The organism is Geodermatophilus sp. FMUSA9-8, from assembly GCF_037034165.1.
GTDB classification, from domain to species: Bacteria; Actinomycetota; Actinomycetes; order Mycobacteriales; family Geodermatophilaceae; genus Geodermatophilus; species Geodermatophilus nigrescens.
In genome coordinates this window covers 1-57,671 of record NZ_JBAGKE010000006.1, presented here as the reverse complement: position 1 = coordinate 57,671, position 57,671 = coordinate 1, and the positions used below count along the sequence as shown (strand labels likewise).

Here is a 57,671-nt window from a genome sequence, read left to right as displayed (position 1 = left end):
CCGGCCCGCCGCCCTCGCGCGAGGCGGGCAGGCGGCCGCTGTCGATCCACCGGCGCACCGTGTCGTCGCTGACCCCGAGCAGCGCCGCGGCCTCGGCGATCCGGTAGCTCGCGCTCACGCCGGGCGACCCTAGTCGCCGGGCCGCCGTCCGCTGACCCGTCCCGCGGAGGGACGGGCACGCGGTGTGCACACACCGCGCCCGGGGAGCCCGTGCTAGCGCGCTGCGTGCACACGGCGCGGGCCGGACGGGCGCGCGGGCGTTCCCGCGGGGACGCCGCCAGCCTCCCAGGGTCGGGCCACCTGCGTTCCGTTTGCCGATCACGGCGCCCGGGGAGTGGCAGCCGGTGTCACGCACCCCCAGCGAGAACCCCGCCGGCGGCTCGGCGTCCGTCCGCACCCGCCGGCTGCGCGAGAAGGCCCGCGCCGTCCTCGGCTTCGAGGAGTTCCGGCCGGGCCAGGAGCGCGCCATGCAGGCGGTCCTCGCCGGGCGGGACACCCTGGCCGTGCTGCCGTCCGGCGCCGGCAAGAGCGCCGTCTACCAGGTCGCCGGGCAGCTCGTCGACGGCCCCGTGGTGATCGTCTCGCCGCTCATCGCCCTCCAGCGCGACCAGGTCGAGCGGCTCGCGGAGCTCGGCGAGCGGGCCGGCCGCGCCGCCCAGCTGAACTCCAGCCTGTCGGCCGGCGACCAGCGCGCCGCCCTCGAGGGCCTGGCGGACGGAACGGTCCGCTTCCTCTTCCTCGCGCCCGAGCAGCTGACCAAGCCCGAGGTCGTCGACGCCGTCCGCGACGCCGGCCCGGCGCTGTTCGTCGTCGACGAGGCGCACTGCGTCTCCGCGTGGGGCCACGACTTCCGGCCCGACTACCTGCGGCTCGGCCAGGTCGTCGAGCAGCTCGGCCACCCGACCGTGCTCGCGCTCACCGCCACCGCCGCGCCCCCGGTGCGCGCCGAGATCGTCGAGCGGCTGTCCATGCGCGACCCCGAGGTCGTCGTCGCCGGGTTCGACCGTCCCGAGATCCGCCTGGAGGTCGACCACCACGCCGACGCGCACGGCAAGCGCGCCGCCGTCCTCGACCGGGCCGCGGGCGAGGTCGAGGCCGGCCGCGGCCCGGGCATCGTCTACAGCGCCACCCGCAAGGGCACCGTCGACCTCGCCGACGCCCTGACCGAGCGCGGCCTGCGCGCCCGGCCGTACCACGCGGGCCTGAAGAAGAGCGAGCGCGAGGACACCCAGCGCGCGTGGATGGACGACGAGCTCGACGTCGTCGTCGCCACCACCGCCTTCGGCATGGGCATCGACAAGCCCGGAACCCGCTTCGTCGTGCACGCCGAGCCGGCGGACTCCGTCGACAGCTACTACCAGGAGATCGGCCGGGCCGGCCGCGACGGCGAGCCCGCCCTCGCAGTGCTGGTCTACCGGCAGGAGGACCTCGGCCTGCGCCGGTTCTTCGCCGCCGGCGCCCCCGCCGAGGAGGAGCTGCAGCAGGTCGCCGGCCTCGTCGCCGCGGCGCCGGCGGCCGGCCTCGACGACGGCGTCGACGTCAAGACGCTGCGCGAGGAGACCGGCCGCGGCGCCACCCCGCTGGCCCGGGACCTCAACCTGCTCGAGCAGGTGTCCGCCGTGGTCCTCGACGACGAGGGCGCCGCCCACCCCGCCGAGGGCGCCCCCGCCCCGGGGGACGCCGCGGCCGCCGCGCGCGAGCTCGCCGAGCACCACGAGCGCGTCGACCAGAGCCGCGTCGAGATGATGCGCGGTTACGCCGAGACCACCGAGTGCCGCCGCCAGTACCTGCTCGGCTACTTCGGCGAGCAGCTCGAGGAGCCGTGCGGCAACTGCGACACCTGCTCGGCCGGCACCTCGCACGAGCAGCACGTCGGCGACGACACCGACACGCCCTTCCCGCCCGAGACGCCGGTGACCCACACCGAGTGGGGGCCCGGCGTGGTCATGCGGGTGGAGGACGACCGCGTCGTCGTGCTGTTCGAGGAGGTCGGCTACAAGACCCTGGCGCTCGAGGCGGTCGAGGCCAACGACCTGCTGCAGGTCCGCGGCGCCTGACGGGGCGGCGGGGGCGGGCGGGGGCCCCTGCGCGAGCGCGGGGACCCGGGCATGCTGTGCGGCACGTCACACCTCGACCGGAAGAGGGAGCCCATGGCCTCGACCCCGCGGTCGCCGCTCGGCGACGAGGCGCTCGACCAGCTGCTCGCGCACGCCCGCCTGGAGCTCGGCCCGGACCGGCGCACGGCCGCCACCCCCGCCGTGACCATGGTCCTGGGCCTCTACGACAGCCTCGACGCGATCGCGGTGGGCGAGACCCCGCCGGCCACCGGCTTCGACGCGCGGTGGGAGTGAGGACGTGCAGCCCTTCGAGCTGAGCATCGCCGAGGCCGCCCGGCAGATCGAGCAGCGCGCGCTGTCCCCGGTCGAGCTCGTGCAGTCCGCGCTCGACCGCATCGCGGAGGTCGAGGACCGCCTGGGCGCCTTCGTCGTCGTGACCGCCGACGAGGCGCTCGAGGCCGCCCGCCGGGCGGAGCAGGAGATCCGCGACGGCGGACACCGCGGCCCGCTGCACGGCATCCCCGTGGGCATCAAGGACCTCTACGACGTGGCCGGCCTCCCGACCACGTCCAGCTCCGCGGTGCGCTCGGGGCACGTCGCCACGGAGGACTCCGCCTGCGTGGCCCGGCTCCGCGACGCCGGGGCGGTGGTGGTGGGCAAGACGCACACCCACGAGTTCGCCTACGGGGTGCTCACGCCGACCACCCGCAACCCCTGGGACACCGGGCGCGTGCCGGGCGGCTCCAGCGGCGGGTCCGGGGCCGCGGTGGCCGGCGGGGAGTGCCTGATGGGGATGGGCACCGACACCGGTGGCTCGATCCGCATCCCGGCGTCCGTGTGCGGCACCGTCGGCCTCAAGCCGACCTACGGCCGGGTGTCCCGCGCCGGGGTCACCTCGCTGTGCTGGTCGCTCGACCACGCCGGGCCGCTCACGCGCACCGTGCGCGACGCGGCCCTCACGCTGCAGGCGATCGCCGGGTTCGACGCCCGCGACCCGGCTTCGGCGAAGGAGCCGGTCCCCGACTTCACGGCCGACCTCGACGCCGGTGTCGCCGGCCTGGTGCTCGGCGTCCCGGCCAACTACTTCTTCGACGACGTCGACCCCGAGGTGGAGGCGGCCGTCCGGGAGGCGATCGGCGTCCTCGAGGCCCGGGGGGCGCGGCTGCGGGAGGTGGAGATCCCCTACGCCGAGCAGATGATGGCCGTCGAGTTCGGGGTCCTCGTGCCCGAGGCCAGCGCCTACCACCAGGAGATGCTGCGGGAGTCCGGGGACCTCTACACCGACGACGTCCGGGTCTTCCTCGAGGCCGGCGAGACGGTGCTCGCCACGCAGTACATCAAGGCGCTGCGCGTCCGGACGCTGGTGCAGCAGGCCTTCCGCCGCGCGTTCGAGGGCATCGACGCGCTCGTGTGCCCGACCCTGCCCGCCGCCGCGGCCGCGGTGGGGCAGCAGACCTTCACCTTCCCCGGCGGCACGGAGAAGGCGGTCATCGACGCCTGGGTCGGGCACTCGGCCCCCGGCAACGTCACCGGCCTGCCGGCGCTGTCCGTCCCGTGCGGCTTCACCTCCGCCGGCCTCCCGATCGGGCTGCAGGTCATCGGCCGGCCGTTCGACGAGGCCGGCGTGCTCCGCGTGGGGCAGGCCTACGAGTCCGCGACCGACTGGGGCGCGCGGCGCCCCCCGCTGTAGGAGGACGCCGGCGCCCGGGACGTCAGCCGACCGGCAGCGCGCCCAGCGCCCGGCCGGCCTCGCGGGCGGCGCTCAGGGCCGCCATGTGCATCTCGGCGGCGGTGTCGGTGAAGGCGTCCAGCGCCGGGTTGACGCCGACCAGCGTGAACTCGCGCTCGACGACGGTCAGGTCGGCGCCCCAGACGTCGGCGAGGATCCGCCGCAGGTAGGCGGTGGAGTGGTCCCAGCCCTCGCGCGGGGTGCCGGCGCCGTAGGCCCCGCCGCGGACGGTGGCCAGCACGGTGGGCGTGCCGGCGAGCAGCGGCGCGGAGCCGCCGGCGGCGCGCGGGTCGGCGATGACCAGGTCCATCCACGCCTTCACGTGCTGCGAGACGCCGAAGTTGTAGAGCGGGACCGCGAGCAGCACGGCGTCGGCGCCCGTGAGCTCGTCGACGAGCGCGGCGCTCAGCGCGACCGCGGCGCGCTGCTCGGGGCTGCGCAGCTCCTCCGGGGTCTGGGCACCCGAGACGGCGGCGGCCCACGCGCCGGAGGGCAGCGGGTGGAGGCCGACGTGCCGGCGGACGACGTCGTCGCCGGGGTGGGACTGCCGCCACTCGGCCTCGACGACGTCGGCGATCTCGCGGCTGGCGGAGCCCTCGGGGCGGATGGTGGCGTCCAGGCGGAACAGGGTCACGGCGGTCTCCCAGGGAGGAGGTACGGGGGGGTCCCCGGGTGGCGACGCTGCCGGCGGGGCTCCTCCTACGTTCCGCCGTGAGATGTTCTGTGTCAAGAAGTTCTCAGGACGGACGTGTCCTTGGCCGCCTGGGTACCGTGGAGGGCGTGACCGCGACCGAGGACGACGCGAGCCCCGCGTCCGTGCACTCGGCCCTGTCCGGCGACCTGACCTGGCTGGTGCAGCGCGTGGGCAGCGGCCTGGTCGGCGCGATGGACCACGTCGCCCGCGTGCACGGCGGCAGCCTGCGCAGCGTCGTCGTCCTGCGGCTGCTGGCCGCGTGCCCGCCGGCCACCCAGCTCGCGCTCGGCTCGTCCGCGGGCCTGGACAAGACGACGGTCACCTCCGCCCTGGACGCGCTCGAGCGCGCCGGCTGGGCGGTGCGCCGCCCGTCGGCGCACGACCGCCGCGTCCGGCTGGCCGAGATCACCGACGCCGGCCGCGAGTGGCTGGCCGCCGTCGAGCCCGAGCTCACGCGGGTCGAGGACGAGCTGCTCGCCGACCTCCCCGCCGCCGACCGCGAGCACCTCGTGCGCACCCTCCACCGGCTCGCGGCCGGCCGGTTCGCCAGCGCCGCGCCTCCCGCGGGGTCCTGCGTCTAGGTCGCCCGACCGGGCTCCTCCCGCCGGCTCGTCCTGCGGGACCGCCGCCGCGCGCCGAAGATCAGCCGCAGAGAGCCGGGCACGTCGCCCGGTGCGGGAGGAGAGCGCACGTGAAGGTCCTCGGCATCAACGCCATCTACCACGACCCCGCGGCGGCGCTCGTCGTCGACGGCAGGGTCGTGGCCGCGGCCGAGGAGGAACGCTTCAGCCGGCGCAAGCACGGCAAGCGCCCGCTGCCCTGGAGCGCCTGGGAGCTGCCCGAGCTGTCGGCGGCGTGGTGCCTGAAGGAGGCCGGCATCCGCCCCGAGGAGCTCGACGCCGTCGCCTACTCCTTCGACCCCGCGCTCATGGGCACGCCGGAGGACTCCGGGCTGTTCGACGACGGCGACACGATGCGGAAGAAGTACGCCGAGATGGCGCCGAGCTTCCTCGCGCACGCCCTCCCCGGCCTGGACCCCGCGAAGGTGCGCTTCGTCAAGCACCACGTCGCGCACGCCGCCTCGGCCGGCAAGGCCGCCCCGCAGCGCGACAACGCCGTCCTGGTGCTCGACGGCCGCGGCGAGGCGCACAGCCACCTCGCCGGCCGCTACGTGGACGGGCAGCTCGAGGTGCTGGCCGGGCAGTCGCTCCCCCACTCGCTGGGCCTCATGTACGAGGAGCTCACCGACCACCTGGGTTTCCTGCGCAGCTCCGACGAGTTCAAGGTCATGGCGATGGCCTCCTACGGCAAGCCGCGCTTCCTCGGCGAGCTGTCCGAGCTCATCCGCGCCACCGGCGACGGCGGCTTCCGCACCGAGCGGATCGACTTCTCCGAGTTCGCCCCCCGCCTCGGGCGGGACGAGCAGTGGACCGAGGACCACGCCGACCTCGCCGCCAGCGTGCAGACGCGGCTGGAGGAGGTGCTGGTCGACCTCGCCCGCTGGGTGCACGAGCAGACCGGCTCGACGACCCTCACGATGGCCGGCGGCACCGCGCTCAACTGCGTGGCCAACACCCGGATCCTCGCCGAGAGCCCGTTCGAGCACGTCTGGGTGCAGCCGGCCGCCGGCGACGCCGGCACCGCCCTCGGCGCCGCCCTGCACGTGGCCGCCGAGCTGGGCGAGCGCACCGAGCCGATGCCGGGCGCGGCCCTGGGCCGCGGCTGGAGCGACGACGAGATCGAGCGCTGGCTGCAGACCGCCGCCATCGACTACGAGCGGCCCGACGACGTCGCCGAGGCCGTGGCCGAGGTGCTCGCCGACAACGGGATCGTCGCCTGGTTCCAGGGCCGCAGCGAGTACGGCCCGCGGGCGCTCGGCCACCGCTCGCTGCTCGCCCACCCCGGCTTCGAGGCCAACCTCGAGCGGATGAACGACGTCAAGGGCCGCGAGCAGTTCCGCCCCGTGGCGCCGATGGTGCTGCTGGAGAGGGCGCCGGAGATCTTCAGCCGGGGCCCGATCCCCTCGCCGTACATGCTCTTCGTGCACGACGTCGCCCCCGAGTGGCGGGACCGCATCCCCACGGTCACCCACGTCGACGGCACGGCGCGCATCCAGACGATCGACCCGGACACCGAGCCGCTGGTGCACCGGATGATCGCCGCGTTCGAGCGGCGCACGGGCCTGCCGGTCGTCGTCAACACCAGCCTCAACACCGCCGGGCGCCCGATGGTCGACGACCCCCGCGACGCCCTGGAGTGCTTCGGCTCCGCGCCGGTCGACCTGCTGGCCATCGGCCCGTTCGTCGTCCGCCGGCCGGTGCGCACGCCCCGCCCCGAGTAGTCCCCGAGCGGTCCGCCCCTCCCCGGACGGGGGAGGGGTGAACCGGATCGGCATCGGCTGCGAACCCCGTGTGCACGCCGCCCCCGGCAACGATCCGGCATCGGCGGTCCCCCGAACGGGGGTCCGGCGTTCCGGGCCGCCCAGCGGGGGTAGCCACCCAGGCGCCCGCCGCGACGGCGGGCGCACCACGGACACGGAGGAACGCACACGATGGCTACCACGGGGAACACCGGAGCCCGGCCGGGCATGACCTGGCCGCAGATGCTGGCACTGGCCTTCGGCGTCGTCTACCTGCTCGTCGGCATCGTCGGCTTCTTCATCACCGGCTTCGACGGGTTCGTCAGCAACCGCGCGGCCGACGGCAACGACGACATGCTGCTCTTCTTCATGATCAACCCGCTGCACAACATCGTGCACATCGTGATCGGCCTGGCCGGCATCGCGCTGTCCCGCACGCTGGCCGGCGCCCGCACCTACGGCTGGCTGCTCGCGGTCGGCTACGGCGCGGCGTTCGTCTACGGCCTCATCGCCGCCGGCCAGGACTGGGACTTCCTGAACATCAACGCCGCCGACAACGTGCTGCACATCGCCACCGCCGTCATCGGCCTGGTGATCGCCCTCGGGCCCGTGAACAACACGGTCGCCCGCCCCACGCGCGCCTAGTCGGAGGACCCTCCTGCCCCCACCGCTCGCACGCTCGCGGCGGGACCCTGCAGGAGGGCCGTTGCAGCACCTCACCCGAGCCGGTCCCCCGTCCGCGGGGGGCCGGCTCCGCTGCGTCCCGGCCCCCGAGAGGACGCCGCACGGACGCCGCACGGGAGCCGCACCCCGGCGCGACGACCCGTCCGCCGCGGTCTACCTTCCGACGCATGGACTTCGCCCTCTCCGCCCGAGCCGAGGACGTCTGCGGCCGGATGTGGGACTTCATGCGTGAGCAGGTCTTCCCCGCCGAACCCGTCTACGACGCGTGGCGCGCCGAGCGCGGCCACGACGACCACGGTCACCCGCCGGTCCTGGAGGACCTGAAGAAGGAGGCCCGCTCCCGGGGCCTGTGGAACCTCTTCCACCACGAGCTCGCGGGGCTGACGAACCTCGAGTACGCGTCGGTCGCCGAGATCAGCGGCTGGTCGCCCACCATCGCGCCCGAGGCGATCAACTGCGGCGCCCCCGACACGGGCAACATGGAGACGCTGATGCTGTTCGGGACGCCCGAGCAGAAGCAGCGCTGGCTCGACCCGCTGCTGGAGGGCGAGATCCGCTCCGGCTTCGCGATGACCGAGCCCGACGTCGCCTCCTCCGACGCGCGCAACATCCAGACGTCGATCGTCCGCGACGGCGACGAGTACGTGATCAACGGCCGCAAGTGGTGGACCACCGGCGCCGCCGACGAGCGCTGCCAGATCTTCATCGTCATGGGCAAGACCGACCCCGACGGCCCGCCGCACCGGCAGCAGTCGATGGTGCTGGTGCCCCGCGACACCCCGGGCCTGGAGATCGTCCGGCACCTGCCGGTGTTCGGGTACCAGGACCAGCACGGCCACTCGGAGCTGCGCTTCACCGACGTCCGGGTGCCGGTCACCAACGTCCTGGCCGGCGAGGGCGACGGGTTCATGATCGCCCAGGCCCGGCTCGGCCCCGGCCGCATCCACCACTGCATGCGCGCCATCGGCATGGCCGAGCGGGCGCTGATGCTCATGGTCGAGCGGTCCAAGCAGCGGGTCGCGTTCGGCCGCCCGCTGGCCGACCAGGGCACCGTGCGTGACGCCATCGCGCGCTCGCGCATCGAGATCGACCAGGCCCGCCTGTACGTGCTCAAGACCGCGGACCTCATCGACCGCTTCGGCGCCAAGGGCGCGCGCACCGAGATCTCGGCGATCAAGGTGGCGGCGCCGCAGGTCGCGCTCGACGTCATCGACCGCGCCATCCAGGTGCACGGCGGCGCCGGCGTCAGCAACGACACGGTGCTCGCCCGCTTCTACGCCAGCGCCCGCACGCTGCGGATCGTCGACGGCCCCGACGCGGTGCACATCCGCGGCGTGGCCAAGGAGGAGCTCGCCCGCGAGCGCCCCTGGGTGGGCTAGGCCCCGCACGCGACGGGCCCGGCACCTCGCGGAGGTGCCGGGCCCGTCGTCGTCCGGCTAGATCTGCAGGTTGCCGCCGATCGCGCCGCCGGCGAGCTTGGCCTGCAGCGTCGAGCGGTCCAGACCGGCCGCCTCGAGCGCGTCGGCGTGGGCGTCGGTGTCGATCTCGTCGGGCAGTTGCGCGTCGACGGCGTCGGCCCGGTCGTTGTCGCCCTCGGCCCGCAGCACCTTCACGAGCTCCTGCTTGCTCATCTTCACGCGCGTCTCCCGTCGTCGGACCCTGCGTCCCCCGGGAGTGTGGTGCCGGTCACGCGGCCGTCGCAAACGGGCGACCCGGTTCAGCGGGCGCGCGACCGCCGCAGCAGCACGGCGCCCGCGACCAGCAGCCCGGCGGCGAGGACGAGCTGCCCCGCGCCCACGCCGGACCGGCCGCTGCCGAACCAGGTGACCGACGTCAGCAGCAGCACGGCGCCGATGCCGAGCACCAGCAGCGCCACGAGCCGCTCGCGCCCGGCCGCCCGGCCGCCGTCCCGGCCGCCACCGTGGCCGGCGTCGCGACCGTCACCGCGACCGTCACCGCGACCGTCACTGCCCCGCGGTGCCCCGGTCATGTCGCCTCCGCTCCGGCCGGGCGCCCGCCGCGGCCTCCCCGAGCCAACCAGACGCCGCCACCGGCGTACGCGAGGTCTCGACAGGCAAGCACTCACTTGCGTATGGTCCGGGCGTGGGCGACGTGTTCAAGGCCCTCGCCGACCCGACCCGCCGCGCGCTGCTCGACGAGCTGCAGGACCGGGACGGCCAGACGTTGTTCGAGCTGTGCACCCGGCTGCTGCACCGGGGCGTCTCCTCGTCGCGTCAGGCCGTCTCCCAGCACCTCGACGTGCTCGAGCAGGCGGGGCTGGTCCGGCGGCGGCGGGAGGGGCGCTACACCTTCCACTCCCTGGACACCTCCCCGCTGCGCGCCATCACCGAGCGATGGCGCATCGACCCCGAGGAGGGCCCGTGCGGATCACCCTGACCAGCGTCCTGGTCGACGACCAGGAGAAGGCGCTGCGCTTCTACACGGAGGTGCTGGGCTTCGTGAAGAAGACCGAGGTCCCCCTCGGTGAGCACCGCTGGCTGACCGTCGTCTCGCCGGACGCGCCCGACGGCGTCGAGCTGGTCCTGGAGCCCGGCGCCCACCCGGCGGTGCCGCCGTTCAAGGAGGCGCTGGTCGCCGACGGCATCCCGTTCACCTCGTTCACCGTCGACGACGTGCACGCCGAGGCCGAGCGGCTCCGGGCGCTCGGGGTCCGGTTCACCCAGGAGCCGCTGGCCATGGGCCCGGTGACCACCGCCGTCTTCGACGACACCTGCGGCAACCTGATCCAGATCGCGAGCGTGCCCGCGGCCTGAGCGGTCAGCCCCGCCGCGGCGCTCAGCCGCGGCGGGTGGGGGGCTCGCCGGCCGCGAGCGCGGCCTGTGCCTGGGCCGGGTCGTAGGCACAGGCGTCGGCGATGTCGGAGGCCGGTGCCGCGCCCTCGACCGGCTGCGGCGGCGAGCCGTTGGGCACCTCGGCGCCCGAGGCGCTGGTGCCCGGGGCGGGCGCCGGCGCCGGGGTCGACGTCGCCGTGCCGGCGAGGGTGTCCTGGACGATCCGGCGCATCTTCGGGAAGTCGGGGTACGCCGGGTCGATCAGGCTGGTGTCGAACACGACGCTGCGCACCTCGGCGTCCTTGACCAGGAAGGCCAGGTCGACGAAGTCGTCCAGCGCCGAGCGCGGGATGTCGGTGCTGACGATGTCCTGCGTCGTCGCCGCCAGCTCCTGGTACTGCTCGAGCAGGGTGATCGGGTCGGCGGCGTCGATGATCGCGTCGATGGTGCAGCGCTGGCGGGCCATCCGGTCGTAGTCGGTGAGGCCGAACCGCCCGCGGGCGAAGTGCAGCGCCGTCTCGCCGTTCATCGTCTGGTCCGGCCCCGGCGCGATGTAGCCGTCGGGGAGGATGCCCAGCGTCGGCTCGCCGTTGATCGGCACGTAGTAGTTGACGTTGACGGTGATCCCGCCGAGCGCGTCGACCAGCCGGCTGAAGCCGTCGAGGTTGACCAGCACGAAGTAGTCGATGGGCAGGCCGAGGGCCTCGCCGACGCCGAGCTTGAGGAAGTCGGCGCCGGGGTCGTCGGTCGGGCCGAGGACGTCGGGGTGGTCGGCCGGGCCGTTGCGGTAGACGGCGTTGAGCAGGCTCTCGCTCTCGTTGCCGGACTCGAAGCCCTCCGGGTAGATCGCGGCCAGCGGGCTGTCGGCCGGGAAGGGCAGGTCCTCGAGGTTGCGGGGGAGGCTGAACAGCGTCGTCTCGCCGGTCTCGGTCTCGATGCTCGCGACGATGACCGTGTCGGTGCGCACGCCCTCCCGGCCCTCACCGCCGTCGCCGCCGAGGAGCAGCACGTTGACCCGCTCCTGGTCGCCGAAGGGATCCGGGGTGTCGACGACGGTGGCCGACTCGCGGTCCTCGGCGAAGACGCCCTCGAGCAGCCCGCGCTGCGCGGCGGCCACGGTGCCGACCCGGTAGGCCGGGTAGGCGACGGCCGCGACGAGCGCCGCGACGAGCAGCCCGCCGAGCAGGTGCCGGGGGCGGCTGCTGCGGCGCGGCAGCACCGACCGGTAGCCGGTGACGATGACCGCGACCCAGGCGACGGCGAGCACGGCGATGCCGGCGATCAGCCAGACGAGGCCGGTGGAGTCGACGGCGAGCTGCACCGCGCTGCGCCGGCCCGCGGTGGCCAGCCAGACGGCCCCGCCGACGAGCAGCAGGGCGACGAGGAGCACGGCCGCGCCGACGCGGCGCCGTCCCGAGGCCAGGAAGGCGGTGCCGGGGAGGGCGGCGTTGAGGGCCGTGAGCCCGAGGACGGAGGCCAGCGACCGGGACTCGCGACGCCCGTGCCGCGCCGGGCGCCCGCTCGTGGTGGCGGAGCGGCCCGGGGGGACGGGCGGCAGCTCGGGGGCCTCACCGATCGGGCGGGTGAGGTCCTGGTCGTCGGTCACGCGCGCACCCGGGACGGGACGGGTCCGCTCTCCTGGGCTCGGCTCGTCCGGGTTCCGGTCACCCGGCCATGATCCCACTGCCTGGAGGCGGTCACGACGGTTCCGTACCCCGCGGACCGACCGCGCACCCGATCGGACGTGAGATGCGTCTCCCCAGGTCACGGGCGGTGTCCGGCCGGGGGCCGCCCGTGACGGTCACCGCCGGGGCGAGGGTGTCGGCGCCGTCTCCTAGGCTCGGGTGCCGTGCGACTGGCCACCTGGAACGTGAACTCGATCCGCACCCGCGTCGACCGGGTGGCCGCCTGGCTGCAGCGCCGCGACGTCGACGTCCTGGCGCTGCAGGAGACCAAGTGCCGCGACGACCAGTTCCCCGAGGAGCGGTTCCGCGAGCTCGGCTACGAGGTCGCGCACGTCGGCCACTCGCAGTGGAACGGCGTCGCCGTCCTGTCCCGGGTGGGGCTCGCCGACGTCGAGGTCGGGTTCCCCGGCATGCCCACCTGGGCGGCCAAGGAGGGCGCCGAGCCCGCCGCCGAGGCGCGTGCCGTCGGCGCCACCTGCAACGGGGTGCGGGTGTGGAGCCTCTACGTGCCCAACGGCCGCCAACTCGGCGACCCGCACTACGACTACAAGCTCGAGTGGCTCTCGGCGCTGCGCACCGCGGCGGGCGGCTGGCTGGCCGCCGATCCCGCGGCGCAGGTGGCGCTGGTCGGTGACTGGAACATCGCCCCGCAGGACGACGACGTGTGGGACATGTCGGTGTTCTCGCACTCCACGCACGTCTCCGAACCCGAGCGGGCCGCGTTCCGCGCCGTCGTGGAGGCCGGTTACGCCGACGTCGTCCGCCCGCTGGCGCCCGGCCCCGGCGTCTACACGTACTGGGACTACACGCAGCTGCGCTTCCCGCGCCGCGAGGGGATGCGGATCGACTTCCAGCTCTGCTCCCCCGCGCTGGCCGGCCGCGTGACGAATGCCCTGATAGATCGCGAGGAACGCAAGGGCAAGGGCGCGAGCGACCACGCACCGGTGGTCGTGGAGCTCAGTGACTGAAGGGCGACCGGAGCCCGTGGGGCACATCTGGGGCACAGGAGAACGCCCCGTCGTCCCACGCTGCGTCGACAGCGCGTCGGGTCCGGTCCTCGCTGTCGGGCATCAGGTGGCCGTAGGTGCTGAGGATCAGCGAAGCGTCCTCGTGCCCGAGTCGCTCGGCGACGGCGATGATGGACTCCCCCGCTGCGAGGAGCAGCGAGGCGAAGTGGTGTCGCAGGTCGTGACTGGTGGTCCCGGCCGGTAGGCCGGCGGCGGCCACCGCGCGGCGGAAGAGCTGGTGGCCGTAGTACATGTGCCCGAGCGGCGTGCCGGCCGTGGTGGTGAAGACCGTGCCGTCGGCGCCGGCCGGATGGGCGGCCAGGTGCTCAGCCAGGGACTGGAGGACGACCCGGGGAGCCGGGATCGTCCGCCTCGATCTGGGGGTCTTCGGCTCGCTGCGGACCTTGCTACCGCTCGTGAACTGGTACTCGATGCGGACGGTGCGCCGGAGGAAGTCGACGTCGTCCACACGGAGGGCCAGCAGCTCGCCGATGCGCAGGCCGAGCCCCGCCTGGGTGATGACCATGGCGCGGTACCGGGCCGGCATGGCCTCCGCCAGGGCTCGGACCTCGACGACCGTCAGCGGCACGACCCGGGGCCGATCGACACGAGGTAGGGAGATCCGGACGACCGGGGACGACGGGACGATCCGGTCCAGGACCGCCGCGCCGTACACCGACCGCAGGAGGCCGACGAGGCTCCGGACGGTCGCCGGTGCGAGCACCGTGGCGCGGTCCGACGCCCAGCCCTGCACCTCGCTCGGCTTGAGCTCGGTCAGCCGGCGGCGGCCGAGCCGGGTGCTGGCGATGTGGTTCTCGATGAGTCCGGCAGTTCGCCGGGCCGTCGTCGGCCGGTGTGGACGGGACGCCGCCCACTGACGGGCGTAGTCCACGACGGTGATGGGGTTCGAGGCGTCGACGTACTGGCCCCGTGCCATGTCCGCCTCGACGGCGGCCGCGAAGCGCTTGGCCTCGACCAGGCGCGTGAAGGCCTTCTTCCGTTGACTGCCACCGGGGTCGCGCCATCGGACCACCCACGTCACCCGACTGCGGTCCGTCCGCTTCACCACGCTCGCCACAAGTGACTCCCAGACCTTCGGCGGCTTAACCACGGTCCGCGGGCGACGTCACGGGCGTCCGAAGTCCCGCCCACGCCTCCTCACGCTCGCGGCCGTCCGGGTCAGCCGGACGACTACCAGGACCTAGCGCTCTCAGAAGGGCGGCGCAGGTATCCCGGCTCATCTGTGGACGGGCGCCGCGCTGTGAATAGCGGGACCTCGTCACGGTGTCTGGCACGTCTCCAGGACTTCTGCAGGCGCGGCGAGAGGGTTCCTCGGGATTACTGGAGAAGCTCCTGTTGGCGGGGACCGGCGGGGGGTCGTCCGACTGAGCCGATAGCAACCGCCGGGGTCGTCCCCTGGTTGCGCCGCGTCCGGTGACCTGGACTTCGGAGCGTCGCGGCCGGACGGCATGGTCGCGACGGCAGGATCTCCGGCATCGAGTGGCCGCGCTACCGACGGCCCCTGCGAAGGAGGACCGTGCGCGTCTACCGACCGCTCATGGCCGGGCTGGCGGCCTTGGCCGCAGTTGGGCTCTCGGGCTGCACGTCGTCCAACGACACAGCGCAGACGACACCGAGCAGCTCTCCGTCCCCTTCAGCTGCGGTGACGCCCACAGCTCCTCCGCCGCAGCCGGCGCCGGTCGGGGACGTCCCCGTCATCCGCGACGCCGGCTACGCCGATGCGGTGGGGACGTTCGGTGAGGACCAGGTGCTCCAGGCGGTGGCTGACCACGCCCGGATCGCCCGCATTGCCCTCGCCGACTGCGTGCGCTGGACCACCGGCGAGATGGATCCCCAGCTGGCAAGCTTGGTCAGTCCCAAGCTGCTGAGTCGCGTCGAGCAGGAGCTGCAGCGTCCGCCCGGTTATCCCCCATCCCTCCTGTCCAACCTGCCCGATGACGACGGCAACGGGCACGACCTCGCCGCGGCCGCTAGATCCGGATGCGACGGCAGCGCCCCGATGCGTTACGACACGGGCATGCACCCCAACGCCGTGCACGTCGACCGCAGCGGCGCTCAGCCGCAGCTCGTGCAGGTCGCCAGCTACGCCATGACCGTGACCTTCGGGGACACCGTCGTCGGCGCCGGGCAGGACTGGGTGCTCACCTCGACGCCAACCGCCACCGGCTGGCATCTCACTGATGCAGAACCCAGCGCCAACGTGAACTGGTTCCCGAGCGCGCCGAGCTGACCTCGGCATCCGCCGCCCTCCGGCGGCTCAAGCACGCGGCGATCGGGCCTCAGCTGAGCCAGTCGACGCGGCCGCCGTGCGGTGCGGTGTGCGCCAACGGCCGGCCGTCGAGGGACAGGACGAAGTACGGTCCCCAGCCGCCCGGGTAGGACTGTCCGGTGCCGGGAACGATGCCGGCTCCCTCCTGCGCCACCCAGCGCACCGGGAGCGCGCGCACCCGGTCGACGAAGGCGGCTCGGCGGTCGTCGTCGAGGTAGGGCAGCACGGCGGTGTGCAGGACGACCGGCGTCGCGCCGCTGGGTACAAGTGCGAGGGCGTCGTCCAGCCGGTCGAGCAGGTCCCCGGCCAGGAGGGTGGGCGGCTCCTGGGCGACGATCGCCGCGGCCGCGTCGAGCCGCTGCAGTCGCTCGGCCTCGACCGGGCCGGGCCACACCAGGGCGCGCAGCCAGTCGAGGTCGTCAGGGTCGGTCACGTCGAGGGGGTCGAGGTCGAGGCCGATCCGAGCAACGACCTCGGGCGGCGTGGCCGGCACCGGCACCGGGCCGTTGGTCGTGCAGCGGAGCCACAGCCGCCCGGCCGGTCCGACGGGGTGGCCGTCGTACTCGTAGCTGTACCGGTCGGGGTAGAGGCACAGGCCGGCCGAGGCCCCGACCTCCACGCGGGCGAGCGGGCCGTCGATCTCGGCGAGGGCGGGCAGCAACCCGGTGCACCTGGCGGGCTCGTTGGTTTGCGTCGCCCGGGAGAGCACCGTGTCCCGCAGCCGGTCCGCGTCGGACGTCACCCGCTCGTGCACCTCGACGCCGTCGGCCGGGACGCCGCCGAGGAAACGCAGCGCGGCGAGGAACAGCGTGGGGTGCCGCTTCCCTTCCGGGAGGTCGGCGAGGAACCCCAGGACCTCCCGGTCGCCCGCGATGGCGGTCGCCAGCGCCGAGTAATGCGGCGACTCAGCGGCCGATTCCGCACTGAAGGCCTCGTACTGCTCGGCGAGCCGCTCGGATCCGGGGCTCACGCTCACGTTGGCATCGTGCCGAGGCATGACCCCTTCCGCATGGCCGTGGGCTCGGAAGAACGGCGAGCGACCGACCGTCCTCGCTAATCGGTCGACCGCAGCTACGCCCCTCGAAGTACTGCAGAAGGCAAAGACCACGAGGCGTCACACCTCATGCACTTCAGGTTCGATGGGTGTTGCCCCGGCGTCGACGGGGTCCGCGCCGCCGTTGGGAAGGCTCGACCTCATGCTGCCCGACCCGCGGGTTGAGGCTTTCTGAGTGGGTGCCTCCCGGCGGCGGTTGTGTCCGGGCAGGTGACGCTCGATAGAGGCGTGAGGACGCCGTCGCGGAGTCCTGTGAAGTGCCTGCGCGCTGCCCGGCGGCGGTCGTGACACGAGGACCGGAGGTCCGGGTGTTTGCAGGCATCGACAGTCACAAGGACACCTTGGCGGTGGCCGTCATCGACGACACCGGCCGGCCGGTGGTGGTCCGCCGGCTGGGCAACGACGCGGCCGGCTTCACCGCCCTGGCCGGGCTCGTCGCCGATTACCGGGTGCGGCGGGTCGGGATCGAGGGCTCGACCAACTTCGGCTGGGCCGCTGCGATGCACCTGGCCGAGCACCTGGCCGGAGCCGGCGTGACCGTGGTGGAGGTGCCGCCGGGGCTCACCTCGCGGGAACGGGCGGGCCGGCCGGGTGCGGGCAAGACCGATCCGGTCGATGCGGTGGCGATCGCCCGGATCACCGCCCGGGAGGAGAACCTGCCGCCGGTGCGGCCGATGGAGGGGCTGCCGGCGGACCTGCGGGTGCTGATGGACTACCGCGCCCAGCTCATCGACGAGCGCACCGCGCTGGCCAACCGGGTGCATGCCGAGTTGGGCTGGCTGCGGCCGGGCTACCAGCGCGCCCTGCCCCGGCTGACCAGCCCGACCCATCTGCGCACCGCGCTGGCGCTGCTGGACGGCGACCGGAGCATCCGGGCGGGCGTGACCCGCACCCGGCTGGCGCGGATGCTGGCCATCACCGCCGAGCTCGCCGGCCTGCGCGCCCAGATCAGCGAGCTGGTGGACCGCTCGGGCACCACGCTGACCGGCATCTACGGCATCGGCATCTTCGTCGCCGCCCGGATCCTGGCCGAGGTCGTCGACGTTCGCCGCTACGCCTCCCGGCATGCCTTCGCCGCCGCGAACGGCTCCGCGCCGATCCCGGCCTCCTCCGGCCGGACGGTGCGGCACCGGCTCAACCGGGGCGGCAACCGGCAACTGAACCGCGCGCTCTACACCATCGCGATCACCGAGATCCGCGCCGACACCGAAGGACGCGCCTACTACCAGCGCAAACGCGCCGAAGGAAAGACCGGACGCGAAGCGCTGCGCTGCCTGAAACGCCGGCTCTCCGACGTCGTCTACCGCACCCTGCGCGCCGACCAAGCCCTCGCTCGACCGCTGACCGCGGCGGCCTGAAGGGCGGTGGGCGCGAGGCCGGCAACGGGACACGACCAACGACCCGAAGGCCAGCTGCGCGGCAGGACTCCCAGTCCCGATCCTGCTCTTCGCTCGAGCCTGACTCCCGCGCCCACCGCGCTGACAACGCTACGGCCGACCGCGGACTGGACATAGAGGCCCACTTGGTGTACTTCGACCGCTTCGTCATCGATGGCGGGGTGCTCGCGGGCGTCACCGGCGAGGCTCGACCTCATGTTGCCCAGCGCGATCGAGTGGCCGGTACCAGTGAGTGCCCGCCGGTGACGTTCACCGATGTCTCGGGCGGTTGACGCCTGATAGGAGCGCCGGCTGCTACAGCCACCAAGTGCATGCGCTGCGCCCGGGCGTCGGTGCTCCGTGAGCCGGGCGCGGCGGAAGGAGTCGGCGTGCATGCCGGCATCGACACCCACAAAGACACCCTGGCCGTGGCGGTCATTGATGACGCCGGCCGGCCGCTGGTGGTCACTGAGCTGGCCAACACCGAGGCCGGCTTCGCCGCGCTGGAAAAGCTGCTCGCCAAGCATGTCGTCCAGCGGGTGGGGATCGAGGGCTCGGGCAACTACGGCCGCGGCACCGCGGTCCACCTGGTGCTCACCGGCCCGGCCCGAGGTCGTCGAGGTGCCACCGTCACTGACCAGCCGGGAGCGGTCGGCCCGGCCGGGCGCGGGCAAGACCGACCCGACTGATGCGGTCGCGATCGCCCGGCTCACCGCCCGCGAACCCGGGCTGCCACCGGTGCGGCTGGCGGTCGGTCAGGCCGCCGATCTGCGGGCGCTGGCCGACTACCGCGCTCAACTGGTCGATGAGCGCACCGCACTGGCCAACCGCACTCACGCCGAGCTGCACGGCCTGTTGCCCGGCTACCAAGCCCGGATCCCGCGGCTGACTGCGCCCACCTTCATCACCCGGGCCAGTGAACTGATCGCCGCCCAGACCAGCGTGCGGGCAGCCCTGACCCGCCGCCGGCTCGCCCGGCTGACCGAGCTGACCGCCGAGATCGGCGAGGTCACCGACCTGATCACCGCCGCAGTGGCCAAGGTCGACACCGGCCTGACCGGCCTCTACGGCCTGGGACCGATCGGTGCCGCCACCATCCTCGGCGAGGTGGCCGACGTGCGCCGCTACCGCTCCCGTCACGCCTTCGCCGCGGCCAACGGCACCGCCCCGATCCCGGCCTCCTCCGGCCGCACCAGCCGGCATCGACTCAACCGCTCGGGCAACCGCACGCTCAACCGGGTGCTCTACACGATGGCGATCACCCAGATCCGTGCCGACACCGAGGGCCGCGCCTACTACCTGCGCAAACGCGCCGAAGGAAAGACCGGACGCGAAGCGCTGCGCTGCCTCAAACGACGCCTTTCCGACGTGGTCTACAAGACCCTGCACGCCGACCTCGCCGCCGGGCGGGCACCAACCGCAGCGGGACGGTGAGTGCGGCAGCGGCAAGGAGGACGCGTCGATACGGCCGAAGCCAGCTGCGCGACAGGCTCTCAGTCCCAGACCTGCTCTTCGCTGCGGCCAGTCCACCGCACCCACCGCCACTCCGAACGCTACGCCCGACCGGCGTTGACACATAGGAGCTCACTGTCGGGCTAGCAACTCGTTGTAACGAGTAGCCAAGGCGGCAACAACTTGCGGATGCGCACCCCGTCTCGGCTACGGGGCGGCTCGTCGTACCGCAAGCGCACGAGGTCCGTATCTGTGTGACCTCGAAGTCTTGGACTGCGGAAGGAAGCACTGGCCAGGAGTCGGCCTAAGCGCCGCTGAGGGTCCTCGGGGTCTCAGAGCGGCTGTGGAGGGCTCACGTCGGCCGACGATGGCCACCCGGCGCTTCGGGGGAGTGCTCAGAGACTTCTGCGACCCCCGCGGATGCCTGGCATCCCGTGTCGCTCCTGGTTGCGTTCCCACTGGGGACCCCCCCGAGGTTCGGGGCCCGCGGACGAGCACACACCGACTAGACCTGTCGGCAAGTCAACCCACCTCGTAACCGCACAAGGTCTAGCTCCGTAGTCCCAGCCTTGTCGGCGGTCGCTCTTAGACTTCAATGATGCGATGCACAGCACCCGTACTCGGTCACATCCGCGGCGGTGGCGCAGACTGCCCCGTTCATGGGGGCCGATACGGATCGTCCTACTCGCCGTCGTACTACACCCCACCAAAGACTCGGGCTCCGAGCGGTGGAGGCGGGTCTAGTGGTAGAGGTGGAGGTGCGGGCGGCCGATCCACCCGTCCACGTTGGTCGCCGGCCAACTCCTCTGTCACCTACACGACGGACGAAGTCGCAGCACTGGAACGTTACCGTCAGAAGGTTGAGGCGACGGGACCGCGCGCGGAATCCTATGACCTGTTCCTCTGTCACGCCTGGGACGACCGCCGAGGAATTGCCACGGAGTTGCACAACTTCCTCGAGGCGCAGGACGTGTCGGTGTGGTTCAGCGAGCGTGACATCATACTCGGCCAGCCCTTTATGCGAGAGATCGATAAGGGCTTGGCCAAGACGCGCATCGGTCTCGTCCTCATCACGCCCGCCTTCCTCAAGCGCATTCAAGGCGGTGGGGTGTCCGAGAAGGAACTCTCCGAACTGCTAGCCCGCGACCTGCTGATCCCCGTCGCTCACGGCGTTTCCTACGGCGAGATCCGAGAAGTCAGCCCACTCCTCGGCTCCCGCAACGGCCTCAACACCGACGAGGACTCGATCGAAGACATTGCGAAGAAGATCGCCGAACTCGTCAACCTGTGACACTTGGGGCAACTTCCGCCCACATATGGTTGGCTGCCGACTAGAAGCGCATCGTCCGGACGCGGAGGTAGCCGGTGACGGCTGGCGGAGCGAGTGATCAGCAAAGAAGTGTCGAGGCTCTTAGTGACGACGATCATCCTGCCCTTTTCCGGGCCGCGGATCGTTTGGCGCTGGGCGCTCAGCGATCGGCTGTGAGGCGCAATTTCGGCTATCTGACCCTCGTGATAGTCGCCGCGATTGGCGGCGTCGTTGACATCAGCGTTCGCGGCGACTCCCTGCACCTTGGGGGAGTCATCTCTGTCATCGCGTTTCTTGGCGCCCTCCTTCTCGGTCTAGCAACGGCCAGTAAGCAGCCAGAGCGCCAGTGGTATCAGGGACGCGCTGTTGCCGAGTCGGTCAAGAGCCTTGCCTGGTGCTACGCCGTCGGCGGTGAGCCCTTCCCAGTCTCACGAGGCGACGCCGATGCACTACTCGTGGATAGGTTCCGGCAGATACTTACCGAGGTCTCAGAACTCAATCTGTCCGAAGTGTCCGACACTCGCCAAATCTCGACAAAGATGCGCAGTCTGCGGACGGCCGCCTTGGAGCAGCGAAGGGCGGCATATATGCATGGCAGAGTCGAAGACCAATGCGGATGGTATAGCCGAAAAGCGAAGGTCAACAGGCGACGAGGCAATCAGTGGGCGGCCGCGGCGGCGATTGCGTCCACCCTAGGGATAGTTGCAGGGCTCCTGCGATCCGTGAACGCTCTCGACGTCGACCTGCTAGGCGTTCTGGCCGCCGTCGCGGCCGGCTTCAGTTCATGGATGCAGTTCCGTCAACACCGGACCCTTAGCACGTCCTATGCCCTCGCGGCCCAAGATCTCGGTCTCGTGCGCGACGCTGCTCCGACTATGCCCGATGAGGAAACATGGGCTGGATTCGTCGGTGACGCCGAAGACGCGATCAGTCGTGAGCACACCGTCTGGCTCGCGCGCAAGAGCAGAGCATAGAAGGAGGAGGCTGAGTCATGTACCCCAGCACGTACAGCCGACGACAGTTCGCCCTTGCCCGCATTGAAGCAATCAACAGGCGCTTCGATCTTACTCGTGAATCGAGAACGGCGAGCGGCGCCGTCAGGCACAAATGCTTCGTCAGCTACCACTCTGCGGATACTGAAGAAGCAGCCACCTTCGTCGAGTCTTTCGAAGACGTCTTCATCCCCAGAGCTATCGGGGTGGAAGAAGGGGATGGCAGCATCATCAACTCGGAAGACGTCGACTACATCCGCGATGTCATCCGAACCAAGTACCTCAAGGACAGCACTGTCACGATCGTTCTAGTCGGCAAGTGCTCCTGGGCTCGAAAGTTTGTAGATTGGGAAATCTACGCCAGCCTCCGCAACACCGAGACCACAACTAGGAATGGTCTACTCGGCATCTTGCTGCCATCCTTGACACAGAACCCGCCGACCGCGCCGACGCGCCTAGTTGACAACGTCCCTAGCGGCGGTGGTGCAGCTTATGGTAGGTATCACTACTACCCGAAGACGAAGTCAGAGCTGCGGACCAACATCGAGGACGCATTTCACGCCCGTGGGTCGCGAGCGCACCTAATCGACAACAGCAGGCCGCTGCGGAAGCGGAATGGGACTTGCAGCTGATGATCAAGATCGGCAGCTAGAGGCTGCGCTATCGCCACCATGACGAGACCTCGCCTCGGACGGGTAGCTGACGGCCAGGGCGGAAGGCTAATCAGGCACCTCCCCTGCGAACGGGTCCGACGTACGGAAGCAGCTGCATCGTCAGGCAGTTACCCCGCGGTGCCGGCGTGGTGTCCCACGCGAGCGGTGCATGGCCGCCCGCGTGGGGCGTCCGGTCGCGCGGACTAGGGAGTGGCGGACGTTGACACGAGGTCGCGAGCCGAGGCGTGGTCGGACACCCGGCGGCTGGCGATCACCGAGCCGCGAGGACCAACCAAGCGGCCGCAGTAGCGAGCCGACTGCAGTCACCAAGGTCCTCAACAAGCTTCTCCTGACAAGGGCGCGTGCGGGGCACACTTGGGGCACACGAGCCCGCTACTGGCAGTCATTGACATTCATCGACCTCGATGTGTCTTAGCAGGTCAAGCGCCAAGTTCGAGAATCCACCCAGGCTGCGGAGGCCCCTATGTATGTCCTGGGACTACACGCAGCTGCGCTTCCCGCGCCGCGAGGGGATGCGGATCGACTTCCAGCTCTGCTCCCCCGCGCTCGCCGGCCGGGTGACAAATGCCCTGGTAGACCGCGAGGAGCGCAAGGGCAAGGGCGCGAGCGACCACGCCCCCGTGGTCGTGGAGCTGGCCGACCGGTAGGCCGGTCGATCGCCAGGATGGCGATGCGACCTGAGCGCTTCGCTTCACCTCGGGAACTGCCTCCGTGTGCGGCGGGGATGACGCGGCGGCCGACGTGGGCCGGCTCCGCGACGAGCTCGCCGCGGCCGTCTCGCGCGCGGACGACCTCGAACGAGCCCTCCTGAGCAACCGCCGGATCGCGATGGCCGTGGGCATCGTCATGAGCCGGTACCGCGTCCACGAGGACGAGGCCTTCGGTCGCCTGCGCCAGGTCAGCCAGCGGAGCAACGTCGAGCTGCGCGACGTGGCGGACCAGGTCGTCCACACCGGCGACCTGCCGGTCGTCCCCGCACCCCGGGACGGGTCCCGGGAGCCCGGGTAGGCCGTCGGGGGGCGGGTGTCCGTGGCCCGACGGCCGGTCACCCCGCGGCGAGGACGGCCCCCACGGACCGCGGCACGGGGATCCCGGCGGCCTCCGGCGCCGAGGCCGGCGACGTCGTCACCGACGCCTCGTAGCACCACCACACCCGGCCCCGGGTGTCGCGCTCGCGCCGGGGCGGGGACACCCGCAGCGCCGCCCAGTCCGGCTCGCCGTCGTCACCGGCGTCCGCCAGGCAGCGGTCCAGCTGGTCGCGCAGCGCTCCCGCCGCCCGTCGCCCGTGCCTGCGCCGCAGTGCCGTCACCGCCCAGTAGGTCGCCATGGCGCACAGGGTGAGGCCGGGCGGTGTGGCCGTCGTCACCCCGAGGGGTCAGGCGCCGGGATCGGGCAGGCGCTCCACCGTCGCCGCGTGCCGGCGGGCGAGCTCCTGGTAGATCGACGGGTTGCCGTCGACCCACAACGCGGCGCCCTCGGTGAGCGGGCCGCGCACCTTCGCGGGGGCTCCGAAGGCGAGCACCTCGTCGGGCACGACCATGCCCGGCGGCACGAGGCTGCCGGCGCCGATCAGAGACCGCCGTCCAATGCGGGCGCCGTCCTGCACGGTCGTCCCGTTGCCGATCAGCGCCTCGGCACCGATCACCGAGCCGTGGACGACGCACACGTGCCCGACGGTCGCGCCGGGGCCGACCTCGGTGACCGGGTCGTCGCCGCCGTGCAGCACGGAGTTGTCCTGCACGTTGGCGCCGGCGCGGACGACGATCGCGCCGAAGTCGGCGCGCAGCACCGCCCCGTACCAGATGGAGGCACCCGCCTCGACGACGACGTCGCCCACCAGCGTGGCCGTCGGCGCCACCCACGCGTCGGGGTGCACCTGCGGCGATCGGCCCTCGAAGGAGAACAGCGGCACGGTCGCGCAGCCTAGACGGCGGGGTGGCCCACCTCACCGCCTGACCTGCGCGGACGTCCCGCGGCGGGGCATCGGAGAGCGGTCCGCGGTGTTGTACCTCCCGATGACCGCGCCAGCCCTCCTCGCCGCGCCCGACACCGCCGCTCCCGTCGTCCCCGCCCCGTCCCGCCTGTGGACGCCCAAGCGCGTCCTGGTCACCCGCTCGGCCGCCGAGCGCCCGCACGGGCAGCGCGTGCTGTCCCGGCTCGAGGCCGCCGGCGTCGACGCGATCGAGCTGCTCCCCGGCGACCGGCTCCCGTCGCTGCGCGGCGACGACGACCGCGCCGCGTTCATGGCCGCCAAGGACACGATGGCCCTCGTCGTCCCGCCGCCGTCCAAGCGCACGCTGCAGCCCATCCCGCCGTCGGCGGACTTCCGTCTCGACCTGGCCGAGGGCTGCCCGGCGCACTGCCAGTACTGCTACCTCGCCGGCTCCCTGTCCGGCCCGCCGATCACCCGCGTGTGGGCCGACCTCGACGAGGTGCTCGAGGGCCTCGACGACTACGTCGGCCGCGGCACCATCACCTCCGGCACGCTCGAGCGCGGCGGCGAGGGCACCACGTTCGAGGCGTCCTGCTACACCGACCCGCTGGCCATCGAGCACCTCACCGGCGGCCTGTCCCGCATGGTCGAGCACTTCGGCACGCACGCGTGGCCCGGCCCCGTGCAGCTGCGCGCCACCACCAAGTTCGACGACGTCGCCGGCCTGCTCGACCTCCCCCACGGCGGCCGCAGCCGGCTGCGCTTCTCGGTGAACGCCACGGCCGTCGACCGCCGCTTCGAGGGCGCGACGGCGAAGGTGCCCGCCCGGCTCGGCGCGCTCGCGGCGGTGGCCGCGGCCGGCTACCCGGTCGGCGTCACCATCGCGCCGATCATGCCGGTGGACGGCTGGCGCGAGCAGTACGCCGAGCTCCTCGACGGCATCGCCGCCGCCGTCCCGGCCGGCCACGACCTCACCGTCGAGTGCATCACCCACCGGTTCACGCCGGGCAGCAAGGAGACGCTGCTCGACTGGTACCCGCGCACCAAGCTCGACATGGACGAGTCCCGCCGCACCACCAAGCGGGGCAGGTTCGGCTCGGTCAAGCACGTCTACCCCAAGGAAACGATGGCCGAGCTGCGCGGCTGGTTCGAACGCGAGGTCGCCGAGCGGCTGCCCGGTGCCCGCCTCCTCTACTGGACCTGAGCGCTCCGTAGCCTGGCCCCTCGTGCTCGTGCTCCTGCCCCCGTCGGAGACCAAGTCGCCCGACGGCGACGGCGCCCCGCTGGACCTGGCCGCGCTGTCCACGCCGGAGCTGACGCCTATCCGCGAGCGGCTGGTCGGCGCGGTCGTCCGGCTGGCCGCCGACCCGCCCGCCGCCCGCGCCGCGCTCGGCCTCTCCCCCGCCCAGGACGTCGAGGTCGCGCGCAACGCGGCGCTGTGCACCAGCCCGACGAAGCCCGCGATCGAGCGCTACACCGGCGTCCTCTACGACGCCCTCGGCATCCGCACGCTCACCCGCGCGCAGCGGGCCCGCGCCGACCGGCGGCTGGCGGTCGGCTCGGCGCTGTTCGGGCTCGTCCGGGCCGGCGACGCCATCCCCGCGTACCGGCTGTCGGCGGGCTCCGCGCTGCCCGGCCTGCCCACCCTGCGCGCGCTGTGGCGGCCGGTGCTCGGCCCGGTGCTGGCGGCGAGCGGCGAGCTCGTCGTCGACCTGCGCAGCGGCGCCTACCAGGCGCTGGCCCCGGTGCCCGGCGCGGTGACCGTCGACGTCCTCAGCGAGCGGCCCGACGGCAGCCGCACCGTGGTCAGCCACGCGAACAAGGCGCACAAGGGCCGGGTGGCGCGGCTGCTGGCCACCACCACCGCCGAGCCGGACTCCGCCGTCCGGCTGCGGGCGCTGCTGCGGCGGGCCGGGTTGCACGTGGAACACGACGGCGGGACGGCGCTGACGCTGGTGCTCCCGCCCGGCTGAACGCGCGCCGCCACGTCGGGTGAGATGTGGCGCACCCCGCGTGAGCCCTGTTGCCCACAACGGGCGGCGCTTAGGATGTACGCGCGCCCGGACCCAGACACGGCCGGAGGCGCGGCGGTACGAGTCGGCCCCGAGCCGGACGGAGAGGTTCGGTGGACGACACGACCCGGCCCCACGGCACGGGGCCGGTCGCGAGCACGCGCGCCGCGGCCGAGGTCCTGCAGGCCGACCGGTCCCGCACGCGCGCGGCGCGCCGGCTCCGCCTGCGGGACGCCAGCGCCGCCCTCGACCGGCTGGCCGAGCTCGCCGCCCGGCTGCTCGGCGCCCCGATCGCGCAGATCTCCCTGCTCGACGACGTCGAGGTCGTCGTCGCCGGTGCCGGGCTGCCCCCGGGCACGGTCGGCCGCGAGGCACCGCTGGACGCCACCGCGTGCGCGGTCCCGGCCGCCGAGGGCCTGCCCGTGGTCGTCCCCGACGTGCACGCCGAGCCCCGCGCCGCCGACCTCCCGCAGGTGCGGGCGGGCATCGTCGGCTCCTACCTGGGAGCGCCGATGGTCGACTCCGACGGCTTCGTCGTCGGCGTCGTCTGCGTGGCCGCCCCGACGCCGCGGCCGTGGTCGGACACCGACGTCGCCACCCTGCGCCAGCTCGCCGCCGCCGCCGTCACCGAGCTCGAGCTGGCCGCGCTGCGCACCGCCTACGAGGGCGACCGGCTGCGCTACGACCTGGCGATCGACGCCGCCGGCATCGGCACCTTCGACTGGGACCTGCGCACCGGCGAGCTCACCTGGGACGACCGGCTCATCGAGATGTTCGGCTACGACGCGGAGTCGTTCAGCGGCACCATCGAGGCATTCAACGACCGCGTGCACCCCGACGACCTGCCGCGCGTCACCGACGCCCTGCAGGCCAGCATCGTCGCGCTCGGCGACTACGAGGCCGAGTACCGCGTCGTGTGGCCCGACGGCGAGACGCGCTGGATGCAGGCGCGCGGGCGCACCCTGCGCGACGGCGACGGCGGCGCCGCCCGGGTGCTCGGCGCCGCCTACGACACCACCGCCGAGCGCGCCGCCGGGCTGCGGGTCACCCGCGTGCTCGAGGCCATGCCGGCCGGCTTCTACTCCCTCGACCGCGAGTGGCGCTTCACCCACGTGAACGCCGAGGCCGAGCGCCTGCTGGGCCGCGGCCGCGACGACCTCCTCGGCCAGGAGCTGTGGACGGCGTTCCCGGCGGCCCTGGACGGCGCCTTCGAGACGCACTACCGGGAGGCGGTGCGCACCGGGAAGCCGGTGCAGTTCGACGCGCACTACCCCGCGCCGCTGCACGGCTGGTACGAGGTCCGCGCGTGGCCCAGCCCCGAGGGCCTGTCGGTGTACTTCCTCGAGGTCACCGAGCGCCGCCGCGTGCAGGACCGCGCCGAGCGGGGCGCGCAGCGGCTGGCGCTGCTCGCGCAGGTCAGCGCCGAGCTCGCCGGCGCGCTCGACGCCCAGACCGCCACCGCGCACCTGCCGCGGCTGGTCGTGCCCGCGCTGGCCGACTGGTGCATCGTCACCGTCGTCGACCCCGACGGCCGGCCCCGCGACGTCGGCCACTGGCACGCCGACCCCGCGGCCCGCCCGCTGGTCGAGCGCTACGCGGGCACCCGGATCGACGCCATGCCGGTCACCGCGCCGCTCATGCGGGCCCTGCTCACCGGCGAGGCCGTCATGGAGCGCACCCGCGCTGTCATCGACCTGCTGCCCGAGGGCGAGGCCCGCGACCTGCTCACCGCGCTCGCGCCGGAGTCCGCCGTCGCGCTCCCCCTGCGCGGCCGCGACCGGACCCTCGGCGTCATGACCCTCTACTTCCGCCGGGGCTGGGCCCCGCGGGAGGAGGACCTCGCCACCGCCCAGGACGTCGCCGACCGGGCCGGCCTGGCGCTGGACAACGCCCGGCTCTACGGGCAGCAGCAGGCGCTGGCCGAGGGGCTGCAGCGCAGCCTGCTCACCGAGCCGCCGGAGCCCGACCACGCGGAGATCGCCGTCCGCTACCTGCCGGCGGCCGAGGCGGCGCGGGTCGGCGGCGACTGGTACGACGCGTTCCTGCAGCCCGGCGGCGCCACGATGCTGGTCATCGGCGACGTCGTCGGCCACGACACCGAGGCCGCCGCGGCGATGGGCCAGCTCCGCGGCCTGCTGCGCGGCATCGCCACCTACAGCGACGCCGGCCCCGGCGAGGTGCTGCGGGGCCTGGACGCCTCCATGGCGCTGCTGCAGACCCACGTGATGGCGACCGCCGCCGTCGCCCGCTTCGAGCAGACCGCCGACGAGCGCGAGCGCGGCGTCACCCGGATGCGGTGGGCCAACGCCGGGCACCTGCCGCCGCTGGTCATCAACCCCGACGGCAGCGTGGCCGAGCTGGCCACCTGGCGCGGCGACCTGCTGCTCGGCGTCGACCCCGGGGCCCGCCGGGAGGAGTCGGTGGTCACGCTCGACCGCGGCGCCACCGTGCTGCTGTTCACCGACGGGCTCATCGAGCGGCGCGACGCCGACCTCGACGCCGGCATGGCCCGGCTGCGCGAGGCGCTGCGCGAGCTCGCCGGCCGGCCGCTCGACGAGGTGCTCGACGAGGTGCTCGACCGGCTGGTGGACGGGCGCCCCGAGGACGACGTCGCGCTGGTCGCCGTCCGGCTGCACCGCCAGGACCGGCCGCGGCCGCTGGACGCCGGTCCCAACCGGGTGCCCGACGTCGTCCCCGAGGACCCCGCGAGCCCGACCCTCCGCTGACCGGTCAGGAATCGAGAAGTCCCCGGCGCCCGCGGGGCCCCAGGATCGTCGCCGGGACACCGGACGACGAGAGGGAGCGGGACGTGACCAGCAGCGACGTCGGGGAGAGCACCGGCTTCAGCGCCGAGGAGCGCGCGGCCATGCGGGAGCGCGCGGCCGAGCTGCGCGCCGAGGGACGGAAGGGCGCGAAGAGGGCCGACGGGCTGACGGCGGTCCTCGACCGGATCGCGGAGATGGCGCCGGAGGACCGCGCGCTCGCCGAGCGGGTGCACGTCGTCGTCACCACGCACGCCGGGCACCTGGCGCCGAAGACCTGGTACGGGATGCCCGCCTACGCGAACGCCGAGGGGAAGGTCGTCGTCTTCTTCCAGGACGCCGGCAAGTTCGGCACCCGGTACTCGACCCTGGGCTTCAACGACGCCGCGACCCTGGACGACGGCGACCTGTGGCCGGTGTCGTTCGCGCTGCGCGCCTGGAGCCCGGCGGTGGAGGAGCGGGTGGTCGCGCTGGTGCGGACCGCCACGGCCTGACCGCCCGCCTGCTCAGTCGCGGCCCTTGTCGCGGCGCACGGTCACCTTCTTGCCCTTGACCGAGCTCGCCTTGAGGGCGGCGATGACCTCCTCGGCCGCGGCGGCGGGCACCTCGACCAGGCTGAACCGCTCGGCGATCTCGATCGCGCCGACGTCGCGGCCGCGGAGGCCGGTCTCCCCGGCGATCGCGCCGACGAGGTCGCCCGGCCGCACGCCGGCGCTGCGGCCGGCGCCGATGAACAGCCGCACGCTGTCGCCGGAGCCGCCCGACCGGGACCGGGGCGCGCGGCCCTGGCCGCGGTCGCCGTCGCGCTGCGGGCGCTCCGGCCGCAGGGTGACCTCGGGGATCTCCTCGTCGTCGTCCGGGCCGGTGGTGGCCTCGTGGGCGAGCTTGACCGCCGCCAGCGCCACCTCCATGACGTCGAACTCGTCGGTGAGCGTCTCGACGACGGCGCGGAAGCGCTCGAGGTCGTCGCCGAGCAGGCTCTCGCGCAGCGCGGCGCGGGTGAGCTCGAGCCGGCGGGCGCGCAGGTCGGCGACGGTGGGGACCCGCTCGACCTTGATCGGGGCGCCGGTGACCCGCTCGATGGTCTTGAGCATCCGGTGCGCCCGCGGCTCGACGAGCGTGATGGCCACGCCCTCGCGCCCGGCCCGCCCCACGCGGCCGATGCGGTGCACGTAGGTCTCCGCCGCGGCCGGGACGTCGTAGTTGACGACGTGGGTCAGCTGCTCGACGTCGAGCCCCCGGGCGGCGACGTCGGTGGCCACCAGGAGCTCGGCGGTGCCGCCGCGCAGCCGGCCCATGACGCGGTCGCGCTGCTCCTGGCTCATCCCGCCGTGCAGCGCCTCGGCCCGGTAGCCGCGGCCGTTGAGCGTCTCGGTGAGGTCGTCGACCTCGTCGCGGGTGCGGCAGAAGACGATGGCCGCCGTCGGGCTCTCGACGTCGAGCACGCGCCCCAGCGCCGCCGGCTTCGCGGCCCGGGAGACGACGAAGGCGGTCTGGCGCACCCGCGGCGCCTCGCCCTCGGTGGGCACCTCGCGGGCCACCTGGATGCGCAGCGGGTCGCGCAGGTGGCGACGGGCCATCGCGTCCAGGCGGCGCGGCATGGTGGCGCTGAACAGCACCGTCTGCCGCTCCTCGGGCACCTCCTCCAGCAGCGCCTCGAGGTCCTCGGCGAAGCCCATGTCGAGCATCTCGTCGGCCTCGTCGAGCACCACGGTGGCGACGCCGCCCAGGTGCAGGCTGCCGCGCTGCAGCAGGTCCAGCGCCCGGCCGGGGGTGGCGACGACGACGTCGACCCCGACCTCCAGCGCGCGCAGCTGGCGCGGGATCGGCTGGCCGCCGTAGACGGGCACCACGCGGGCGCCGAGGTCGCGGCCGTAGCGGTGCAGCGCCTCCGACACCTGGATGGCGAGCTCGCGGGTGGGCACCAGGACCAGGGCCAGCGGGTCGCCACCGGGGCGCTCGTCGGGCAGCCGCTGCAGCACCGGCAGCGCGTACGCGGCGGTCTTGCCGGTGCCGGTGGCCGCCTGGCCCAGCAGGTCGCGGCCGGCGACCATCGGCGGCACCGCCTCGCGCTGGATCGGCGTGGGCTCCTCGTAGCCCAGCCGCGTCAGCGCCGCCAGCAGCTCCTCCCGCAGCCCGAGGTCGGCGAAGGTCACCGCCTGCTCGTCGCGCTCGGTCGCCTGGCCGCTCGTGTCGCCGTCCACCCGTCCAGTGTCGGCCATGTGCCCGCCCGGCCCGACGTGGCACCCTCCCCCGGTGACCCCCGCGACCGCCGACCCCGCCCCCGACGCAGACCTCTGCCTCCGGCCGGCCACCGAGCTGGCCGCCCTGCTGCGGAAGAGGGAGGTGTCCGCCCGCGAGCTCCTCGACGCGCACCTGGCGCGCATCGAGCGGGTCGACCCGCAGGTCAACGCGGTCGTCACGCTCGACGCCGAGGGCGCGCGGGCCGCCGCGGACGCCGCCGACGCGGCGCTCGCCGCCGGGGAGCCGGTCGGGCCGCTGCACGGGCTGCCGGTGGCGCACAAGGACACCCACGCCACCGGCGGCATGCGCACCACGTGGGGCTCGCCGCTGCACGCCGACACCGTCCCCGCGCGCGACGAGCTCGTCGTCGAGCGGCTGCGGCTCGCCGGCGCGATCCGGGTGGGCAAGACCAACGTCCCGGAGTTCGCCGCGGGCTCGCACACCTTCAACACCCTGTTCGGCGCGACCCACAACCCCTACCGGCACGGGCTGTCGGCCGGCGGGTCCAGCGGCGGCGCCGCGGCCGCGCTCGCCGCCGGGCTGGTGCCGCTGGCCGAGGGCAGCGACATGGGCGGCTCGTTGCGCAACCCGGCGGCGTTCTGCAACGTCGTCGGGCTGCGGCCCACCCCCGGCCGGGTGCCCACCTGGCCGGCGGCGATGGGCTTCTCGACCCTGTCGGTGCAGGGGCCGATGGGCCGCACGGTGGCCGACGTCGCCCTGACCCTCTCGGCGATCGCCGGGCCCGACCCGCGGGTGCCGATCTCGCTCGCCGACGACCCCGCCGGCTTCGCCGCGCCGCTGCCGGAGGACCTGCGGGGCCTGCGGGTGGCCTGGGCGCCCGACCTCGGCGGCCTCGTCCCGGTCGACCCGGCCATCCCTGCGGTGCTGCGCGAGGTGCTGCCGGCGGTGGAGTCGCTCGGCGCCACGGTGGAGGAGGCCTGCCCCGACCTGCGGGAGGCCGACGAGGTGTTCGGCACGCTGCGCGCCTGGCTGTTCGAGGCGACGTTCGGCGAGGCCGTGCGCCGCTCGCCCGAGAAGGTGAAGGCGGCGATCCGCGGCAACGCGGCGATCGGCGCGGCGCTCACCGGTGCCGACGTCGGCCGGGCCGAGGTGGCGCACACCCGGCTGTACGAGCGCGTCGTCGGCTTCTTCGACCGCTACGACGTGCTGCTCGCCCCCACCACGCAGGTGCTGCCCTTCCCGGTCGAGCAGGAGTACCCCACGGAGGTCGCCGGGGTGCCGCAGGCCGACTACCTCGGCTGGATGCGCGCGTGCACCCTCGTGTCGGCCACCGGCTGCCCCGCGCTGTCGCTGCCCGGCGGGTTCACCGCCGACGGGCTGCCGGTGGGGCTGCAGGTCGTCGCCGCGCCGCGGGCCGACCGGCGGCTGCTCGAGGTCGCGCACGCGATCGAGCAGGCCACCGGGTTCGGCCGCCGCCACCCGGTCCTCTGAGGCCGTCTGCGGCTCTCTAGTTCCCCGACTAGAGAGCCGCAGACGGGCACATGGACGCCGTCAGCGGCGCCCGGTCCGCGGCGGCGGCGGGGCCACCGGGGTGTCGGAGTGCTCCTCCAGGACGTCGGCCGCCGAGCCCACGATCAGCGGGTCGGGGTCGCCGACGACGGCGCAGTCCTTGTCGTCGTAGTCCAGCCGGCACAGCACGTGCCGCATGGCCTCGAGCCGGGCGCGCTTCTTGTCGTTGCTCTTGATCACCGTCCACGGCGCGTGGGCGGTGTCGGTGTGGAGGAACATCGCCTCCTTGGCCTCGGTGTAGGCGTCCCACTTGTCGAGGCTGGCGAGGTCGGTGGGCGAGAGCTTCCACTGCCGCACCGGGTCGATCTGCCGCACGATGAAGCGCGAGCGCTGCTCGCCGCGGGACACCGAGAACCACAGCTTGAACAGCCGGATCCCGCTGTCGACGAACATCCGCTCGAGCTCGGGGGCCTGCAGCAGGAACTGCTGGTACTGCTCCTCGGTGCAGTAGCCCATCACCCGCTCGACGCCGGCGCGGTTGTACCAGGACCGGTCGAACAGCACGATCTCCCCGGCCGCCGGCAGGTGCTGCACGTAGCGCTGGAAGTACCACTGGTTCTGCTCGCGCTCGGATGGCTTGTCGAGGGCGACCGTGCGGGCGCCGCGCGGGTTGAGGTGCTCGGTGAACCGCTTGATCGTGCCGCCCTTGCCGGCGGCGTCGCGGCCCTCGAAGACGATGACCAGCCGCTGGCCGGTGTCCTTCACCCAGCCCTGCAGCTTGAGCAGCTCGATCTGCAGCCGGCGCTTCTCGATCTCGTACTCCCGGCGCTCCATGCGCTCGGTGTAGGGATAGCCCTCGCGCCAGGTCTCGACGCGCTCGCCGTCGGGGCCGAAGAGCTCGCGGTCGTCGTCCCAGTCCTCGTCACTGTTCTCGTCGGGGAGGGAGTTGAGCCGCCACTTCGTCAGGTCGAGGACCTCGGCCTTGTGGGGCACGCGGACCGGCGGAGGGGCCGGCTCGCCGTCGGCGTCGTCCTCGCTGCGGTCGACGAGAGTGTCGGGCTGCACGGGGGCGTCTCCTCCCGGGAGCGGTCAGGGACGCTGGCGGCCGTACCCCGGACGGGCGCGGACAGTCCTGTTCCGGGATGCGGGCGTGGGTCGCGCGGGGCCGGGGTCGCCGGCCTCCAGCACGTGGGCGACGGCGTACTCGGCGAGCGCGGCCAGCGGGCGGGCGTCGGTGCCGGGCTGCAGCGCGGGCAGCAGGTGCACCTCGACGACGCGGCCGCCCTCCGCGGGCCGCACGGCGACCGGGCAGACCGGCACCTGGGCGTCGACGGCGGCGGCGACCGCGCGGGCGCGGAACCGGCCGGGCTCGCCGTCGGTCGCGGCGCCGCCGGGGTCCGTGGCGACGCTGACGCCGGCGCGCAGCAGTGCGGTGACCTCGGCCCGCACGGCGCCGCTGCCGTCGTCGACGAGCAGGCCGCCGCGGCGGGCGAGCGAGCGCAGCAGGGGGGTGTCGACCAGGGCGGCGTCGACGACGGGGGTGGCCGGGACGACGGTGGCCAGCGCCAGCACGTCGAGCCAGCCGGCCGCGTTGGCGACGACCAGGCGCGGGCCCCGCGGCCAGGCGACCGCCGAGGAGACGACGCGCACCCGCACGCCCTGGGCGCAGAGGATGTCGGCGGCGGTGCACACGAGCAGGCGCCGGCGGCGGCGGTCCCCGCCCCACGAGGCGGTGGCGGCGCGGACGGCGGTGCGGGCCACCGTGCTCGCGACGGCGGGCGTCAGGGTGGCGGTCGGGCTGTCCACGGGGCCTCCCGGTGTGGTCTCTCCGGGGGCCAGCGTCGGCGGCTCAGGTGTCCTGCGGGTGACGGCCGTGCGGAGATCCCCCGTCGGGACCGTGCACTCCCTCCCGGGTGACCACCCGTGCGGGTGCACGCGCTCGCCGGCGTCGCGTGTCGATCATCGGATGCGTGCACGGGACACGCGCGGACACGCCGGGACGAGCGGCACGCATCCGATGATCGACGGTTGCGCGGACCCCTACCGGCGGCGGAGGCCGCGCAGGGTGCGCACCGCGACCACCAGCTCGGGCAGCTCGTGCCGGTCGCCGGCGGCGATGTCGGCGAGCTGGGCGGCGGCGCGGCGCTGCGGGCCGTCCCAGCCCTCCGCCCACTCCCCCACCAGCTCGGCGGCGTCGCCGCTCGCCCGCGCGGACAGCACCTCGACGGCGAGCTCGGCCTGCTCGGCGGCCAGGTCGTCGCGCAGCGCGGCGCGGGCCATCGACGGCCAGCGGCGGTCCCGCGGCAGCGCGATGACCAGCTCGCGCAGCGGCACCAGCGCCAGCCGCTCGGCCAGCTCCTGCGCCACCCGCCCGGCCAGCTCGATCGGCGCCCCGGTGCGCTCGGCGACGACGGCGAGGTCCAGCGCGGCCGGCAGCAGCGGCGCCGCGGCCACCTCCCCCGCCAGCGCCTCGGGCACCCCGGCCGCCCGCAGCCGCTCGGCGCGGGCCGCGTAGGACGCGGCCTCGTCGCCCAGCAGCCACCCCGGGAGGCCGGCGCGCACCGCCGCCACCGGTGCGGCGAACCGCTCGGTCACCGCGGTGATCCCCGCGGCCGGGGAGACCAGGAGCTCGGGCAGCCGCAGCAGCCACCGCGCGGCCCGCTCCGACAGGCGCGTGGCCTCGGTGCGCAGCTCCACCTGCACCGGCGCGGGCACCCGGTTGTCCAGCGGCCGGACGGCGTCCCACAGCCCGTCGACGTCGAACACCGCCCGGGCCACCGCGTGCGCCCGCACGACGGCGGCGAGGTCCAGGCCGGTCTCCTCGGCGAGCCGGTACAGGCCCGTGACCCCGGCGGTGTTGACCGCCCGGTTGGTCAGCGCGGTCGCGATGATCTCCCGCCGCAGCGGGTGGCCGTCGACGGCCGCGGCGAACCGCTCGCGCAGCGGCGCCGGGAAGTAGTCGCGCAGCAGCCGGGCCAGCGCCGGGTCGTCGGGCAGGTCGCCGTGCAGGACGGCGTCGTTGACCTCGAGCTTGGCGTAGGCGAGCAGCACCGACAGCTCCGGGCTGGTCAGCGCGTGGCCGTCGCGGCGGCGCTGGGCGAGCGCGCGGTCGTCGGGCAGCGCCTCCACCGCGCGCACCAGCCGGCCGGTGCGCTCCAGGTGCCGGAGGAACCGCTCGTGCGCGTCGAGCAGGCTGCGCGAGGACGTCACCTCGGCGGCGAGGGTGGCGTTCTGGGCGTGGTTGTCGGTGAGGACGGCGGCGGCGACCTCGTCGGTCATCTCGCCCAGCAGCGCGGCTCGGCCGTCGGCGTCCAGGGCGCCGGCGGCGACCACCCCGTTGAGCGCGATCTTGATGTTCACCTCGTGGTCGGAGGTGTCCACGCCGGCGGAGTTGTCGATGGCGTCGGTGTTCACCCGGCCGCCGGCCAGCGCGTACTCCACGCGCCCGCGCTGGGTGAGGCCGAGGTTGCCGCCCTCCCCCACCACGCGCACGCGCAGTTGGTGGCCGTCGACCCGGACGGCGTCGTTGGCCTTGTCGCCCACGTCGAGGTGGCTCTCGGACGCCGCCTTGACGTAGGTGCCGATGCCGCCGTTGAACAGCAGGTCCACCGGCGCCAGCAGCACCGCGCGGATGAGCTCCACCGGCGAGAGCGTGTCGACGTCGTCGGGCAGGCCCAGGGCGGTGCGCACCGGCCCGCTGACGGGGATCGCCTTCGCCGTCCGCGGCCAGACCCCTCCCCCGGCGCTGATCAGCGCGGGGTCGTAGTCGGCCCACGAGGAGCGCGGGAGGTCGAACAGGCGGCGCCTCTCGGCGAACGACGTCGCGGCGTCCGGGGTCGGGTCGACGAACACGTGCCGGTGGTCGAAGGCGGCCACCAGGCGGATGTGCTCGGACAGCAGCATGCCGTTGCCGAACACGTCGCCGGACATGTCGCCGACGCCGACGACGGTGAACTCCTGGCTCTGCACGTCGAGGTCGAGCTCGCGGAAGTGCCGGGTCACCGACTCCCACGCGCCGCGGGCGGTGATGCCCATGGCCTTGTGGTCGTAACCGACCGAGCCGCCGGAGGCGAAGGCGTCGCCCAGCCAGAACCCGCGCTCGAGCGCGACGGCGTTGGCGAGGTCGGAGAAGGTCGCCGTCCCCTTGTCCGCGGCGACCACGAGGTACGGGTCGTCGCCGTCGTGCCGGACCACCCGTTCCGGCGGCACGACCTCCCCGCCCACGAGGTCGTCGGTCAGCGACAGCAGCGCGCCGATGAACAGCCGGTAGCAGGCCTGCCCCTCGGCCAGGACCTCCTCGCGGGAGGCGCCATCGGGCGGGGGGTTGCGGACGACGAAGCCGCCCTTGGCGCCGGTGGGCACGATGACGGTGTTCTTCACCATCTGCGCCTTGACCAGGCCGAGCACCTCGGTGCGGAGGTCCTCGCGGCGGTCGGACCAGCGCAGCCCGCCGCGGGCGACCGCGCCGAAGCGCAGGTGCACGCCCATCACCCGGGGGCTGCTGACGAACACCTCGCGGGCGGGCCGCGGCTCGGGCAGGTCGGGCACGGCGTGCGGGTCGAGCTTGATCGCCAGCGGGCCGCCCGCGTAGTAGGTGGTGCGCTGGGTGGCGGTGACGGCGGCCAGCAGGCTGGTGAGCACGCGGTCGGCGTCGAGGGAGTCCACCCGGCCGATCGCCTCGCGCAGCGACGCGGCCAGCGCCTCCTGCCGGGTGCCCCGGCCGGCCTCGCGACCGGGCGAGAACCGCGTCTCGAACAGCGCGACCAGCCGGGCGACGACGTCGGGGTGCGCGGCCAGCGTGGTCTCCACGTAGCGCTGGCCGAAGGGCAGGCCGGCCTGCCGCAGCCACTGCACGTAGGCGCGCACCACGGTGACCTGCCGCCAGTTGAGCCCGGCCAGCAGCACCAGCGCGCCCAGGCCGTCGTCCTCGGCGTCGCCGCGCCAGACCGCCGCGACCGCCTCGGTGAACCGCTCGGGCAGCGACCCGGGGAACGGCAGCTCGCCGCCGGGCAGCGTGGCCGGCGGCACGGTCAGGCCGAAGTCGTAGATCCACGCCGGCCGGGCACCGATCCGGTCGATCTCGTAGGGCCGCTCGTCGACGACGTCGACGCCCATGTGCTGCAGCACCGGCAGCACGTCGGACAGCAGCAGCCGCTCCCCCACCCGGTAGACGGTCAGCCGCGGCTCGCCCTCGGCGGCGCCGCGCGGGCGGCGCAGCCGCAGGCCGAGCTCCCCGGGGGCGAGGGCGTCGAGGCGGGCGAGGTCCTCCACGGCCGTCGTCGCCGGGAAGTCGTCCTGGTAGGAGGCCGGGAAGGCGTCGGCGACGCGGGCCAGCACCTGCTCGGCGTCGGCGCCGTGGCGCTCGGCCAGGGCGTCGGCGAGGTCGTCGGTCCAGCTGCGGGCGACGGCGGACAGGCCGTGCTGCAGCGCGTCGACGTCGACGTCGGACAGCGCGGGCACGCCGCCGCGGGCCACCGGCACGCGGACGACGAAGTGCAGCCGGGCAAGGACCGACTCGGTGACGTGGGCGCTGAACTCGATGTCGCGCCCGCCGAGGCGGGAGAGCAGCTCCTGCTGCATCGCCAGGCGCACCTCGGTCGTGTACCGGTCGCGCGGCAGGTAGACCAGCGCCGACCAGAACCGGCCGTAGGGGTCGCGGCGGAGGAACAGCCGCGTCTGGCGGCGCTCCTGCAGGTACAGCACCGACATCGCGACGGGCAGCAGTTCCCCGGCCGACGCCTGGAACAGCTCGTCGCGCGGGAGGGTCTCCAGCACGCCGACGAGCGTCTTGCCGGTGTGGCTGTCGGCGGGCACGCCGGAGCCCTCGACCACCTCGTCGACCTTCCGGCGCACCAGCGGCACGTCGCGCACGCCGGCCGCCGCCGCGGTGCTCGGGAACAGCCCGACCAGGCGGTGCTGGCGGGTCGGGCCGCCGTCCTCGCCGGGGAGGGTGACGGCGACGAGGTCCAGCCAGGCGCGGCGGTGCACGGTGGAGCGGATGTCGGCCTTGGTCACGGTGACCAGCGCGGGCCCGAGCGCGCCCGCGGCCTCCGGGAGCGCGCCGCCGGAGTCGCTGCGCAGCACGCCGAGGCCGGAGCCGGGGACGGCGCGCACGCCGTCGCCGCCCACCTCGACCTCGCGGGCGCCGAGCAGCACGAGGTTGCCGTCGGCCAGCCAGCGCAGCAGCGCGGCCACCTCGGCGGGGTCGTCGGCCGGGTCGGCGGTGGCCTGCGAGCCGATCTCCTCCAGCCGGGTGGCCAGCTCCAGGGCGCGGGCGGCGATGCGCGGCGCGTCCTCGTCGACGGCACGCACGTCCGCCAGGGCGGTGCGCAGGCCGGCCACGAGGTCCCCGGAGGCCTCGTCGTCGAGCGGCCCGTCGAGGACCACGGCCATCCACGACTCGGCCAGCGCGTCGGGACCGCAGTCGCCGACGTCGGTGCCGCCGCTGTCGCAGAACGCCCGCAGCGCGCCGGACACGTCGCGGCGCACCACCACCACCGGGTGCACGACGTGCTGCAGGCCCACGCCCTGGCGGACCACCTCGGCGGTCACGGAGTCGACGAGGAAGGGCATGTCGTCGGTGACGACGAGCAGCAGCCCGCGGCCGTCGGTCAGCCGCTCGACGACGACGGTGGCCGAGCCCTGCGGCCGGACGGCGGCCACCCGCAGGTGGCGCAGCGCCAGCGCCGCGAGGTCAGCCGGTCCGTGCCCGAGGACCTCGGCCGGCGGCTCGGACCAGTAGTACCGCTGCAGCAGGGCCGGGAGGTCGGTGACCTGGCAGCCGGCCGGCAGGGCGGGGCCGCCGTCGAGGGCTCCCTCCGCCGCGGCGGCGGCCTCGGCCAGCAGTGCCCGCTTGCGGTCGTTCGCCGCCTCGAGGGCGACCAGCCCGGGCGGGGCGGCGTCCTCCGGTCGGCCGGGGACGACGGTGTCCACGCCGGTGGTGCTCATGACCACCGACGCTAGTCGACGGACCCCCTGCCCCCCACCGCTCGCGCGCTCGCGTCGGGCCCCGGCCGTGGGGCCGGGCTCAGCGGCGGTCGAGCACCAGGTCGGCGGCCCAGCCGACGACGGCGAGCAGGAGCCCGCCGAGCACCGCGGTGCCGAACCCGTCGACCGACAGCCGGTCCGACAGCGCGGCGGTCAGGCCGAGCAGCGCGGCGTTGACGACCAGCAGGAACAGCCCCAGCGACAGCAGGATCGCCGGGAAGGAGAGGAACCGCAGGATCGGTCCCACGATCGCGTTGACCACCGCGAAGACCAGCGCGACCCAGAGGAAGGTGCCGCTGATGCCCAGCGCCCCGTCCTCGTTCCCGTCGATCTGGATGCCGGACAGCAGCCGCGTGAGGCCGTAGAAGGCCAGGGCCATGACGACGACCTTGAGCGCGAACCTGATCACGACCGCCACGCTAGCGGCGCCACCTGTGAGGACCGGTCGTCTGCCGCCGTCTAGGGCTCTCTCGCGTCGGCGCCAGAGAGCGGCAGACGAGTGCATGCACCCTGCCGCGGTGATCACCTCCCGCCCACGGCGGTCCGCGAGCCGGGCGGAACCGCCGCCGGCGCGCGGTGATCGACGTCAGCCGGCGCCGCGACACGCGCTACGCCGTTCTACGGATCTCTACGGTCCGGGCTAGACGCGGCCATACGGTGCTCGACGTGGACCCCGTGCGGAACCCCTACGCCCCCGGCGCCGGGCAGCGCCCGCCCGAGCTGGCCGGCCGCGACGACGAGCTGTCGGCCTTCGACGTCGTCCTGGAGCGGATCGCGCGGGGCCGGCCGGAGCGCTCGCTGGTGCTCACCGGGCTGCGCGGCGTGGGCAAGACCGTGCTGCTCAACCAGCTGCGGTCGGCGGCGATCGGCCGCGGCTGGGGCACCGGGAAGATCGAGGCGCGGCCGGAGCAGTCGCTGCGCCGGCCGGTGTCCTCGGCGCTGCACATGGCGCTGCGCGAGCTCCGGCACCCCGACCAGGAGTCGATGGACAGCGTGCTCGGCGTCCTCAAGGCGTTCGCGCAGCGGCAGACGCCGGCCGACGCGAAGCTGCGGGACCGGTGGCAGCCCGGCATCGACGTCCCGGCCACCAGCGGCCGCGCCGACTCCGGCGACATGGAGATCGACCTGGTCGAGCTGCTCAGCGACGCCGCGGGCCTGGCCGCCGACGTCGGCCGCGGCATCGCGCTGTTCATCGACGAGATGCAGGACGTGCAGGCCCCCGACGTCTCGGCCATCTGCGCCGCGTGCCACGAGCTGTCGCAGCAAGGGGCGCCGCTGATCGTCGTCGGCGCGGGCCTCCCCCACCTGCCCGCGGTGCTGTCGGCGTCCAAGAGCTACTCCGAGCGGCTGTTCCGCTACCTGCGCATCGACCGCCTGGACCGGCCCGCCGCCGACCGCGCGCTGCTGGCGCCGGCCGAGCGCGAGGAGGTCAGCTACGAGCCGGCCGCCCTCGACGCGCTCTACGACGCCGCCGACGGCTACCCGTACTTCGTGCAGGCGTACGGCAAGGTCACCTGGGACGTCGCCGCGGCCTCCCCGATCACCGCGGCCGACGTCGCGATGGCCGCGCCGGTGGCCGAGGCCGAGCTCGCCGTCGGCTTCTTCGGCTCCCGCTACGACCGCGCCACCCCCGCCGAGCGCGAGTACATGCACGCGATGGCCGAGCTGGGCGGGCCGGCCGGCGCCCCGGTGGCGACGTCGGAGGTGGCCGCGGCGCTGGGCCGCAAGCCGGCGTCACTGTCCCCGGCGCGCGACTCGCTGATCAAGAAGGGCCTCGTCTACTCCGCCGAGCGGGGGCAGATCGCGTTCACGGTGCCGCACTTCGGCCGCTACCTGCTCCGCCACCCCGACTGAGGCCGCCGGGTCCAGGCATTGGATCCGATCCCCACGTCCCGGGGCCCAGGACGTGCGGATAGCTTCCCATGCCTCCCCAGCGGCGGACGGTTGGGGCGGGCGACCGCGGGCACGGAGTCCCCCGTGCCGGGAGCTGTCGAGGCGGGACTGTGGGGGCTGCTGGGCGGCGCGGCCCTCGTGCTGGGGGCGCTGGTCGCCTGGTTCGTCCGGGTGCCGCAGGCGGTCATCGCCTCGGTGATGGCGTTCGGCTCCGGCGTGCTCATCTCCGCCGTCGCCTTCGACCTCATGGCCGAGGCCGCCGACACCGGCGGGCTCACCGCCACCGCCGTCGGCTTCCTCGGCGGCGCGCTGGCCTACGTCGGTGCCAACGCGCTGCTGGCCCGGCGCGGCGCCCGCCACCGGAAGCGCTCCGGCGCGGGCGGCGAGCAGCAGCCCTCGGAGGACGAGCAGTCCGGCAGCGGCGCGGCCATCGCGGTCGGCGCGCTGCTCGACGGCGTCCCCGAGTCGGTCGTGCTCGGCCTCGGGCTGCTCGGCGGCGGCGCGGTCAGCCCGTCGGTGCTGGCCGCCGTCTTCATCTCCAACGTGCCCGAGGGCCTGTCCAGCGCGGCCGGGATGAAGGCCAGCGGACGGCGGGCCGGCTACGTCTTCGGCGTCTGGGGCGGGATCGCGGTGGTCAGCGGCCTGGCCGCGGCCATCGGCTACGTGGCGCTCGACAGCGCGTCCCCCGAGGTGGTCGCCGTCATCACCGCCGTCGCGGCCGGCGCCATCCTCACCATGATCGCCGACACGATGATCCCGGAGGCGTTCGAGCGGACCCGAACCTGGACCGGCGTCATCACCACCGTCGGCTTCCTCGTCGCCTTCGCGATCGAGCGGCTCGGCGCGTGACCGGGCAGGGTGGGGACGTGGTCGAGCCCGTGCAGGTCCGCGTCCCGGTCGACGGCGGGGAGCTCTCCGCCCTGCACTGGGCCGCCGACGCCCCCGGCTCCCCCGTCGTCGTGCTGGTGCACGGGATCACCGCCAACGCGATGGTCTGGGCGCCGGTGGCCGCCGCCCTCGCCGGGGAGTTCGAGGTGGTCGCGCCGGACCTGCGCGGCCGCGCCGGCTCCGCCGGCCTGCCCGGCCCCTACGGCCTGCAGCGGCACGCCGACGACGTCGCCGCGCTGCTGGACCGCTACGGCGCCGACGACGACGCCGGGGCCGACGCCTCGGTGCTCGTCGGCCACTCGATGGGCGCGTTCGTCGCCACGCTGGCCGCCGCCGGCCCCGCCCGCGACCGCGTGCACGGCCTGGTGCTCGTCGACGGCGGGCTGGCGCTGCCCGAGCCGCCCGGCGCCGACGTCGACGCGAAGCTCGCCGCGCTGCTCGGCCCGTCGCTGGGCCGCCTCGGGACCACGTTCCCCGACCTGGCCGCCGTCCGGTCGTTCTGGGCCGGGCACCCCGCCGTCGGCCCGTGGGTGGACGAGCCCGCGGTGGCCGCGTACCTCGCCCGCGACCTCGCGCCCGGCGGGCCGCCGCTGCGCAGCGCCTGCGTGCCCGAGGCGGTCCGGGTCGACGGCGGCGACGTCCTGCTCAACGAGCGGGTGCTGGAGGCGACCGAGGCGCTGCCGGTGCCGGCCACGCTGCTGTGGGCCACGCGCGGGCTGCTCGACCAGACGCCCGGCCTCTACGACGACGCCCGCCTGGCCGGGATGGGCCTGGACGGGCTCGGCATCGCCGCGCAGGAGGTGCCCGGCACCAACCACTACTCGATCCTGTGGAGCGAGGAGGGGGTCGCCGAGATCGCCGCGGCGGTGGCCGCCGCGGCGACCGTCGGCTGAGCCGCCCGCCCGCTAGGTGTTCTGACCACGGACGTTGGTGACGGCGTCTGCTGACATGGGGAAGACCTCCGGGTGAGGTGTGGAGCTGTCTAGGAACCGCTCCTCACCCGGAGGTCTCCGTGTCCCACGCTAATGCGCTGCTGACCCCGAGGGGCCGGTTGCTGCTGGCCCGCTGCGTCGTCGAGCAGGGCTGGACCCTGCAGCGAGCGGCCGAGCGGTTCCAGGTCTCAGCGACCACCGCCGCCCGCTGGGCCGGCCGCTACCGGCAGCAGGGCCCCGCCGGCATGGCCGACCGGTCCAGCCGGCCGCACCGCAGTCCGCGGCGCACCCCGACCCGCCTGGAGCGGCGGATCATCAAGGTCCGGGTGATCCGCCGCTGGGGACCGGCCCGCATCGGGTTCCTCCTGGGCCTGCACCCCTCCACGGTGCACCGGGTGCTCTCCCGCTACGGCCTGGCCCGGCTGGCCTGGTTGGACCGGCCCACCGGCCGGGTCGTGCGTCGCTATGAGCACGCCGCACCCGGGGACCTGGTGCATCTGGATGTCAAGAAGCTCGGGCGCATCCCCGACGGCGGCGGCTGGCGCATCCACGGCCGCCACCGCCGGCCCAACCGGCACCGCGGTCAGGGCTACGCCTTTCTGCACACCGCGCTGGACGACCACTCCCGGCTGGCCTACTCCGAGCTGCTCGCCGATGAAGGCAAGAACACCGCCGCGGCCTTCTGGCGGCGCGCCCAGGACTACTTCACCGCATGCGGTATCACCGTGCGCCGCGTGCTGACCGACAACGGCAACTGCTACCGGTCCTTCGCCTTCCGCGACGCCCTCGGCGGCATCCCGCACAGCCGCACCCGGCCCTACCGGCCCCAGACCAACGGCAAAGTCGAACGCTTCCACCGCACCCTGACCGACGAATGGGCCTACGCCACCGCCTACGACAGCGACGCCGAGCGCGCTGCGGCCTACCCTGCCTGGCTGCACCGCTACAACCACCACCGCGGCCACACCGCCCTCGGTGGTCGACCTCCGGCCAGCCGCATCACCAACCTGTCAGGGCAGAACAGCTAGGCGGGCCGGCCGACCACGGGCGGCAGCACCTCGGGCCCGGCCTCGGCGGGGCGCTCCTCCCGCATCGGGTGGGCGCGCACCGCGAGCACCGCGACGTCGTCCTCGGCGCCGTCGGCCAGCATCTCGGCGAGCAGGTGGTCGCACAGCTCGGCCAGCGGCCGGTCGCCGCCGTCGGCCAGCAGCGCCCGCAGCCGGTCGCGGCCCTCGTCCAGCGGGACGCCGCGCCGCTCGAAGAGCCCGTCGGTGAACAGCAGCAGCGTGGCGCCCTCGGGGACGACCGCCTCGCCGTCGGCCCGCGGCCCGCGCCAGCCGATGCCCAGCGGCGGTCCCACCGGGGCGCTGAGGTCCTGCACGGTGCCGTCGGGCAGCAGCAGCATCGGGTCGGGGTGCCCCGCCGAGGACCAGCGCAGCCGGCGCACCCCCGCGTCCCGCTCGGCCGCGTCCTGCTCCACGCGGCAGACCAGCGCGGTGGCCATCGCGGGGACGTCGAGCCCGACGATCGCGTGGTCGACCCGGCGCAGCACGCCCGCGGGCTCCTCGAGCCGGTCGAAGGCGATCGCGCGGACCAGCGTCTTCACCTGGCCCATGGCCGCGGCGGCCTCGATGTCGTGGCCCATCACGTCGCCGATCACCAGCACCGTGTCGCCGTCGGGCTGCAGGAAGGCGTCGTACCAGTCGCCGCCGATCGACACCCCGCGGGTGGCCGGGCGGTAGCGGACGGCGAGCTCGAGGTGGTCGGGCTGCACCGGCGGGGACAGCAGGCTGTGCTGCATCCGCTCGGCCACCTGCTGCGCGGCGGTGGCCAGCCGGGCGTTGTCGAGGGCGAGGGCGGCGCGGCGGGAGGCGATGTCGGCGGTGCGCAGCTCGGCCTCGGTGTGCGGCCCGCGCTCGGGCCCGTTGACCAGCGTGAACGCCCCGAACAGCTCGCCGCGGGCGAGCAGCGGGAAGGTGGCGACGGCGGAGGGGCGCAGCGGCGCCAGGGCAGCGCGGCTCTCCTCGTCGGCGGTCATCGCGACGACGTCCTCCGGCGTGAGGTGCGGGATGACCACCGGGCGGCCCTGCGACAGCGCCGTCGGCACGGGGGCGTTGGGCCGGTTGGTGCGCACCCGCAGGTCGGCGTAGCGGTGCATCGCCCCGACCATCGCCGGGTCGCTGTGCGCGCGGCCGACGTCGCGGCGGGTGCCGTCGGGGTCGACCACGCTGACCAGGCACCAGTCGGCCAGCACCGGGACGACGGTGGACGCGAAGCGGGCGACCGCCTCGTCGACGTCGGTGGTGGAGGTCATCGCCTGGCTGATGTCGCCGAGCAGGGCGAGGTACCGCGCCGAGGTCGCGGCCAGCACCGCGGACGCGGCGGCCTCCGCGGCCGCCCGCTCGCGGGCCGCGACCGCCGCCGCGCGCTCCTCCTCGGTGCGCCGGCGCATCGTGACGTCGTCATAGGTGACCACCAGGCCGGCGGGGGTCAGGAAGGCGTCGGCGCGGAACCAGCGGTCCAGCGGCGCGAAGAAGGCCTCGGTGCTGCCCGCCACGCCGGTCGCGCGCACCCGGCGGTACAGCTCCTCGAACGGCCCGCCGACGGCGTCGGGGAACTCCTGCCAGATGGCGTGCCCGACGAGGTCCGCGACGGTGCGCTCGAGGACGGCGGCACCGGCCGGGTTGACGTAGCTGAACCGCCAGTCGCCGTCGAGGACGAACAGCGGCCGGTCCATGCCCTCGACGGCCTGCACGAGCAGGTCGCCGGGCGGCGGGGCCGCGCCGTCCGGGGTCATGGGGACACATGCTGCCCCATCGGGGCGACCCGGTCTCGGTTGCCGTACCGGCCCGCCCCCTCCTGATGAGGCGGCGCGCGCCGGACCGTTGGCAGGAGCGCCCGGCGGGGGCCATGATCGCCGTCGAGGCCGCGGGAGCCAGCAGCGCCCCGGAGGGCACCGGGAGGTCCAGGGGCGATGGCCGACCAACCCGTCGCGGGGCCGTTCCCCACCGTCCCGCTCACCCGGCGCACCCCGGGCGACCCGGCCGCGCTCGCGGCGCTCGTCGACCGGCTGCCGGCCGCCGTCCTCGCGCTGGACCCCGCGGGCCGGCTCACCTGGCTCAACGCCGCCGCCGAGCGCCTGCTGGGCGCCCTGTCGCCCCTGCTGCTGGGCCGGGTGCTCGCCGAGGTGCCCGGGACCGCCGGGCGGGCGCTGGCCTCCGCCGGCGCCGAGGCCGCCGACACCGGGGAGCCGGTCACGGTGCAGGCGGCCGGCGGCTGGTACGAGGTGCGCGCCGCCCGGGCCGAGGAGGGGCTGGCGCTCACCGTCTCCGACGTCTCCCGCCGCCGCACGGTGCAGGAGCGCGCCGACCGGTCGGCCGCCCGCGCCACGCTGCTGGTGCGGGTCGCCGCGGAGCTGTCGGGCGCCCTCGACGGCGTCTCCGCCCTCGGCCGGCTGGCCCGGCTGGTCGTGCCGGTGCTCACCGACGGCTGCGTGGTCACCGTCGTCGACCGGGACGGCCGCGCCCGCGACGTCGGGTCCTGGCACGCCGACCCCGACCGCCGCGACCTGCTCGCCCGCTACGCGAGGGTGCGGCTGGACACGCTGCCGCCGTCGTCCCCGGTCGGGCGGGCCCTGCGCACCGGCGAGCCGGTGTCCTCCGCGGTGACCGACGTCCTGGCGCTGATGTCCGACGACGGCACGCGGGAGATGCTGCGGGCGCTGCGGGCGGAGTCGGTGGTGGTGCTGCCGCTGCCGGCCGAGTCGCGCACCGTCGGCGTCCTGTCGCTCTACCTCGACGCCGGCCGGCAGGTGTCGGCCGAGGACCTCGCCACCGCCCGCGCCGTCGCCGTGCAGGCCGGCCGCGCGATCGACCGGGTGGGCCGGCAGAGCCGCCAGATCCAGCTCGCCGAGGCGCTGCAGCGCAGCCTGCTCACCGACCCGCCGGACTTCCCCGGCGTCGAGGTGGTGGTGCGCTACGTGCCGGCCGCGGAGGCCGCGCGCGTGGGCGGCGACTGGTACGACGCGTTCCGGCACCCCGACGGCGACGCCGTCGTGGTCATCGGCGACGTCGTCGGGCACGACACCGCGGCGGCCGCGGCGATGGGGCAGCTGCGCGGGCTGGTCCGCGGCATCGCCCACTCCAGCCGCGGTGGCCCGGCCGAGGTCCTGCGGGGCCTGGACGAGGCGATGGCGACCATGCACGCCGGGACGCTGGCCACGGCCGCCGTCGCCCGGCTGGAGCGCGGCGGCACCCGGCTGCGGTGGGCCAACGCCGGGCACCCGCCGCCGGTCCTGCTGTGGCCCGGCGGCCGGGTCGAGGCGCTCGCGCACGAGGAGGCCGACCTGCTGCTCGGCGTCGACCCGGAGGCCGAGCGCCGGGAGGACGTGGTGGCGCTGGCCCCCGGGACGACGGTGCTGCTGCACACCGACGGGCTGGTCGAGCGGCGGGGCAGCACCCTCGACGAGGGCACCGAGCGGCTGCACGCGGCGCTGGCCGAGCTGGCCGGCGCGCCGCTGCCGCAGCTGTGCGACGAGCTGCTGGCCCGGCTGCTGGAGGGCACTCCGCAGGACGACGTCGCCGTGGTGGCGTTCACCGTGCGGCCGCCCGTCTGAGGGGGAGACGCCTCACACCACGGGGGCGGGAACGGTTGGGCAGCGCACCGGCTGGGCACCCCCGGGACCGTCCGAGAACGGGACGACGGCGGAGAGAGGACATGGCGCGAGCGAGCTGGCCCCTGCGACCGCTGCCCGACGGGCGCGGTGAGCTGTGGCGCTGGGACCTGGGCGACATCGCCGAGCTCCCGGCTGCGCGCGCCGGCCTGCGCGACCACCTGGGCTCGCTCGGCTTCCCGCGCGACCCGGAGGACGCGGCGTCGGACCGGTTGGTCCTGGCGTTCGACGAGCTGGCGTCCAACGCGCTGCGGCACGGCCTGTCGCCCGTCGTCGCCACCGTGGTGGCCGGCACCGGCGGCTGGCTGCTCGACGTCAGCGACCGCGACCCGGACACCATGCCGGCGCCCGCGGTCGGCCGGGACCCCGCGCAGGGCGGCCTGGGCCTCTACCTCGTGGCGCGGCTGTCGGTGGCCCACGGCTGGTACGTCGACGACGGCTGCAAGCACGTGTGGGCGTGCCTGCCGACGTCGATGGAGGAGCACGCGGTCAGCACCGCCTGACCACGCCGGCCGGTCAGGTCAGCCAGGCGCGCAGCAGGGGCAGCAGCACGGCGGTGAGCAGCCGGTAGCCGCGCGCGTCGGGGTGCACGCCGTCGCCGGCGCGCACGGCCTCCGCCCAGGCGGGGTCGCCGGCGAGCGGGCCGGCGAGGTCGGCGAACGGGACCGCGCGGGAGGCGGCCACCTCCGCCATGGCGGCCGACAGGGCCAGCGCCCGGTCGGTCCAGCCGGCGTCGGCGCCGGGCGGCGGTCCGGTGACGAAGGCGGGCCAGCCGGCGGCGTGCGCCTCGTCGAGCATGCCGGCGACCACCTCGAGCGTGCGCTCCTGCGGGACGCGGCGGCGCCCGGCGGGCGCGGAGACGTCGTTGGCGCCGAGGGAGAACACGACGCGGTGGTCGGTGCCGTCGCGGAGCCGGGCGCGGACCTCGGGGTACCACCGGCGGGCGATGTCGAGGGAGGTCTCGCGGCGGATCCCGAGCGGGTAGCCGGTGACGTCGGTGCCGTCGGCCCGCAGCGCGGCGAGCACGGGCCCGACCCACCCGGCGCCGGTCTCGTCCCCGACGCCGGCGGTGAAGGAGTCCCCGACGAGGCAGAGGCGCAGGTCCCGGGTCACTGGGGGAGTGTGCCGTCCGGGCGGACGGCGGGTCCGAGTGCGCCCGGGGCGGCGGGGACGGGAGTCCCTGCGCCGCCCCGGGGCAGTCTCGATGTCGACCGGTCACGGTGTCGTGGCCGGTGGCGGGCCCGGAGGGTCCCCGCCGGACGCGACGGTGGTGCTCCGCGTCAGACGGGGACGGCTCCTGGCCGCGGTGTCGTCCGGTAGGACGACGTGGTCACGGGATCACCAGGGAGAGGCGTCCCTTGCCGTAGCCGGGGACCTCGACGGCGAGGTCGAGCCGGTTGAAGGCGGCGAGCATGCCGGCGATGTCACCCGGCAGGTCGTCGCCCGGTGCGTACGACGAGTAGAGCTTCGAGTGCGGGGCGCCGGGCACGTTGAACAGGGCCGACAGGACGTTGACGACCTCGTGCAGGGCCTCGGTGAGCATCGCGGTGAGCTCGCCGTCCTCCTCCACGACGTCCTGGACGCCGCCGGGCGGGAGCAGGGCCAGCGCGCCGCCGGTCCACGCCGCGAGCGGCAGGTCCATGACGCAGAGGGCGTTGACGGCCATCGTCGGGCTGACGTAGACGGCGACCGAGACCGGGTCCTTCTCGGTGGGCGTGACCGGGGCGCCCGGCGTCACCGAGACCGGCTTGCCGACCAGGCCCGAGAGCATGTCCTTGACGGCCTTGGCGTCCGGCAGGACGACCGTGAGCGGGGCGGTCATGCCAGCACCGCGTCGAGGTGCTCGGAGAAGGTGTCGGCGGTGAACGGCTTGGCGATGAGGAACAGCGCGCCGGCGTCGGCGGCCTTCTCCCGCATCTCGGCCGAGCCCTCCGAGGTGACGAACCCGAACGGCACCGAGGAGCCCGCGCCGCGCAGCGCCTGCAGGCACTCCAGGCCGGTCATGTTCGGCATGTTCCAGTCCGACAGGACCAGGTCGGGGCCCTCGGACTGCACCTTCTCGTAGGCGTCGCGGCCGTCCTCGGCCTCGACGATGTCGTGGTCGTCGTAACCGGCCTGCCGCAGGGTGCGGATGACGATCTGCCGCATGACGCGGCTGTCGTCGGCGACCAGGATCTTCACAGGGGCACCTCGTTCTCTTCCTCGGTGTGCAGGACGGACTGCACGGAGACCGTGAGCGGCTGTCCGCGCCACAGGACGTCGACGCGGACGGTGTCGGCTGGGGAGCCGGCGGGCGGGGTGGCGCCGACCTCGGGCAGGCCGAGGGCGGACGGTCCGGGGAGGACGGCCTTGACGTTGCCGCCCACCACGTTGGCGAGCTCGCCGAGGGCGTCGTCGACGTCCTCGTCCTCGAGCACCTCCGGGGCGTGCTCGCGCAGGAGCGCGCGGGTGAGCTCGACGGCGGTGTCGCGGCCGGTGGTGAGGACGACGGTGCCGGTCCAGGGGCCGGTGATGCCGACCCAGGAGCTCAGCGTGTCGGCCGGCAGCGGCGCCGGGAGCGGCACGAGCACCTCGTCCTCGCCGACGAGGGCGAGCCACGCCTGCTCGGTGATCTCGGTGACGGTGGCCTCGTCGATCAGCTCGGCGACGGCCGGCGGGTGGTCGCCGGCGCGGCGGCGCGGCGGCGCGGCGTCGATCGCGGTCACAGGGAGACCTCCTGCGGGAGCAGGCCGAGCAGCGCGAGCTTGTCGCGCAGGGCGTCGGCGGTGAACGGCTTGATGACGTACTCGTGGGCGCCGGCGGCCAGCGCGCGCACGATCTGGCCGTGCTCGCTCTCGGAGGTGACCATCATGAGGGTCACCGCCCGCCAGGCCGGGTTCGCGCGGACGGCGTTGACGAACTGCAGTCCGTCCATCACCGGCATGTTCCAGTCGATGGTGCAGAGGTCGGGCACCCAGCCCTCGTGGAGGACGTCGAGCGCCTCCTGGCCGTGCCCGGCCTGCCGCGTCTCGTAGCCGAACCCCTCGAGGGTCCCGGTCACGATGCGCCGCATGGCGCGGGAGTCGTCGATCACCAGAGCGCGCACGGTCATGCCCCCTTCAGCGGGCGGTAGGCGGAGGTCCGGCCGATGACGACGCGGCTCCAGGAGTCGTCGACGCCGAGGGTGGTCTCGGCGGCACCGAGGAACAGCCACCCGTCGGGACGCATGAGCTCGCGCACCCGGCGGAGGATCGCCTGCTTGGTGGGCAGGTCGAAGTAGATGAGGACGTTGCGCAGGTACACGACGTCGAACGGGCCCATCCGCGGCAGCGGGGCGGCCAGGTTGCACTCGCGGGCAGCGACCATGCGGCGCAGGGTCGGCGAGACCTCCCACTCGCTGCCGGCCCGCTGGAAGTGGCGCACCAGCATCGGCGCGGGCAGGCCGCGGTTGACCTCGAGCTGGCTGAACCGGCCGGCGCGGGTGCGCTCGACCATCTCGCGGGAGATGTCGGTGGCGGTGATCGAGACCCGCGTCGCCGCGTTCGGCATCGCGTCCTCGAGCAGCATCGCGATCGTGTAGGCCTCCTGCCCGCTGGAGCAGGCGGCCGACCAGATCTGCAGCCGCTCGGCCGGGCCGCGCGCGGACTGCAGCGCCGGCAGCACGGTGGAGGTCAGCGCGGTGAACGGGTCGCCGTCGCGGAACCACGAGGTCTCGTTGGTGGTGAGCGCCTCGACGATCTGCCGGGTGTCGTCGGGCCGCGGGCGGCTGCGCACGGCGTCGACGAGCTGGTCGACGTCGGACAGGCCCATCTTGCGGGCCAGCGGGAGGAGGCGGGCCTCGACGAGGTACTCCTTGCCGGGCGCGAGCACGATCGCGCTCTCCCGGTGCACCAGCTGGCGCACCCAGTCGAAGCGGGTGGCGGTGAGGGTCATCGGTGGGCTCCCGTCGCGAGGGTCAGGTGGGCGGGCTGCGGCGGGGTGCCGGGGAGGGCGCGGGCCTGCGCGGAGGCCAGGTGGCGGGTGATGGCCTCGGCCACGCGGTCGAGCGGGAGGACCTCGTCGGCGAGGCCGGCCTGGGTGACGGCGCCGGGCATGCCCCAGACGACGGAGGTGGCCTGGTCCTGCGCGATCACGGTGCCGCCGGCGTCGCGGATGACGGCCGCGCCGGCGCGGCCGTCGGACCCCATGCCGGTGAGCACCACCGACAGGACGGCGCCGTCGTAGGCGGCCACCGCGGAGCGGAACAGCGGGTCGACGGCGGGGCGGCAGAAGTTCTCCGGCGGGCCCTGGGACAGCATCGTGACGGCGCCGCGGCCGGTGCCGCGCACGGTCAGGTGGTGGTCGCCGGGGGCCAGGTGCACGGTGCCCGGCAGCAGCGGTGAGCCGTCGACGGCCTCGACGACGCGCAGGGCGCTCAACCGGTCGAGGCGCTGGGCGAACTGGCGGGTGAACACCGGCGGCATGTGCTGCACCAGGAGCACGGGCACGGGCAGGGTCGCCGGCAGCGCGGGGACGACCTTGGCCAGCGCCTCGGGGCCGCCGGTCGACGAGCCGATCACCAGGACCGCGGGCGCCTTGTGCGGGGCGGTGCGCGGCGCCGGCGGGCGGGGGGCGACCGCGGCGGCGACCGGGCGGGCGGCGAGGCCGGGCAGGCCCACCGGACGCCCGGTGAGCGCCTTGATCTTGGGGATGAGCTGCTCGCGCACGCTCTCCATCGACTGCGCGACGCTGCCGACGTTCGCCGGCTTGGTGACGTAGTCGTTCGCGCCGGCCGAGAGGGCGTCGAGGGTGGCCGACGCACCCCGCTCGGTCAGCGTGCTGAACATGACGATCGGCACGCGGTTGCGGCGGGCGCGGATCGCGCGCACCGCCTCGATGCCGTTCATCTCCGGCATCTCGATGTCCATCGTGATCAGGTCGGGCTTGAGCGCGTCGACCTTGCCCTGGGCGAGCTTGCCGTTGACCGCCGTCCCGACAACCTCGATGGAGGGGTCTGAGGACAGCACGTCGGTCACGATCTTGCGGACGACGACCGAGTCGTCGACCACCAGCACCCGGATCGGGTCCACACGTCCTCCTGCTCGGCCGGCAACGGCGGGGAGCCGTTCCTCGGGGTCTCGGCACCGCGGGGGAGGGGGTCAAGGTCACTTCCGGAGCGGATCCGGAACGGCCTCGGGCATCCCACCCGCATCGCCTGTCCCAGGAGTTGTCGGCCGCCCCACCCGTCGTGTTGACGCGTCCCGCGCAACCGTTACGGCGCTGGCGGGTCAGCGGCGGGCGGACGTTCCCATGTCGACAGGGCCGCCGGCGGGCGGGGTGGCGGGCACCGCGCTGACCTGCGGGGTCGCGTCCGGGGGCACCGGGCGGGGCGCCCCAATCCGGCGGTCACCGGGAGCCGGCTGGGCGGCCGCCCACGACCCGGCCGCCGTCGTGATCATCGGACGCGGGCACGCCCGCCCGGCGTGTCCGCGCGCGTCCCGTGCACGCAGCCGATGATCGACGCGGCGGGGCGCCGAGAGCCGCGAGATGCGGGTGGTTGCCGCCCGGCCCGGCGTGTCCGCGCGTGTCGGCGGCAACGAGCCGATGATCGACGCGTGGGGAGGCGCCCCAGGGGCCGGCCGCGGGCCGGCGGGGGGTCAGCGGCCGGTGACGCGGTGCCAGGGCGCCAGGAGGACGCCGAGGGCGCTGCTGTCGAGCAGGTCGCCCATGGCCACCCCCTGGACGACGCCGGCGAGGGCGTTCCAGGAGCCGGAGGCGCCGTCGCGGGCGTCGAGGCCCCCGGCGGCGAAGGCGCGGACGGCGAGCAGCTGGGCGGTGGCCAGCGCGCGGGTGCGGCCGGAGACGTGCGCGGCCCACGAGGCCTCGTGCATGGCCGTGGCCCACGGGCGCTGCTCGGGCCGGCCCTCGTCGACGGCGGCCCGCCAGCGGTCGCGGCCGCGGGCGTCCAGCGAGGAGAACGTGGCCAGCAGGGACGACAGCTCGGGCGTGGCCGGGCCGAGGTCGGCGTCGGCCCCGCGCACGGCGGCGTCGGGGACCACGGTGGCGTACGGCGTCACCAGCTCGCGGCGCACCAGCGGCGGCAGCACCCCCGCCGCCCACTCCCCCACCACGGCGTCGGCGAGCACCTCGGCGGCCCGCTCGCGCACCTCCGGGTCGGCCTCGGCGTACGCGCGGTGCTCCGGGCCGAGCACGTCCTCGCGCAGCACCCGCTCCACGGCGGCGACGGTGCCGATGGTGCCGCGCTCCAGCTGGGTCACGAGGACGGCGGCGCGGTCGCCGGCCGACGGCGTCACCGAGCGCAGCTGCGGCACGGTGGCGGCGAGCTCGCGGGCGCGGCGCGCGCGCACGGCCAGGACGGCGCGCTGGTCGCGGTCGGCGTCGCGGGACCGGGCGCCGGCGGCGAGCGCGGTCAGCTCGGCGGGCCCGGCGGCGAGGCCGGTGAGCAGGACGTCGGCGGCGGCGCGGCCGCCGGGCAGGCGCACCAGGTCGAAGCCCAGCGTGGCGGCACTGACCAGCGTGTACGGCACGTCTCCCCCTCCGACGGCGCCGCCCGGGAAGGGGGCAGCGCGTCCAGGGTGGAGGTGATCACCCCGCGACGCCACGCGGCCGTCACCCGATCGCCGGAGGGGCGGTGGGTGACGGCCGCGTGGCGTGCTCCGTCAGGTGAACTGTCGTTGACTCTCAGTCACGCACCGACGGCCTTCTGCACGTCGAGGGCGAGCAGCAGCTGCCCGTCGAGCTTGTAGGCGCCGCGGATGAGCTCGCGGGCCTGGCCGTCGAGGGTGTCCGGCGGGGCCTCGAAGTCGGTGGCGTCCACGTCGACGACGTCGGCGATCGAGTCGACCAGCAGGCTCACCGCCTCGCCGTGCAGGCGCACGACGATGACGACGGCGTCGGTGTCGGCCGAGCGGGGCCGGCGGCCCAGGCGCTCGCGCAGCTCGATCGCGGTCACCACCTGCCCGCGCAGGTTGATCAGCCCGGCGACGGCCGGCGGCGCCAGCGGCACCCGGGTGAGCTTCTGGCTGCGCAGCACCTCCTGCACGTGCTCCACCTCGACGCCGTAGAGGTCGCCGTCGAGCCGGAAGGTGGCCAGCTGCCCGCTGGTGGCGCGGGCGGGGGTGTCGGTCGCGGTCGTCACGTCAGACCTCCAGCAGGGCGGACGGGGAGTGGTCGGTGGCGTAGAAGGCCGGGTCGGCCGCGAGGATCGCGGCGCGGACGTCGAGGAGCTCGGTCACCTTGTCGCCGAGGACGGCGGAGCCGAGCAGGCCCAGGTCGTCGATGTCGCTGCGGACGGCGGCCCCGCCGTCGACGATGTCGAGGATCTCCTCCACGACGATCGCGACGCTGCGGCCGTGGTCGCTGTAGACGATCACCTCGAGCACCTCGCGGTCGCTGGTGCCGTAGGCGCCCAGGTGCCGGTCGAGGCGGACGATCGGCAGGATCGCGCCGCGGTACTGCACGACCTCGCGGTTGCCGACCCGCTCGACGGACTCCGTGCGCACCTGCTCGAGGCGGGTGACGGTGTCCAGCGGGATGGCCACGCGCCGGCCCTCGCCGATCGCGGCGAGCAGCATCCGCTGCCGGTCGGTCTCGACGGCGACGGTGCGGGCCGCGGCCTCGCGGGCCTCCTGCCGCTCGGCGGTCTCGGTGCGCAGCGCCCGCCGGGCCAGCGCCTGGACGTCGAGGATGAGCGCGACGGCGCCGTCGCCGAGGACGGTGGCGCCGGAGTACAGGCCGATCGCCTTGAGCTGGCCGCCGACGGCCTTGACGACGATCTCCTCGGTGTTGATGACCCGGTCGACGACGAGGCCGAAGCGCCGGCCCTCCGAGCGCAGCACCGCGATGACGACGTGGCCGTCGTGCCGGTCGGAGGCGAGCCCGAGGACGTCGGTGAGCCGGACGAGGGGGAGCAGCTCGCCGCGCAGGCGGTAGACCGGCGCGCCGCCGACCTCCTCGACGGCGTTGGCGGCCTTCTCGGCGTCGAGGCTGACGAGCTCCTGCAGGCTGATCTGCGGGATGGCGTAGCGGTCGCCGGCGCACTCGACGGTGAGCGCCGGGACGATCGCCAGGGTCAGCGGGATGCGCAGCCGGCAGACGGTCCCGCGGCCCGGCTCGGACTCGACCTCGATCGTGCCGCCGATCGACTCGATGTTGGTCTTGACGACGTCCATGCCGACGCCGCGGCCGGAGACGTTGGTGACCGCGGCGGCGGTGGAGAAGCCGGGCGCGAAGATCATCTGCAGGACGTCCTGCGGGCCCATGCGGGAGAGCTGGTCGGCGGTGACCAGGCCGCGCTCGACGGCCTTGGCGCCGATCTTGGCCGGGTCGATGCCGGCGCCGTCGTCGGCCACCTCGACGACGACCTGGCCGCTCTCGTGCCTCGCGCGCAGGGTCAGCACGCCCTCGGCGCGCTTGCCGGCGGCACGACGGCGGTCGGGGGCCTCGATGCCGTGGTCGACGGAGTTGCGGACCAGGTGGGTCAGCGGGTCCTTGACCGCCTCGAGCAGCGTCTTGTCGAGCTCGGTGTCCTTGCCCTCCATCTCCAGGCGGACGGTCTTGCCGCACTGGATGCCGAGGTCGCGGACGACGCGGGGGAGCTTGGACCAGATGTGGTCGATCGGCTGCATGCGCGTCTTCATGACGCCCTCCTGCAGCTCGCTGGCGATGAGGTTGAGCCGCTGGGAGGCGCGCACCAGGTCGGTGTCGGTGGAGCGGCCCACGTACTGGACGATCTGGTTGCGGGTCAGCACCAGCTCGCCGACCAGAAGCATGAGCGAGTCGAGCAGGTCGACGTCGACGCGGATGGTCGAGTCGGCGACGGCGCGGCGGGCCTGCTGGCCGCCCTGGCCCTCGGCGCGCGCGGCGCCGGCGGGCTGGTCCTCGTGGTGGTCCTCGGCGGGGTGCTCGTCGGCCGGGTGCTCGTCGGCGTGCTCGTCGTGCGCGTCGTCGTGGGCCGGCTCGGCGGTGTCCTCGACGACGGTCTCCGCAGCGGCCTCGGCGGCGGCCTCGACCACGGCCACGGCGGCCTCCAGGACGGCGGCACCGGCGACGGGCTCGACGGCGACGGGCGCGGCGGCCACGGGCTCGACGGCGGCCGGCGCGGCGACGGGCGCCGGAGCGGGGGCGGGCGCGGGGCGGTCCTCCATCGCGGCGCTGATCTCGGCGACGACGGCGGACACGTCCACGCCGCCCTCGCCGCCGGTGGCCTCGATCGAGGCGAGCAGCGAGCGCACCGTGTCGACCATCCGCAGCAGCACGCTGGTGCGCTCGGGGGTCAGCGCGAGGACGCCGTCGCGCAGCCGGGAGAGCATGTTCTCCCCGACGTGCGTGACCTCCTCGAGCCGCCCGAACGCCAGGAAGCCGCTGGTGCCCTTGATCGTGTGGATCGTGCGGAAGATGCTCGAGAGCCGCTCGCGGGAGTCGGGTTCCTGCTCGAGGGCCACCAGGTCCGTGTCGAGCTGGTCGAGGTTCTCGTGGCTCTCGACGAGGAACTCCTCGACGATGTCGTCCAGACCGTCCACCGCTTGCCTTCTCTCTCGCTGTCCGGGGCGGGTGCCCCGCTGGGTCTTCGACGTCGGCCCGGTCCGTGTTGAGGCGAACCCCGGGCGTCGCCGGTCGTCGGGTCGTGTCATCGGCAGTCCCGCGCCCGGAGCCGACCGTGGGCCGGCTCCGGGCTGGCGGCCTCCCTGCAGGGGCCCACCGCGAGCGTGCGAGCGGTGGGGGGCAGGGAGGTCCTTAAATCAGT

General features: G+C 74.6%; 56 protein-coding genes (1 of these 56 running past the window's edge). 31 read left to right on the top strand and 25 right to left on the bottom strand.

The features are described 5' to 3' along the window. Positions 1-118, bottom strand: the 5' end (the start) of a protein-coding gene (locus WA616_RS13695) for a TOBE domain-containing protein (protein WP_073422664.1). Its footprint begins 278 nt before the window's first position; only the first 118 of its 396 coding nucleotides appear in the window; its start codon is at positions 116-118; its stop codon lies off the left edge, out of view. A gap of 226 nt (positions 119-344) precedes the next feature. Here WA616_RS13695 and WA616_RS13690 point away from each other — a divergent pair, with 226 nt between their 5' ends. From WA616_RS13690 to WA616_RS13680, 3 genes are all read left to right on the top strand, one after another. Beyond that, a complete protein-coding gene (locus tag WA616_RS13690; RefSeq protein ID WP_336030600.1) occupies positions 345-2,057 on the top strand; it encodes a RecQ family ATP-dependent DNA helicase in 1,713 nt (570 codons plus the stop codon). A gap of 93 nt (positions 2,058-2,150) precedes the next feature. Beyond that, positions 2,151-2,351 carry a hypothetical protein gene (locus WA616_RS13685; protein ID WP_073422666.1) on the top strand — a complete coding sequence of 67 codons (201 nt, stop codon included), beginning with the start codon at positions 2,151-2,153 and terminating at the stop codon, positions 2,349-2,351. Positions 2,352-2,355: 4 nt separating this feature from the next. Further along, entirely contained in the window at positions 2,356-3,747 is a 1,392-nt protein-coding gene (locus WA616_RS13680) for an amidase (protein WP_336030597.1), read from the top strand. 22 nt (positions 3,748-3,769) lie between these two features. Here the strand turns inward: WA616_RS13680 and WA616_RS13675 are convergent, their stop codons facing one another. After that, positions 3,770-4,420, bottom strand: coding sequence for an FMN-dependent NADH-azoreductase (locus tag WA616_RS13675; RefSeq protein ID WP_336030595.1), 651 nt, complete (start codon positions 4,418-4,420; stop codon positions 3,770-3,772). Positions 4,421-4,566: 146 nt separating this feature from the next. On the opposite strand from WA616_RS13675, the gene WA616_RS13670 reads away from it, so the two are divergent. From WA616_RS13670 to WA616_RS13655, 4 genes are all read left to right on the top strand, one after another. Beyond that, the gene (locus WA616_RS13670) at positions 4,567-5,061 is read left to right on the top strand and encodes a MarR family winged helix-turn-helix transcriptional regulator (protein WP_217651356.1); all 495 of its coding nucleotides are present in this window, start codon (positions 4,567-4,569) and stop codon (positions 5,059-5,061) included. A gap of 110 nt (positions 5,062-5,171) precedes the next feature. Further along, positions 5,172-6,821 (top strand): carbamoyltransferase family protein, encoded by a 1,650-nt coding sequence (locus WA616_RS13665; protein WP_336030591.1) that lies wholly within the window; start codon positions 5,172-5,174, stop codon positions 6,819-6,821. 210 nt (positions 6,822-7,031) lie between these two features. Next, complete coding sequence (locus WA616_RS13660; protein WP_336030590.1) at positions 7,032-7,484, top strand: DUF4383 domain-containing protein; 453 nt, start codon at positions 7,032-7,034, stop codon at positions 7,482-7,484. A 206-nt stretch (positions 7,485-7,690) separates the two neighbouring features. Next, positions 7,691-8,902, top strand: a complete 1,212-nt coding sequence (locus WA616_RS13655; protein ID WP_073422671.1) for an acyl-CoA dehydrogenase family protein — start codon at positions 7,691-7,693, stop codon at positions 8,900-8,902. Positions 8,903-8,959: 57 nt separating this feature from the next. On the opposite strand, the gene WA616_RS13650 is transcribed toward WA616_RS13655, so the two are convergent. Together WA616_RS13650 and WA616_RS13645 are read right to left on the bottom strand one after the other, a co-directional pair. Continuing rightward, on the bottom strand, positions 8,960-9,154 hold the full coding sequence (locus tag WA616_RS13650; RefSeq protein WP_245794889.1) for a hypothetical protein: 195 nt from the start codon (positions 9,152-9,154) through the stop codon (positions 8,960-8,962). 86 nt (positions 9,155-9,240) lie between these two features. Beyond that, positions 9,241-9,513, bottom strand: coding sequence for a hypothetical protein (locus WA616_RS13645; protein WP_336030588.1), 273 nt, complete (start codon positions 9,511-9,513; stop codon positions 9,241-9,243). A gap of 113 nt (positions 9,514-9,626) precedes the next feature. Between WA616_RS13645 and WA616_RS13640 the strand changes: the two genes are divergently transcribed. Continuing rightward, on the top strand, positions 9,627-9,920 hold the full coding sequence (locus tag WA616_RS13640) for an ArsR/SmtB family transcription factor (RefSeq protein ID WP_073422673.1): 294 nt from the start codon (positions 9,627-9,629) through the stop codon (positions 9,918-9,920). Continuing rightward, positions 9,905-10,297: a VOC family protein gene (locus WA616_RS13635; protein WP_073422674.1), complete on the top strand. Its 393-nt coding sequence runs from the start codon at positions 9,905-9,907 to the stop codon at positions 10,295-10,297. The genes WA616_RS13640 and WA616_RS13635 overlap by 16 nt, the downstream gene beginning before the upstream one ends. A 22-nt stretch (positions 10,298-10,319) precedes the next feature. Here WA616_RS13635 and WA616_RS13630 read toward each other — a convergent pair whose 3' ends face one another. After that, a complete protein-coding gene (locus tag WA616_RS13630; protein ID WP_336030587.1) occupies positions 10,320-11,921 on the bottom strand; it encodes an LCP family protein in 1,602 nt (533 codons plus the stop codon). 243 nt (positions 11,922-12,164) lie between these two features. Here WA616_RS13630 and WA616_RS13625 point away from each other — a divergent pair, with 243 nt between their 5' ends. Then, positions 12,165-12,968: an exodeoxyribonuclease III gene (locus WA616_RS13625; RefSeq protein WP_336030585.1), complete on the top strand. Its 804-nt coding sequence runs from the start codon at positions 12,165-12,167 to the stop codon at positions 12,966-12,968. Here WA616_RS13625 and WA616_RS13620 read toward each other — a convergent pair. After that, complete coding sequence (locus WA616_RS13620) at positions 12,958-14,049, bottom strand: tyrosine-type recombinase/integrase (RefSeq protein WP_336030584.1); 1,092 nt, start codon at positions 14,047-14,049, stop codon at positions 12,958-12,960. The two genes, WA616_RS13625 and WA616_RS13620, sit on opposite strands and share 11 nt — an antisense overlap. Before the next feature lie 495 nt (positions 14,050-14,544). On the opposite strand from WA616_RS13620, the gene WA616_RS13615 reads away from it, so the two are divergent. Further along, positions 14,545-15,258: a hypothetical protein gene (locus tag WA616_RS13615; protein WP_336030581.1), complete on the top strand. Its 714-nt coding sequence runs from the start codon at positions 14,545-14,547 to the stop codon at positions 15,256-15,258. Between the two features lie 49 nt (positions 15,259-15,307). Here WA616_RS13615 and WA616_RS13610 read toward each other — a convergent pair whose 3' ends face one another. Further along, the gene (locus WA616_RS13610) at positions 15,308-16,273 is read right to left on the bottom strand and encodes a DUF2332 domain-containing protein (protein WP_336030579.1); all 966 of its coding nucleotides are present in this window, start codon (positions 16,271-16,273) and stop codon (positions 15,308-15,310) included. A 386-nt stretch (positions 16,274-16,659) separates the two neighbouring features. On the opposite strand from WA616_RS13610, the gene WA616_RS13605 reads away from it, so the two are divergent. The 9 genes from WA616_RS13605 (at position 16,660) to WA616_RS13565 (ending at position 23,162) form a co-directional block, all read left to right on the top strand. Next, entirely contained in the window at positions 16,660-17,709 is a 1,050-nt protein-coding gene (locus WA616_RS13605; protein ID WP_336030577.1) for an IS110 family transposase, read from the top strand. Positions 17,710-17,876: 167 nt separating this feature from the next. After that, positions 17,877-18,020 (top strand): hypothetical protein, encoded by a 144-nt coding sequence (locus WA616_RS13600; protein ID WP_336030575.1) that lies wholly within the window; start codon positions 17,877-17,879, stop codon positions 18,018-18,020. A gap of 96 nt (positions 18,021-18,116) precedes the next feature. Next, a complete protein-coding gene (locus WA616_RS13595) occupies positions 18,117-18,416 on the top strand; it encodes an IS110 family transposase (RefSeq protein ID WP_336030573.1) in 300 nt (99 codons plus the stop codon). After that, on the top strand, positions 18,349-19,161 hold the full coding sequence (locus WA616_RS13590; protein ID WP_336030571.1) for an IS110 family transposase: 813 nt from the start codon (positions 18,349-18,351) through the stop codon (positions 19,159-19,161). The genes WA616_RS13595 and WA616_RS13590 overlap by 68 nt, the downstream gene beginning before the upstream one ends. A 613-nt stretch (positions 19,162-19,774) precedes the next feature. Next, positions 19,775-20,470: a toll/interleukin-1 receptor domain-containing protein gene (locus WA616_RS13585; protein WP_336030568.1), complete on the top strand. Its 696-nt coding sequence runs from the start codon at positions 19,775-19,777 to the stop codon at positions 20,468-20,470. Positions 20,471-20,544: 74 nt separating this feature from the next. After that, positions 20,545-21,462, top strand: coding sequence for a DUF4231 domain-containing protein (locus WA616_RS13580; protein ID WP_336030567.1), 918 nt, complete (start codon positions 20,545-20,547; stop codon positions 21,460-21,462). Positions 21,463-21,479: 17 nt separating this feature from the next. Next, positions 21,480-22,112 (top strand): TIR domain-containing protein, encoded by a 633-nt coding sequence (locus WA616_RS13575; RefSeq protein ID WP_336030564.1) that lies wholly within the window; start codon positions 21,480-21,482, stop codon positions 22,110-22,112. A gap of 509 nt (positions 22,113-22,621) precedes the next feature. Then, a complete protein-coding gene (locus WA616_RS13570) occupies positions 22,622-22,801 on the top strand; it encodes a hypothetical protein (protein ID WP_336030563.1) in 180 nt (59 codons plus the stop codon). A 94-nt stretch (positions 22,802-22,895) separates the two neighbouring features. Then, complete coding sequence (locus WA616_RS13565; RefSeq protein ID WP_336030561.1) at positions 22,896-23,162, top strand: ANTAR domain-containing protein; 267 nt, start codon at positions 22,896-22,898, stop codon at positions 23,160-23,162. A 37-nt stretch (positions 23,163-23,199) separates the two neighbouring features. On the opposite strand, the gene WA616_RS13560 is transcribed toward WA616_RS13565, so the two are convergent. Together WA616_RS13560 and WA616_RS13555 are read right to left on the bottom strand one after the other, a co-directional pair. After that, a complete protein-coding gene (locus tag WA616_RS13560) occupies positions 23,200-23,481 on the bottom strand; it encodes a hypothetical protein (protein WP_336030559.1) in 282 nt (93 codons plus the stop codon). Positions 23,482-23,529: 48 nt separating this feature from the next. Beyond that, complete coding sequence (locus WA616_RS13555) at positions 23,530-24,066, bottom strand: gamma carbonic anhydrase family protein (RefSeq protein WP_336030557.1); 537 nt, start codon at positions 24,064-24,066, stop codon at positions 23,530-23,532. Between the two features lie 103 nt (positions 24,067-24,169). Here WA616_RS13555 and WA616_RS13550 point away from each other — a divergent pair, with 103 nt between their 5' ends. The 4 genes from WA616_RS13550 (at position 24,170) to WA616_RS13535 (ending at position 29,355) form a co-directional block, all read left to right on the top strand. Beyond that, the gene (locus tag WA616_RS13550; protein WP_336030555.1) at positions 24,170-25,291 is read left to right on the top strand and encodes a spore photoproduct lyase family protein; all 1,122 of its coding nucleotides are present in this window, start codon (positions 24,170-24,172) and stop codon (positions 25,289-25,291) included. A 22-nt stretch (positions 25,292-25,313) separates the two neighbouring features. Then, the gene (gene yaaA / locus WA616_RS13545; protein WP_336030552.1) at positions 25,314-26,060 is read left to right on the top strand and encodes a peroxide stress protein YaaA; all 747 of its coding nucleotides are present in this window, start codon (positions 25,314-25,316) and stop codon (positions 26,058-26,060) included. Between the two features lie 152 nt (positions 26,061-26,212). Further along, positions 26,213-28,825: a SpoIIE family protein phosphatase gene (locus tag WA616_RS13540; RefSeq protein ID WP_336030550.1), complete on the top strand. Its 2,613-nt coding sequence runs from the start codon at positions 26,213-26,215 to the stop codon at positions 28,823-28,825. Between the two features lie 83 nt (positions 28,826-28,908). Next, a complete protein-coding gene (locus WA616_RS13535; protein ID WP_336030548.1) occupies positions 28,909-29,355 on the top strand; it encodes an iron chaperone in 447 nt (148 codons plus the stop codon). Between the two features lie 12 nt (positions 29,356-29,367). On the opposite strand, the gene WA616_RS13530 is transcribed toward WA616_RS13535, so the two are convergent. Then, positions 29,368-31,065, bottom strand: a complete 1,698-nt coding sequence (locus WA616_RS13530; RefSeq protein WP_336030547.1) for a DEAD/DEAH box helicase — start codon at positions 31,063-31,065, stop codon at positions 29,368-29,370. A gap of 52 nt (positions 31,066-31,117) precedes the next feature. On the opposite strand from WA616_RS13530, the gene WA616_RS13525 reads away from it, so the two are divergent. Continuing rightward, positions 31,118-32,557, top strand: a complete 1,440-nt coding sequence (locus WA616_RS13525; protein WP_336030544.1) for an amidase — start codon at positions 31,118-31,120, stop codon at positions 32,555-32,557. A 60-nt stretch (positions 32,558-32,617) separates the two neighbouring features. Here the strand turns inward: WA616_RS13525 and ppk2 are convergent, their stop codons facing one another. The 4 genes from ppk2 to WA616_RS13505 form a co-directional block, all read right to left on the bottom strand. Further along, entirely contained in the window at positions 32,618-33,640 is a 1,023-nt protein-coding gene (ppk2, locus tag WA616_RS13520; RefSeq protein WP_336030543.1) for a polyphosphate kinase 2, read from the bottom strand. A 24-nt stretch (positions 33,641-33,664) separates the two neighbouring features. Next, positions 33,665-34,381 (bottom strand): 1-acyl-sn-glycerol-3-phosphate acyltransferase, encoded by a 717-nt coding sequence (locus WA616_RS13515; protein WP_336030542.1) that lies wholly within the window; start codon positions 34,379-34,381, stop codon positions 33,665-33,667. Between the two features lie 234 nt (positions 34,382-34,615). Next, positions 34,616-39,523, bottom strand: coding sequence for an NAD-glutamate dehydrogenase (locus tag WA616_RS13510; protein WP_336030540.1), 4,908 nt, complete (start codon positions 39,521-39,523; stop codon positions 34,616-34,618). A 79-nt stretch (positions 39,524-39,602) separates the two neighbouring features. After that, entirely contained in the window at positions 39,603-39,971 is a 369-nt protein-coding gene (locus WA616_RS13505) for a phage holin family protein (RefSeq protein WP_336030538.1), read from the bottom strand. A 257-nt stretch (positions 39,972-40,228) separates the two neighbouring features. On the opposite strand from WA616_RS13505, the gene WA616_RS13500 reads away from it, so the two are divergent. The 4 genes from WA616_RS13500 (at position 40,229) to WA616_RS13485 (ending at position 44,303) form a co-directional block, all read left to right on the top strand. Next, positions 40,229-41,416 carry an ATP-binding protein gene (locus WA616_RS13500; RefSeq protein WP_336030536.1) on the top strand — a complete coding sequence of 396 codons (1,188 nt, stop codon included), beginning with the start codon at positions 40,229-40,231 and terminating at the stop codon, positions 41,414-41,416. 123 nt (positions 41,417-41,539) lie between these two features. Continuing rightward, the gene (locus tag WA616_RS13495; protein WP_336030534.1) at positions 41,540-42,304 is read left to right on the top strand and encodes a ZIP family metal transporter; all 765 of its coding nucleotides are present in this window, start codon (positions 41,540-41,542) and stop codon (positions 42,302-42,304) included. Positions 42,305-42,321: 17 nt separating this feature from the next. Beyond that, positions 42,322-43,236: an alpha/beta hydrolase gene (locus tag WA616_RS13490; protein WP_336030532.1), complete on the top strand. Its 915-nt coding sequence runs from the start codon at positions 42,322-42,324 to the stop codon at positions 43,234-43,236. A 119-nt stretch (positions 43,237-43,355) separates the two neighbouring features. Next, on the top strand, positions 43,356-44,303 hold the full coding sequence (locus WA616_RS13485) for an IS481 family transposase (RefSeq protein ID WP_336030529.1): 948 nt from the start codon (positions 43,356-43,358) through the stop codon (positions 44,301-44,303). Here the strand turns inward: WA616_RS13485 and WA616_RS13480 are convergent. Next, on the bottom strand, positions 44,300-46,072 hold the full coding sequence (locus WA616_RS13480; protein ID WP_336030527.1) for a SpoIIE family protein phosphatase: 1,773 nt from the start codon (positions 46,070-46,072) through the stop codon (positions 44,300-44,302). The two genes, WA616_RS13485 and WA616_RS13480, sit on opposite strands and share 4 nt — an antisense overlap. 177 nt (positions 46,073-46,249) lie before the next feature. Here WA616_RS13480 and WA616_RS13475 point away from each other — a divergent pair, with 177 nt between their 5' ends. After that, positions 46,250-47,890 (top strand): SpoIIE family protein phosphatase, encoded by a 1,641-nt coding sequence (locus tag WA616_RS13475; RefSeq protein WP_336030525.1) that lies wholly within the window; start codon positions 46,250-46,252, stop codon positions 47,888-47,890. 101 nt (positions 47,891-47,991) lie between these two features. Further along, positions 47,992-48,450, top strand: a complete 459-nt coding sequence (locus tag WA616_RS13470; protein ID WP_336030523.1) for an ATP-binding protein — start codon at positions 47,992-47,994, stop codon at positions 48,448-48,450. A gap of 13 nt (positions 48,451-48,463) precedes the next feature. Here the strand turns inward: WA616_RS13470 and WA616_RS13465 are convergent, their stop codons facing one another. The 10 genes from WA616_RS13465 to WA616_RS13420 all read right to left on the bottom strand — a co-directional run bounded on the left by WA616_RS13465 (position 48,464) and on the right by WA616_RS13420 (position 57,447). Beyond that, positions 48,464-49,060, bottom strand: a complete 597-nt coding sequence (locus WA616_RS13465; protein ID WP_336030520.1) for a GDSL-type esterase/lipase family protein — start codon at positions 49,058-49,060, stop codon at positions 48,464-48,466. Between the two features lie 217 nt (positions 49,061-49,277). Next, the gene (locus WA616_RS13460; RefSeq protein WP_336030518.1) at positions 49,278-49,769 is read right to left on the bottom strand and encodes a hypothetical protein; all 492 of its coding nucleotides are present in this window, start codon (positions 49,767-49,769) and stop codon (positions 49,278-49,280) included. After that, a complete protein-coding gene (locus tag WA616_RS13455; protein ID WP_336030516.1) occupies positions 49,766-50,128 on the bottom strand; it encodes a response regulator in 363 nt (120 codons plus the stop codon). The genes WA616_RS13460 and WA616_RS13455 overlap by 4 nt, the downstream gene beginning before the upstream one ends. Next, on the bottom strand, positions 50,125-50,652 hold the full coding sequence (locus tag WA616_RS13450; RefSeq protein WP_336030514.1) for a chemotaxis protein CheX: 528 nt from the start codon (positions 50,650-50,652) through the stop codon (positions 50,125-50,127). The genes WA616_RS13455 and WA616_RS13450 overlap by 4 nt, the downstream gene beginning before the upstream one ends. Further along, positions 50,649-51,038, bottom strand: coding sequence for a response regulator (locus tag WA616_RS13445; RefSeq protein WP_336030512.1), 390 nt, complete (start codon positions 51,036-51,038; stop codon positions 50,649-50,651). Before WA616_RS13445 ends, WA616_RS13450 begins: the two co-directional genes overlap by 4 nt. Continuing rightward, entirely contained in the window at positions 51,035-51,859 is an 825-nt protein-coding gene (locus WA616_RS13440) for a CheR family methyltransferase (RefSeq protein WP_336030509.1), read from the bottom strand. Before WA616_RS13440 ends, WA616_RS13445 begins: the two co-directional genes overlap by 4 nt. Then, entirely contained in the window at positions 51,856-52,995 is a 1,140-nt protein-coding gene (locus WA616_RS13435; RefSeq protein ID WP_336030506.1) for a protein-glutamate methylesterase/protein-glutamine glutaminase, read from the bottom strand. The genes WA616_RS13440 and WA616_RS13435 overlap by 4 nt, the downstream gene beginning before the upstream one ends. Before the next feature lie 567 nt (positions 52,996-53,562). Further along, positions 53,563-54,453 carry a hypothetical protein gene (locus WA616_RS13430; RefSeq protein WP_336030504.1) on the bottom strand — a complete coding sequence of 297 codons (891 nt, stop codon included), beginning with the start codon at positions 54,451-54,453 and terminating at the stop codon, positions 53,563-53,565. A gap of 158 nt (positions 54,454-54,611) precedes the next feature. Next, positions 54,612-55,064 carry a chemotaxis protein CheW gene (locus WA616_RS13425; RefSeq protein ID WP_336030502.1) on the bottom strand — a complete coding sequence of 151 codons (453 nt, stop codon included), beginning with the start codon at positions 55,062-55,064 and terminating at the stop codon, positions 54,612-54,614. A 1-nt stretch (position 55,065) separates the two neighbouring features. Next, positions 55,066-57,447: a chemotaxis protein CheA gene (locus WA616_RS13420; protein WP_336030501.1), complete on the bottom strand. Its 2,382-nt coding sequence runs from the start codon at positions 57,445-57,447 to the stop codon at positions 55,066-55,068. Positions 57,448-57,671: the final 224 nt, after the last annotated feature.

Bases quoted from the DNA above. Each gene is read 5' to 3' on its own strand.
- WA616_RS13685 (WP_073422666.1), top strand. From the start codon at position 2,151: ATGGCCTCGACCCCGCGGTCGCCGCTCGGCGACGAGGCGCTCGACCAG.
- WA616_RS13660 (WP_336030590.1), top strand. From the start codon at position 7,032: ATGGCTACCACGGGGAACACCGGAGCCCGGCCGGGCATGACCTGGCCG.
- WA616_RS13655 (WP_073422671.1), top strand. From the start codon at position 7,691: ATGGACTTCGCCCTCTCCGCCCGAGCCGAGGACGTCTGCGGCCGGATG.
- WA616_RS13650 (WP_245794889.1), bottom strand. From the start codon at position 9,154: ATGAGCAAGCAGGAGCTCGTGAAGGTGCTGCGGGCCGAGGGCGACAAC.
- WA616_RS13645 (WP_336030588.1), bottom strand. From the start codon at position 9,513: ATGACCGGGGCACCGCGGGGCAGTGACGGTCGCGGTGACGGTCGCGGT.
- WA616_RS13585 (WP_336030568.1), top strand. From the start codon at position 19,775: ATGATGCGATGCACAGCACCCGTACTCGGTCACATCCGCGGCGGTGGC.
- WA616_RS13575 (WP_336030564.1), top strand. From the start codon at position 21,480: ATGTACCCCAGCACGTACAGCCGACGACAGTTCGCCCTTGCCCGCATT.
- WA616_RS13570 (WP_336030563.1), top strand. From the start codon at position 22,622: ATGTCCTGGGACTACACGCAGCTGCGCTTCCCGCGCCGCGAGGGGATG.
- WA616_RS13560 (WP_336030559.1), bottom strand. From the start codon at position 23,481: ATGGCGACCTACTGGGCGGTGACGGCACTGCGGCGCAGGCACGGGCGA.
- WA616_RS13550 (WP_336030555.1), top strand. From the start codon at position 24,170: ATGACCGCGCCAGCCCTCCTCGCCGCGCCCGACACCGCCGCTCCCGTC.
- WA616_RS13510 (WP_336030540.1), bottom strand. From the start codon at position 39,523: ATGAGCACCACCGGCGTGGACACCGTCGTCCCCGGCCGACCGGAGGAC.
- WA616_RS13480 (WP_336030527.1), bottom strand. From the start codon at position 46,072: ATGACCCCGGACGGCGCGGCCCCGCCGCCCGGCGACCTGCTCGTGCAG.
- WA616_RS13475 (WP_336030525.1), top strand. From the start codon at position 46,250: ATGGCCGACCAACCCGTCGCGGGGCCGTTCCCCACCGTCCCGCTCACC.
- WA616_RS13470 (WP_336030523.1), top strand. From the start codon at position 47,992: ATGGCGCGAGCGAGCTGGCCCCTGCGACCGCTGCCCGACGGGCGCGGT.
- WA616_RS13460 (WP_336030518.1), bottom strand. From the start codon at position 49,769: ATGACCGCCCCGCTCACGGTCGTCCTGCCGGACGCCAAGGCCGTCAAG.
- WA616_RS13445 (WP_336030512.1), bottom strand. From the start codon at position 51,038: ATGACCGTGCGCGCTCTGGTGATCGACGACTCCCGCGCCATGCGGCGC.
- WA616_RS13440 (WP_336030509.1), bottom strand. From the start codon at position 51,859: ATGACCCTCACCGCCACCCGCTTCGACTGGGTGCGCCAGCTGGTGCAC.